Annotated in this window: 45 protein-coding genes and 2 pseudogenes (1 of these 47 only partly in view); 31 read left to right on the plus strand and 16 right to left on the minus strand. The window is 72.3% G+C overall.

The features are described 5' to 3' along the window. The coding region (locus ACFY9E_RS37255) for an NAD(P)-dependent oxidoreductase (RefSeq protein ID WP_390992344.1) at positions 1-920 on the plus strand (920 nt) is incomplete at its 5' end. Positions 921-1121: 201 nt separating this feature from the next. Here ACFY9E_RS37255 and ACFY9E_RS37260 read toward each other — a convergent pair. Then, entirely contained in the window at positions 1122-2876 is a 1755-nt protein-coding gene (locus ACFY9E_RS37260; protein WP_390992347.1) for an ABC transporter permease subunit, read from the minus strand. Positions 2877-2880: 4 nt separating this feature from the next. Next, on the minus strand, positions 2881-4398 hold the full coding sequence (locus tag ACFY9E_RS37265) for an ABC transporter substrate-binding protein (RefSeq protein WP_390992350.1): 1518 nt from the start codon (positions 4396-4398) through the stop codon (positions 2881-2883). A 193-nt stretch (positions 4399-4591) separates the two neighbouring features. Between ACFY9E_RS37265 and ACFY9E_RS37270 the strand changes: the two genes are divergently transcribed. The 3 genes from ACFY9E_RS37270 to ACFY9E_RS37280 all read left to right on the plus strand — a co-directional run bounded on the left by ACFY9E_RS37270 (position 4592) and on the right by ACFY9E_RS37280 (position 9375). After that, entirely contained in the window at positions 4592-5440 is an 849-nt protein-coding gene (locus tag ACFY9E_RS37270; RefSeq protein WP_390992353.1) for an oxygenase MpaB family protein, read from the plus strand. 64 nt (positions 5441-5504) lie between these two features. Then, positions 5505-7736: a tetratricopeptide repeat protein gene (locus ACFY9E_RS37275; protein ID WP_390992356.1), complete on the plus strand. Its 2232-nt coding sequence runs from the start codon at positions 5505-5507 to the stop codon at positions 7734-7736. A 61-nt stretch (positions 7737-7797) separates the two neighbouring features. Continuing rightward, positions 7798-9375, plus strand: a complete 1578-nt coding sequence (locus tag ACFY9E_RS37280; RefSeq protein ID WP_390992357.1) for an FAD-dependent oxidoreductase — start codon at positions 7798-7800, stop codon at positions 9373-9375. Positions 9376-9379: 4 nt separating this feature from the next. Here ACFY9E_RS37280 and ACFY9E_RS37285 read toward each other — a convergent pair whose 3' ends face one another. Next, complete coding sequence (locus ACFY9E_RS37285) at positions 9380-11161, minus strand: serine hydrolase (RefSeq protein ID WP_390992360.1); 1782 nt, start codon at positions 11159-11161, stop codon at positions 9380-9382. Positions 11162-11333: 172 nt separating this feature from the next. Here ACFY9E_RS37285 and ACFY9E_RS37290 point away from each other — a divergent pair, with 172 nt between their 5' ends. From ACFY9E_RS37290 to ACFY9E_RS37300, 3 genes are all read left to right on the plus strand, one after another. Then, entirely contained in the window at positions 11334-12446 is a 1113-nt protein-coding gene (locus ACFY9E_RS37290; RefSeq protein WP_390992363.1) for a nitronate monooxygenase, read from the plus strand. Then, a complete protein-coding gene (locus tag ACFY9E_RS37295) occupies positions 12443-13993 on the plus strand; it encodes an AMP-binding protein (RefSeq protein ID WP_390992365.1) in 1551 nt (516 codons plus the stop codon). Before ACFY9E_RS37290 ends, ACFY9E_RS37295 begins: the two co-directional genes overlap by 4 nt. Positions 13994-14579: 586 nt before the next feature. Continuing rightward, complete coding sequence (locus tag ACFY9E_RS37300) at positions 14580-14756, plus strand: DUF418 domain-containing protein (RefSeq protein WP_390992367.1); 177 nt, start codon at positions 14580-14582, stop codon at positions 14754-14756. 41 nt (positions 14757-14797) lie between these two features. Here the strand turns inward: ACFY9E_RS37300 and ACFY9E_RS37305 are convergent, their stop codons facing one another. Further along, the gene (locus tag ACFY9E_RS37305; RefSeq protein WP_390992369.1) at positions 14798-17224 is read right to left on the minus strand and encodes a penicillin acylase family protein; all 2427 of its coding nucleotides are present in this window, start codon (positions 17222-17224) and stop codon (positions 14798-14800) included. 192 nt (positions 17225-17416) lie between these two features. On the opposite strand from ACFY9E_RS37305, the gene ACFY9E_RS37310 reads away from it, so the two are divergent. From ACFY9E_RS37310 to ACFY9E_RS37320, 3 genes and pseudogenes are all read left to right on the plus strand, one after another. After that, the gene (locus ACFY9E_RS37310; protein WP_390992371.1) at positions 17417-18943 is read left to right on the plus strand and encodes a fatty acyl-CoA synthetase; all 1527 of its coding nucleotides are present in this window, start codon (positions 17417-17419) and stop codon (positions 18941-18943) included. Between the two features lie 67 nt (positions 18944-19010). Next, entirely contained in the window at positions 19011-19853 is an 843-nt protein-coding gene (locus ACFY9E_RS37315) for an alpha/beta fold hydrolase (protein WP_390992373.1), read from the plus strand. A 62-nt stretch (positions 19854-19915) separates the two neighbouring features. Continuing rightward, positions 19916-20629 (plus strand): annotated as a pseudogene (locus ACFY9E_RS37320) (alpha/beta fold hydrolase); the annotation flags it as partial. On the opposite strand, the gene ACFY9E_RS37325 reads toward ACFY9E_RS37320, so the two are convergent. Continuing rightward, on the minus strand, positions 20601-22490 hold the full coding sequence (locus tag ACFY9E_RS37325) for a sulfatase (RefSeq protein WP_390992375.1): 1890 nt from the start codon (positions 22488-22490) through the stop codon (positions 20601-20603). The pseudogene ACFY9E_RS37320 and the gene ACFY9E_RS37325 sit on opposite strands and share 29 nt — an antisense overlap. Positions 22491-22603: 113 nt before the next feature. Continuing rightward, positions 22604-24223: an AMP-binding protein gene (locus tag ACFY9E_RS37330; RefSeq protein WP_390992377.1), complete on the minus strand. Its 1620-nt coding sequence runs from the start codon at positions 24221-24223 to the stop codon at positions 22604-22606. A gap of 175 nt (positions 24224-24398) precedes the next feature. Between ACFY9E_RS37330 and ACFY9E_RS37335 the strand changes: the two genes are divergently transcribed. The 8 genes and pseudogenes from ACFY9E_RS37335 to ACFY9E_RS37370 all read left to right on the plus strand — a co-directional run bounded on the left by ACFY9E_RS37335 (position 24399) and on the right by ACFY9E_RS37370 (position 31233). After that, the gene (locus tag ACFY9E_RS37335; RefSeq protein ID WP_390992379.1) at positions 24399-25199 is read left to right on the plus strand and encodes a crotonase/enoyl-CoA hydratase family protein; all 801 of its coding nucleotides are present in this window, start codon (positions 24399-24401) and stop codon (positions 25197-25199) included. 32 nt (positions 25200-25231) lie between these two features. Then, complete coding sequence (locus ACFY9E_RS37340; protein ID WP_390992381.1) at positions 25232-26173, plus strand: OB-fold domain-containing protein; 942 nt, start codon at positions 25232-25234, stop codon at positions 26171-26173. After that, positions 26170-27234, plus strand: a complete 1065-nt coding sequence (locus tag ACFY9E_RS37345) for a thiolase domain-containing protein (RefSeq protein ID WP_390992383.1) — start codon at positions 26170-26172, stop codon at positions 27232-27234. Before ACFY9E_RS37340 ends, ACFY9E_RS37345 begins: the two co-directional genes overlap by 4 nt. Then, positions 27231-28397: a thiolase domain-containing protein gene (locus ACFY9E_RS37350; protein ID WP_390992385.1), complete on the plus strand. Its 1167-nt coding sequence runs from the start codon at positions 27231-27233 to the stop codon at positions 28395-28397. The genes ACFY9E_RS37345 and ACFY9E_RS37350 overlap by 4 nt, the downstream gene beginning before the upstream one ends. An 82-nt stretch (positions 28398-28479) precedes the next feature. Continuing rightward, entirely contained in the window at positions 28480-28722 is a 243-nt protein-coding gene (locus tag ACFY9E_RS37355) for a DUF397 domain-containing protein (protein ID WP_010033039.1), read from the plus strand. Between the two features lie 161 nt (positions 28723-28883). Further along, on the plus strand, positions 28884-29786 hold the full coding sequence (locus ACFY9E_RS37360; protein ID WP_390992387.1) for a universal stress protein: 903 nt from the start codon (positions 28884-28886) through the stop codon (positions 29784-29786). Between the two features lie 40 nt (positions 29787-29826). Beyond that, positions 29827-30566, plus strand: a pseudogene (locus ACFY9E_RS37365) (ABATE domain-containing protein). 169 nt (positions 30567-30735) lie between these two features. Further along, a complete protein-coding gene (locus tag ACFY9E_RS37370; RefSeq protein ID WP_390992389.1) occupies positions 30736-31233 on the plus strand; it encodes a hypothetical protein in 498 nt (165 codons plus the stop codon). A gap of 68 nt (positions 31234-31301) precedes the next feature. On the opposite strand, the gene ACFY9E_RS37375 is transcribed toward ACFY9E_RS37370, so the two are convergent. Further along, positions 31302-32441 carry a phosphotransferase gene (locus ACFY9E_RS37375; RefSeq protein ID WP_390992391.1) on the minus strand — a complete coding sequence of 380 codons (1140 nt, stop codon included), beginning with the start codon at positions 32439-32441 and terminating at the stop codon, positions 31302-31304. A gap of 232 nt (positions 32442-32673) precedes the next feature. On the opposite strand from ACFY9E_RS37375, the gene ACFY9E_RS37380 reads away from it, so the two are divergent. Then, a complete protein-coding gene (locus tag ACFY9E_RS37380; RefSeq protein ID WP_390992393.1) occupies positions 32674-34167 on the plus strand; it encodes a hypothetical protein in 1494 nt (497 codons plus the stop codon). A 5-nt stretch (positions 34168-34172) separates the two neighbouring features. Here the strand turns inward: ACFY9E_RS37380 and ACFY9E_RS37385 are convergent, their stop codons facing one another. From ACFY9E_RS37385 to ACFY9E_RS37395, 3 genes are all read right to left on the minus strand, one after another. Continuing rightward, positions 34173-35582 (minus strand): SpoIIE family protein phosphatase, encoded by a 1410-nt coding sequence (locus ACFY9E_RS37385; protein WP_390992394.1) that lies wholly within the window; start codon positions 35580-35582, stop codon positions 34173-34175. Between the two features lie 331 nt (positions 35583-35913). Further along, positions 35914-37008, minus strand: coding sequence for a chemotaxis protein (locus tag ACFY9E_RS37390; RefSeq protein ID WP_390992396.1), 1095 nt, complete (start codon positions 37006-37008; stop codon positions 35914-35916). A gap of 50 nt (positions 37009-37058) precedes the next feature. Then, positions 37059-38630 carry an alpha/beta fold hydrolase gene (locus tag ACFY9E_RS37395; RefSeq protein WP_390992398.1) on the minus strand — a complete coding sequence of 524 codons (1572 nt, stop codon included), beginning with the start codon at positions 38628-38630 and terminating at the stop codon, positions 37059-37061. Positions 38631-38912: 282 nt separating this feature from the next. Here ACFY9E_RS37395 and ACFY9E_RS37400 point away from each other — a divergent pair, with 282 nt between their 5' ends. Next, positions 38913-39590 (plus strand): chaplin family protein, encoded by a 678-nt coding sequence (locus tag ACFY9E_RS37400; protein WP_390992400.1) that lies wholly within the window; start codon positions 38913-38915, stop codon positions 39588-39590. Positions 39591-39659: 69 nt separating this feature from the next. Here ACFY9E_RS37400 and ACFY9E_RS37405 read toward each other — a convergent pair whose 3' ends face one another. The 3 genes from ACFY9E_RS37405 to ACFY9E_RS37415 form a co-directional block, all read right to left on the minus strand. Further along, entirely contained in the window at positions 39660-40394 is a 735-nt protein-coding gene (locus tag ACFY9E_RS37405) for a class I SAM-dependent methyltransferase (protein WP_390992403.1), read from the minus strand. A 6-nt stretch (positions 40395-40400) separates the two neighbouring features. After that, positions 40401-44678 carry an aminotransferase class I/II-fold pyridoxal phosphate-dependent enzyme gene (locus ACFY9E_RS37410; protein WP_390992683.1) on the minus strand — a complete coding sequence of 1426 codons (4278 nt, stop codon included), beginning with the start codon at positions 44676-44678 and terminating at the stop codon, positions 40401-40403. Positions 44679-44853: 175 nt separating this feature from the next. After that, entirely contained in the window at positions 44854-45339 is a 486-nt protein-coding gene (locus tag ACFY9E_RS37415) for a deaminase (protein ID WP_390992406.1), read from the minus strand. 169 nt (positions 45340-45508) lie between these two features. Between ACFY9E_RS37415 and ACFY9E_RS37420 the strand changes: the two genes are divergently transcribed. Beyond that, positions 45509-46342: a GNAT family N-acetyltransferase gene (locus tag ACFY9E_RS37420; protein ID WP_390992409.1), complete on the plus strand. Its 834-nt coding sequence runs from the start codon at positions 45509-45511 to the stop codon at positions 46340-46342. Then, the gene (locus ACFY9E_RS37425) at positions 46339-47265 is read left to right on the plus strand and encodes an NAD-dependent epimerase/dehydratase family protein (protein ID WP_390992412.1); all 927 of its coding nucleotides are present in this window, start codon (positions 46339-46341) and stop codon (positions 47263-47265) included. Before ACFY9E_RS37420 ends, ACFY9E_RS37425 begins: the two co-directional genes overlap by 4 nt. 308 nt (positions 47266-47573) lie before the next feature. On the opposite strand, the gene ACFY9E_RS37430 is transcribed toward ACFY9E_RS37425, so the two are convergent. After that, a complete protein-coding gene (locus ACFY9E_RS37430) occupies positions 47574-48014 on the minus strand; it encodes an SPW repeat protein (RefSeq protein WP_390992415.1) in 441 nt (146 codons plus the stop codon). Between the two features lie 244 nt (positions 48015-48258). Between ACFY9E_RS37430 and ACFY9E_RS37435 the strand changes: the two genes are divergently transcribed. The 5 genes from ACFY9E_RS37435 to ACFY9E_RS37455 all read left to right on the plus strand — a co-directional run bounded on the left by ACFY9E_RS37435 (position 48259) and on the right by ACFY9E_RS37455 (position 51936). Next, the gene (locus ACFY9E_RS37435) at positions 48259-48432 is read left to right on the plus strand and encodes a hypothetical protein (RefSeq protein ID WP_352118768.1); all 174 of its coding nucleotides are present in this window, start codon (positions 48259-48261) and stop codon (positions 48430-48432) included. A 167-nt stretch (positions 48433-48599) separates the two neighbouring features. Next, positions 48600-48677 (plus strand): putative leader peptide, encoded by a 78-nt coding sequence (locus ACFY9E_RS37440; protein WP_351405193.1) that lies wholly within the window; start codon positions 48600-48602, stop codon positions 48675-48677. A 193-nt stretch (positions 48678-48870) separates the two neighbouring features. Beyond that, positions 48871-49425: an NADPH-dependent FMN reductase gene (gene ssuE, locus ACFY9E_RS37445; protein WP_390992418.1), complete on the plus strand. Its 555-nt coding sequence runs from the start codon at positions 48871-48873 to the stop codon at positions 49423-49425. A 53-nt stretch (positions 49426-49478) separates the two neighbouring features. Then, on the plus strand, positions 49479-50630 hold the full coding sequence (locus tag ACFY9E_RS37450; RefSeq protein WP_390992421.1) for an LLM class flavin-dependent oxidoreductase: 1152 nt from the start codon (positions 49479-49481) through the stop codon (positions 50628-50630). A 103-nt stretch (positions 50631-50733) separates the two neighbouring features. Continuing rightward, positions 50734-51936, plus strand: coding sequence for a serine hydrolase (locus ACFY9E_RS37455; RefSeq protein WP_390992424.1), 1203 nt, complete (start codon positions 50734-50736; stop codon positions 51934-51936). Here ACFY9E_RS37455 and ACFY9E_RS37460 read toward each other — a convergent pair. Both ACFY9E_RS37460 and ACFY9E_RS37465 read right to left on the minus strand, forming a co-directional pair. Next, on the minus strand, positions 51933-52982 hold the full coding sequence (locus tag ACFY9E_RS37460) for an acyl-CoA dehydrogenase family protein (RefSeq protein ID WP_390992427.1): 1050 nt from the start codon (positions 52980-52982) through the stop codon (positions 51933-51935). The genes ACFY9E_RS37455 and ACFY9E_RS37460 overlap by 4 nt on opposite strands. Positions 52983-53072: 90 nt before the next feature. After that, positions 53073-54176: an ABC transporter substrate-binding protein gene (locus tag ACFY9E_RS37465; protein WP_390992430.1), complete on the minus strand. Its 1104-nt coding sequence runs from the start codon at positions 54174-54176 to the stop codon at positions 53073-53075. A gap of 79 nt (positions 54177-54255) precedes the next feature. Here ACFY9E_RS37465 and ACFY9E_RS37470 point away from each other — a divergent pair, with 79 nt between their 5' ends. The 4 genes from ACFY9E_RS37470 to ACFY9E_RS37485 all read left to right on the plus strand — a co-directional run. Then, a complete protein-coding gene (locus ACFY9E_RS37470) occupies positions 54256-54693 on the plus strand; it encodes a MarR family transcriptional regulator (RefSeq protein WP_390992433.1) in 438 nt (145 codons plus the stop codon). Between the two features lie 240 nt (positions 54694-54933). Next, complete coding sequence (locus ACFY9E_RS37475; RefSeq protein ID WP_390992436.1) at positions 54934-55833, plus strand: glycoside hydrolase family 19 protein; 900 nt, start codon at positions 54934-54936, stop codon at positions 55831-55833. Positions 55834-55905: 72 nt separating this feature from the next. Then, complete coding sequence (locus ACFY9E_RS37480) at positions 55906-57267, plus strand: phospholipase (RefSeq protein ID WP_390992684.1); 1362 nt, start codon at positions 55906-55908, stop codon at positions 57265-57267. A gap of 42 nt (positions 57268-57309) precedes the next feature. Next, positions 57310-57501, plus strand: partial view of an oxidoreductase gene (locus ACFY9E_RS37485; RefSeq protein ID WP_390992439.1) — the 5' end (the start) only. Its footprint extends 717 nt past the window's final position; only the first 192 of its 909 coding nucleotides appear in the window; it begins with the start codon at positions 57310-57312; its stop codon lies beyond the right edge, outside the window.

Consider the following 57501-nt stretch of genomic DNA (forward strand, 5'->3'; position numbering starts at 1 on the left):
GCCTCACCGACACCGTCTACGCCACCGAAGAGGAACTGCCCTACCTCCTCCCCGGCGCCGACGCCCTCCTGGCCTGGGTCACCATCACCCCCGCCATCCGCGAAGCCTGGCCCGACAACCCCGACAAGGCACCCCGCTGGGTCCACGCGTCCTCCGCGGGCGTCGACTCCTTCCTCTTCCCGGCATTGGTGGACGATCCGGGTGTTGTCCTGACCAACGCCCGGGGTGTCTACGACCAGCCGACCGCCGAGTACGTCCTCGGTCTGATCCTCTCCCTCGCCAAGGACTTCCCCGGCACCTGGGAGCACCAGCAGCGCCGGGAGTGGCGTCCGCGTCCCAGTGACGGCATCACCGGCCGCACCGTGCTGGTGTGGGGCACCGGCCCCATCGGCCGGGCCATCGCCCGGCTGCTGACGGCCGCCGGCATGCGGGTCTGCGGCACCGGCCGCAAGGCCCGCCCGGACGACCCCGACTTCGGGACCGTCCACGGCCCGGCCACCCTGCACGCGGCACTCGCCGAGGCCGACTACGTCGTCCTGGCCGCACCCCTCACCCCCGACACCCGGGGCATGGTCGACGCCCCCGTGCTGGCCGCGATGAAGCCGGGAGCACGACTGATCAACGTGGGCCGGGGCGGACTCGTCGACGAGGAGGCACTCGTCGACCACCTCGCCGCCGGACGGCTCGCCGGAGCCGCCCTGGACGTCTTCGCCCAGGAACCGCTGCCCGCCGAGTCACCCCTGTGGGACATGCCCGGCGTGATGATCTCCCCTCACACGGCGGGCGAGACGACCGGTGAGCGGGAGGCGCTCGTCGAGGTGTTCCTCGACAACCTCACCCGGCACATCGAGGGCCGCCCCCTGCGCAACGTCGTGGACAAGCGGCGCGGATACGTGACCGACGAGCCGCACCCCGCCTGAGGACCGACGAGCCGCACCCCGCCTGACGACGCGTCGCACCCCGCGTGAACGACGCGTCGCACCCCGCCCGAGGACAGAGGAGACGCACCTCGCCTGAACATCGACGAAACCCGTCCCGTCCGACACTCGACGAGACGCACCCCGCCCTTCGGGCGAGGAGCAGGCGCCCCGGCCGGTAGCCTCCACCGGCCGGGGCGCGTGCTATTCGCCCTTCCCGCGTCCCAGCACGCTGCCGGTCACCGCCAGCACGGACAGCACCACCAAGGCGGCGGCCGGTCCCAGGACGGTCCAGGGGGCCAGTTCGGCGTACGGCTGGTTCTCCGACAGGAGGCGGCCCCACTCGGGGGTGGGCGGCTGTTCGCCCAGGCCCAGGAAGCCGAGGGACGCGAGGACCAGGACGGTCGTGGGCAGCCGGAGCAGCGCGTTGCGCAGGAGGGCCGGGACCACCGCCGGGAGCAGGTGGCGGCGCAGCAGGTGCAGCCGTCCCGCGCCGAGTGCGACGGACGCGGCGATGTGCCCGCTGGCGCGTTCCTGTTCCAGCAGCGCGGAGGTCTGAGCCGCGTACGGGCTCCAGCCGACCGCGCACACCGCGCCGGCGGCACCCCACACCGACGGCCCGGTCACGCCCACGATCAGCAGGCCCGCGAGGACGGCGGGCAGGGTCGACACGACCTCGGTCGGGCCCGCGCTCGCCCGCGATGCCATGCCCAGCAGCAGTCCGGTGACCGCGCTGACCACCGTCACGACGAGGGCGACTCCCGCGGTGCGCAGCGCCCCGTGACCCAGCCGGGCCAGCAGGTCACGGCCCAGGGCGTCGGTGCCCAGGGGGTGTTCGAGGGACGGGGGCAGCAGCCGGGCCGCCGTGTCGACCTGGAGGGGGTCGCGCAGGAGGCCCGCCGTGACCAGGGCGAGCAGGGCGAGGGCGCAGGCGGTGGTGATCCAGCGCAGGGAACGCGGCACCGTGAGCGCGGGGTGGTGCAGGGCCGGCAGGGCGCCGTCGCGCAGAGGCCGGCCGAGGAGGGCGTGACGCAGGGCCCGGATCAGGATGCCCGCGGCGACCCCGAGCAGGACCAGCGCCAGAGTCGCCGTCTGCAGCACCGGGAGGTCCTGCGCGACGGCCGAGTCCAGGGCGAGGCGGCCGAGCCCGGGGATGTTGAAGATCTTCTCCACGGCGACCGCGCCGCCGACCAGAGCCACCACGGTGGGCAGCAGTTGCGGCAGTATGCCGGGCAGGGTGCGGCGCAGCGCGTCGCGGCCGATGTGACGGGGCGGGAGCCCGACGGCGTAGGCCGTGCGCGCCCAGGGTTCGTGGAAGGCGGCGGGCAGTGCCTGGTCGAGCATCCCGCCGAGCATCGCACCCGAGGGAATGCCGAGTGCGAGCGAGGGCAGCACCATCGACTGCGGCCCGTCCCACCCGCTGGACGGGAACCACCCCCACCACACCCCGCACACGGTGGCCAGCACCGAGGCGAGGAGGAACTTCGGCAGCGACGCCAGGACGGCGGCCGTGGTGCCGGCCCGGTCCTGCCGCAGGCGGCGCCGGGAACCGAGGAGGACCGTGCGGGCGCACACCAGTGCGGCGACCAGCACCGAGACCGCGAACGCGCCCAGCATCAGCGTCAGGGAGACCGACAGAGCCGTTCCCACCTGCGGCATGACCGGTGCGCCGGAGACCCACGAGACGCCCGCGTCCCCGCGGGGCAGGCCGCCCAGCCAGTGCGTGAGGTGGACCCAAGGGCCTTGGTCCAGGCCCAACTGCTCGCGCACTGTGGCCAGCTGCGCGGGGGTCGGGTCCTGGTCCGCGGAGCGCGCCCGCAGCACGGTGCGTGCGGGGTCACTGCCGGACAACCACGGCAGCGCGGCCACCGCGGCCAGCAGGGCGGCCCCGGCGAGGGCCCGGCCGGCCGCCAGCCGCCCGATGTACGGGCGGGCGGCGGGGAGGTGAGCGAGAGCCATACCGCTACTTCAGATGCGTGTCGAGGTCGACCAGGGACCGCTCGCGCGGGTCGAGCACGACGCCCTCGACGTCGGCGGCGATGCCCTGGACGACCCTCTCGTGGACCAGCGGCACGACGGCGTCCGTGCGGAGGATCTCCGCCTCCGCCTTCATGATCTTCTCCTGGCGCCGCTTCGTGTCGCTCTCCGCGGCCGCGGCCTGGATCGCCTTGTCCACCTCGGGGTCCTTCAGCCGGGCGATGTTGTAGACGCCGTCGCTCGTGTAGTCGCTCGCCAGATAGGCGACCGCGTCACCGGTGTCGAGGAGCGTCACGCGGGAGAAGACCAGGGCGTCGTACCGGCCGGCGAGGAGGTCGCCCTCCATCTGTGTGTACTCGCGGACGTCCAGCTTGACCCTGAACCCGGCCTTCTCCAGCCGCTGCTGGAGGACGGTCGCCGCCTCGGGCAGTTCCGCGCGGTTCGTGATGGCGGCCAGACGCACCGTCTTGCCCTTGGTCTCGGACCTGACCTGGTCGGCGCTCGCGGCCCGGGCCCGCCCGGTCACCGGCACGCGCAGGTCGGCGGCCCAGGGGACGGCGGGTCCGAAGAGACCCTGCGCGGGGTCGGCGTACCCGCCGAAGACGGAGTCCACGAGGTCGGTGCCGTCGACCGCCTCACGGGCGGCCGCCCGCAGGCCGGGGTCGGTGAACACGCCCTTGCCGGTGTTGAGGATCAGGCTGTCGGTGCGCACCGAGGAGACCACGTGCCGTGTATCGGCCTTGAGGAGCTTCGCCTGCGAGGTCGGGATCCACTCGGCGATGTCGGCCTCGCCGCCGCGCAGGGCGTTGGCGCGTGCGGTGCCGTCCGGGATCCACGTCACGTCGAGGCCCGGCGCCTTCGCCTTGCCGCCCCAGTAGCCGTCGAACCGGTCGAGTGCCGCCCCGGTCTTGCCGGTCAGCTTCGTGATCTCGAAGGGGCCGGTGCCGGTGCCGACCGGACTGACCTTGCCGTCCTTCGCGTATGCCTTGGCCGACAGGATCGCCAGCGCGGGGCTGGCCAGTCGCAGCGGCAGCACCGGGTCGGGTGACTTCGTCGTGAGCGTGACGGTGTCCGCGTCGTCGGCCTTGGCGGTGAGCGTCACGTCGCTCAGCACACGTGGCTTCGGCTTGGCCGCGCCCGCGTGGTCGAGCGCGTTGACGACGGCCTTGGCGGTGAGCTGGGTGCCGTCCTGGAACTCGGCCTTGCGCAGCTCGAAGGTCCAGGTGGTGGCGTTGTCCTGCTTCCAGGACTTCGCCAGCGCGGGCGCGGCGGCGCCGTTCTTGTCGAGGACGGTCAGTCCTTCGGCCACGGACAACTTGCTCAGCACCGTGGCGTCGTTGCTGTAAGGGGACAGGGCCTGCACGGGAGGGACGGCCAGGGCGATGCGCAGCCGCCCGTCAGAGCCGGCTCCACCGCCCGCGCCGTCGTCGCTCGGTGCGAAGCAGCCGGCCAGCAACGGGGTGAGGGCGAACGCCGTGATGAGGCCGCGGGAGGTGGTGCGCATGAGGGGTCCTGTCGTGTGCGGAGCCGGGCATGCCGTCGCGGCCCGTACGGGCCTTGATCGGCAAGCGCAATATATAAGGCCAGCCTTACCAAACCAGACACCGGGTAGGTGAAATCTCAACAGCCGGACGATATGCGGTATCGACCAGCTGTTCGGGATGTGCCATCGTGTGCGCCGGGTGGAGGTGAGGCGCATGACCGGAGCGGACCCGGGGTTGTTCGGTCCGGAATCGGTGACCTGGCAGCTGCACGGCGACCCCATGATGTGGATCGCGGGTGTCCGGGCGCTCTACCTCCAGGCCCTGCATCCCCGCGCGGTACGCGGCGTCACGCAGAACTCCGACTTCCGGCGGGACGCCTGGGGCCGGCTGCTGCGCACCGCCGACTTCGTCGGAACGACGACGTACGGCACCACCGAGGCCGCCGAGCGTGCCGGTGCCAGGGTCCGGAAGATCCACCGCATGCTGACCGCGACCGACCCGGACACCGGCGAGCGCTACGGCGTCGACGAACCCGCTTTGCTGATGTGGGTGCACTGCGCCGAGATCGACTCCTATCTGCACGTCGCCCGCAGGTCCGGATTCCGGCTCACCGACGCCGAGGCCGACCGTTACATCGCCGAACACCGGCACAGCGCACGCCTGGTGGGCCTCGACCCCGACGCCGCACCGGCGAACCGGGCCGAGATGGCCGAGTACTTCGAGAAGGTGCGCCCGGACCTGGCCGCCGGACCCGAGGCACGCGAGGTGGACGACTTCCTGCTCCGCCCGCCGACGCACCCGCTCCTCGTACCGGCGCGCGAGGTGCTGTGGCGGCGCGTGGCGCACCTGGCGTACGCCTCCCTGCCGCCGTACGCCCACGAGTTGTACGGCAGACCGGCCCCCGCAGCCGCCACCGTCACCCGGCGACTGCGCCTCACGGGCCTCCTGCTGCGCCGTGTTCCCGCACGTCTGCGGTGGCAACTCCCGCCCAAACACATCCTGCGGGCCGTGGCGAGGCTCGGCCCGGACGCGCGCCCGGCACCGTACAAACTCGGACGATAGGCCGCCATACTGGATGGACCAGGGACGGGCGGGCGAACGGCTACCGGGGGGAGCGTCGCGCGACATGGGGGACAGCAGGCTCATCCATGGCCGGTACCGGCTGCTCGATCTGATCGGGCGCGGTGGCATGGGCGAGGTGTGGCGGGCGCGGGACGAGTCCCTGGGCCGGCACGTCGCCGTCAAGTGCCTCAAACCACTGGGCCCGAACCACGACCACGCCTTCACCCGAGTGCTGCGGGAGCGGTTCCGCCGCGAGGCCCGGGTCGCCGCCGCGCTCCAGCACCGGGGCATCACCGTCGTGCACGACTTCGGCGAGTCCGACGGCGTCCTCTACCTCGTCATGGAGCTGCTGGACGGCCGCAACCTCAGCCAGCTCCTGGAGGACAACAAGCAGCACCCGCTGCCGGTCGCGGATGTCGAGGAGATCGCCGAACAGGTCGCCGCCGCCCTCGCCTACTGCCACGAACAGGGCATCGTCCACCGGGACCTGAAGCCCGCCAACATCGTGCGGATCGGCGACGGCACCGTGAAGATCTGCGACTTCGGCATCGCCCGCCTCGGCCACGACATCGGCTTCACCTCCCGGCTGACCGGCACCGGCATCGCCATGGGCACCCCGCACTACATGTCCCCGGAACAGATCAGCGGCACCGAGGTCGACCAGCGCAGCGACCTCTACTCGTTGGGCTGTGTGCTGTACGAGATCGCCACCGGCGTACCGCCGTTCGACCTCGACGACGCGTGGGCGATCCTCGTCGGCCACCGCGACACCCCGCCCCGCCCGCCGCGCGAGCACCGCGCGGAGCTGCCCGCCTACCTGGAGCAGGTCGTCCTCGACCTGCTCGCCAAGGAACCCGCGCAACGCCCCGGCGACGCCCGCGAGCTGGCCCGCAGGATCAGTGCGCACCGGGCCGCGCCGGCCTATGTGCCGGCCGTCGCGGCGGGCCGCCCGGCCTCCCACGTGCCGGTGGGCGCGGGCCGGCTGCCGTCCTGGACCCGTGGCATGACCACCGGCCACAAGGCCACCGGCACGGGACTGCGCACCGCACCGCCCGACCCGGCGTCCGGGCTGTCCGGCGAGTGGATCGCACGACCCGCCACCGGCCCCGTCGTCGAGGAACCCGTCCCCGCGCGGCGGCCCGCACCGCCCACGGAGGTCCTGACCGCCCTGGCCGGCCGGCACAACGCGGGCCTGAGCCTCGGCCGCCTGGGCCGCTGGGCGGAGGCGGGCGAGGTGCACCGGGCCGTCGCCGCCGAACGCGAGCACCTCCTCGGCCCCGACCACCCCGACACCCTCGCCAGCCGCTACGAGGTCGCCTTCACGCTCAGCCGCACCGGCCGCGCCGCGGACGCCCTGCGCGAGTACAAGCACGTCACCGAGGCCAGAATCCGCACCCTCGGCGCCGAACACCCCGACACCCTGGCCGCCCGCCAGGAGATGGCCTACGTCCTCGGCCAGCTGGGCCGCCCCTTCGACGCCCACCGCGTCTACACGTCGGTACTCACCGCCCGGGAGCGCATCATGGGCCCCGACCACCCCGACACCCTGCGCTGCCGCCACAACCTGGCCTTCAACCTCAGCCGCCTCGGCCGCCTGGAGGACTCGTACCGCATGGCCCGCGAGGTGGCGGCGGCCCGCGCCCGCGTGCTCGGCCCGGACCACCCCGACACGCTCGTCACCCGCTACGAGGTCGCCTACGCGCTCGGCCAGCTGGGCCGCTGGCCGGAGGCCCTGGAGACCTACCGCGAGGTCGTCGCCGCCCGCGGCCGCGCCCTCGGCCCCGACCACCCCGACACCCTCGCCGCCCGGCACGAGATCGGCATCAGCCTCGGCCGCCTGGGCCGCAGTGCCGAGGCCCTGGACCTCTACGGCGCCCTGGCCAAGGACCGCACCCGCGTCCAGGGCCCCACCCACCCCGAGACCCTGCGCGCGCGCCACGGCCGCTGCGTCAACCTCGGCCGGCTGGGCCGCTGGGAGGAGGCCCTCGCCGAGTCCCGTGAGGTGGCCGCCCTCCGCGAGCAGGTCCTCGGCCCCGACCACCCGGACACCCTGGTCAGCCGCCGCGAGGTCGCCGTCGGCCTCGGCTGGCTGGGCCGCTGGGCCGACGCGCTCACCGAGTACCGGAGGGTGGCCACCGCCCGCGCTCACGTCCTCGGTGCCGACCACCCCGACACCCTCGCCAGCCGCAACGACGAGGCCCACTGCCTGGAACAGCTCGGCCGCGGCGCCGAGGCCATGGCCCTGTACCGAAGAGTGGCGGCCCTGCGGGAGCAGCGGGCCGCCGCGGGGCGCTGACCCCTGCCGAGCAGGCACGCGCCGTCTGGCCGACCTCGATCACCGCGTGTTACCAAGAACCATGACCGCACCCGAGGGACCCCGCGCACACCGGACGTACGACGCCGTCATCGTCGGCGGCGGCCACAACGGCCTGGTCGCCGCCGCCTACCTGGCCCGGGCGGGCCGCTCCGTGCTGGTCCTCGAGCGGCTGGAGCACACCGGCGGCGCGGCGGTGTCCACCCGGCCCTTCGCCGGAGTCGACGCCCGGCTGTCCCGCTACTCGTACCTGGTCAGCCTGCTGCCCAAGAAGATCGTCCGGGACCTCGGCCTGGACTTCCGCGTCCGCACCCGGACCGTCTCCTCCTACACACCCGCCGAGCGCGACGGCAGGCCCACCGGCCTCCTCGTCGGCGGCGGGGAACGACGTACCAGGGAGGCGTTCACCCGCCTCACCGGCTCCGAGCGCGAGTACCGGGCCTGGCAGGAGTTCTACGGCATGACCGGCCGCGTCGCCCGGCGCGTCTTCCCGACCCTCACGGAACCGCTGCCCACCCGTGAGGAACTGCGCCGCCGCCTCGACGACGAGGAGGCCTGGCGCGTCCTGTTCGAGGAACCGATCGGCAGCGCTGTCGAGGAGCGCTTCGAGGACGACCTGGTGCGCGGCGTCGTCCTCACCGACGCCCTCATCGGCACCTTCGCCGGCGCCCACGACCCCTCCCTGAAGCAGAACCGCTGCTTCCTCTACCACGTCATCGGCGGCGGCACCGGCGACTGGGACGTGCCGGTCGGCGGCATGGGGGCCCTCACCGACGCCCTCGCCGACACGGCACGCGCGGCGGGCGCGGTCCTCGCCACCGGCCACGAGGCGCTGCGCATCACCACGGACGGCCGAACCGCCGAGGTCACGTATCGCACGGCCGACGGCGAAGGCACCGCCGCCGCCCGGCACGTCCTGGTGAACGCCTCACCACAGGCCCTGGCGGAACTGACCGGCGACACGCCCCCGGCTCCCGCCGAAGGCGCCCAGCTCAAGGTCAACATGCTGCTCAAGCGGCTGCCGCGGCTGCGCGACACCTCGGTCGACCCGCGCGAGGCCTTCGCCGGCACCTTCCACATCGCCGAGGGCTACGAGCAACTGGCCACCGCTCACGCCCAGGCCGCCGCCGGCGACCTCCCTACCGCGCCGCCCTCGGAGATCTACTGCCACTCGCTCACCGACCCGACCATCCTCGGGCCCGACCTGGCCGAGCAGGGCTACCAGACGCTCACCCTCTTCGGCCTGCACACCCCGGCCCGCCTGTTCGAGCGGGACAACGACGCCGTACGGGAGGACCTGCTGAAGTCCACCCTCGCTCAGCTCGACGCCCACCTGGCCGAGCCCCTCGCCGACTGTCTGGCCGCCGACGCGGACGGCCGCCCCTGTATCGAGGCCAGGACCCCGCTCGACCTGGAGCGGGACCTCCGCCTGCCCGGCGGCAACATCTTCCACCGCGAGCTGAGCTGGCCCTACGCCCAGGAGGGCACCGGCCGCTGGGGCGTGGAGACCGGGCACGCCAACGTGCTGCTGTGCGGGGCGGGTGCGGTGCGCGGGGGCGGGGTCAGCGGGGTGCCCGGGCACAACGCGGCGATGGCGGTGCTGGAGAACACCCCCGAGTGACCCCTCAGTCGGCCGACGGCGTCCACCCCGCCGCTTCGATGCGGGACGCGTCCACCGGGCGTGCCTCGTCGAAGAGCACGCCGTCGGCCGCGTCCACACGCAGCCCGTCCACATAGGCCCCGCGGCCGACGTACAGCCGGTCCGTCGCGTACCGCCAGCGCAGGGTGAGCTCCCGCGCGGCGGGGACGTCCGCGGTGAGCCCGTGCCAGACGCGGCCTGACCAGCCGGTCACCGAGCCCGTCGGGTGCCGCTCGGGATCCTCACCACTGCGGGACGTCATGAAGGGCACCGGTTGCCAGCTCGTGCCGCCGTCGGCCGTGGCCTCCAGGACCAGGACGTCGGCCTTGGGTTCGGTGTCCCACCACAGCCCGCAGCGCAGCCGCGCCCGGCCGGACGACGTGTCGAGCGCGGGGAGGGTGAGCGTCGCCGCGGCGGAGACCGCCATGCCGGAGAACCAGGCCCTGCGGCCCCGCACCGGCCGGACCGGGACGGCCCGCGCCAGATGGTTCGCGGCGGCCACCCGGGGAGCCGACCCGGATCGCCAACTGCGCACCGGATGGACCGAGTTGCCCAGTACGACGAGGAACGAGTCGGTGGTCGGGTCGAGCACCAGCGAGGTGCCCGTGAAACCGGTGTGCCCGGCGGTGCGCGGCGTGGCCATCGCGCCCATGTACCAGTGCTGGTAGAGCTCGAAGCCGAGGCCGTGCTCGTCCCCCGGGAAGGCGGTGTTGAAGTCGGTGAACATCAGCTCCACCGACTGGGGCGTCAGGATCCGGGCCCTCCCGTAGACACCGCCGTTGAGCAGCGTGCGGCCGAGGACCGCGAGGTCCCAGGCGTCGGAGAACACGCCCGCGTGGCCCGCGACGCCGCCGAGGCCGAAGGCGTTCTCGTCGTGCACCTCTCCCCAGACCAGGCCCCGGTCCAGGCCGGACCAGGGTGCACGGGCGTCCTCCGTGGCCGCGATCTTCGGACGCCAGGAGGCGGGCGGGTTGTACCGGGTGCGGCGCAGACCGAGCGGTGCGGTGATCTCCTCACGGAGCAGGACGTCCAGGGTGCGGCCCGTGATCCGTTCCAGCACGAGCTGGAGCGAGATGAGGTTCAGATCCGAGTACAGGTACGCCGTGCCGGGCGCGCTGACCGGCGCCTCGTTCCAGATGAGCTGGAGTTTCTCCTCGTGGGTCGGCGCGCTGTACAGCGGGATCCAGGCGCGGAACCCCGAGGTGTGCGTGAGGAGCTGGCGGATCGTGATGTCCTGCTTGCCCGCGCGTGCGAAGTCCGGCAGATAGGAGGCGACTTTCGCCTCCAGCTCCAGTGCGCCCCGCTCCGTCTGCTGCACGGCGAGGATCGAGGTGAACAGCTTCGACACCGACGCCAGGTCGAAGACGGTGTCCTCGGCCATCGGGATCTGCTCGCCGGGCGGGAACTCGACGCCGGTGTCGGTCTTCTCGTCGTAGGCCCGGTAGCGCACCGCCATGCCGATGGGCCGGTGCAGCGCGACCGTGCCGCCGCGTCCGGCGAGCAGGACGGCCCCGGCGTACCAGGGATGCTTGGGTGAGGGACCGAGGAACGCCTCCGCGTCGGTCACGAGCCGACGCAGGTGGGAGGGGAGCAGCCCGGCGCGTGCGGCGGAGCCGTGCCGCAGGGTGGGGCGGTGGCGGGTCGCCGCCGGGGTGGCCTCGGCGGGCCCGGCGGGCCACGCGGCGAGGGCGAGCGCGCCGCCCAGGGCCAGTCCCGCCCTGCCCACTTGACGCCGGGTCGGTTCGCCTCTGGCCGGTTCGTCGGTCACCGCGTACCCCTTCGCCTCAACCGCCTCGGATGTCCCCGGAAGTATGTCCCCCGCGCGCCGCCGTGAATCCGGCGGAGAATCCTCACCGGAATCCCGCACGGGACGCCAACGAATCTGACGGAGCATCAGAAAGCCTCTTCCGTCCTCCGGAGGACTCCGGCATCCTGCGCCCATGCAGACGGAGCTGAGCCAGACACTGGGAATCGAGCACGCCGTCTTCGGCTTCACGCCGTTCCCCGCCGTCGCCGCGGCCATCAGCCGGGCCGGCGGCTTCGGCGTGCTCGGCGCGGTCCGCTACACCGCCCCCGACGAGCTCAAGCGCGACCTGGACTGGATCGAGGCACACGTCGACGGCCGGCCGTACGGCCTGGACGTCGTCATGCCGGCGAAGAAGGTCGAGGGCGTCACCGAGGCCGAGGTCGAGGCGATGATCCCCGAGGGGCACCGGCAGTTCGTCCGGGACACCCTCGCCCGGCACGCCGTGCCGGAGCTCGCGGAGGGCGAGGCGGCCGGCTGGCGCATCACCGGCTGGATGGAGCAGGTCGCCCGCAGCCAGCTAGACGTCGCCTTCGACTACCCGATCCGGCTCCTCGCCAACGCCCTCGGCTCCCCGCCCGCCGACGTCATCGCCCGCGCCCACGACCGGGACGTCCTCGTCGCCGCACTCGCGGGCAGCGCCCGGCACGCCCGCAAGCACCGGGACGCCGGGATCGACATCGTCGTGGCGCAGGGCTACGAGGCGGGCGGCCACACCGGCGAGATCGCCTCCATGGTGCTCACCCCCGAAGTCGTCGACGCCGTCGCCCCGCTGCCCGTGCTGTCCGCGGGCGGCATCGGCAGCGGACAGCAGGTGGCCGCCGCGCTCACCCTCGGCGCTCAAGGTGTGTGGCTGGGATCCGTGTGGCTGACCACCACAGAGGCGGACCTCCACTCGCCCGCCCTGACCCGAAAGCTCCTCGCGGCCGGTTCCGGCGACACCGTCCGCTCCCGGGCGCTGACCGGCAAGCCCGCACGCCAGTTGCGCACCGAGTGGACCGACGCCTGGGACGACCCGGCCGGGCCCGGCACCCTGCCCATGCCGCTGCAAGGGCTCCTGGTCGCCGAGGCCGTCTCACGCATCCAGAAGTACGAGGTCGACCCACTGCTCGGCACCCCGGTCGGCCAGATCGTCGGGCGGATGAACAGCGAACGCAGCGTCCAGGCCGTCTTCGACGACCTCACCCGCGGCTTCGAGGAAGCCGTGGACCGCGTCAACCGCATCGCCGGAAGGAGCGGCCAGTCGTGAGTGCACCCTCCGTGGGCTTCTGGGCCCAGGCCACCGAGAACCCCGGCCGCACGGTGCTCGTCGCACCCGACGGCGAGGAGTGGACCGCAGGACGCCTGCACGCCGCCGCCAACCGGCTCGTGCACGGCCTGCGCGCCGCCGGCCTCGAACGCGGCGACACCTTCGCGGTGGTCCTGCCCAACGGCGTCGAGTTCCTCACCGCGTACCTCGCCGCCAGCCAGGCCGGGCTCTACCTCGTCCCCGTCAACCACCACCTGGTCGGTCCGGAGATCGCCTGGATCGTCTCCGACTCGGGCGCCAAGGTACTCCTCGCCCATGAACGCTTCGCCGAGGCGGCCCGCCACGCCGCCGACGAGGCCGGCCTGCCGGGCACCCACCGCTACGCCGCGGGCCGGGTCGAGGGCTTCCGCCCCTACGCCGAACTCCTCGACGGGCAGCCCGAGTCGGCGCCCGCGGACCGCACCCTCGGCTGGGTCATGAACTACACCTCGGGCACCACCGGCCGCCCCCGCGGCATCCGCCGCCCGCTGCCCGGCAAACCCCCGGAGGAGGCGTACCTCGGCGGCTTCCTCGGCATCTTCGGCATCCGCCCGTTCGACGACAACGTGCACCTGGTGTGCTCACCGCTCTACCACACGGCCGTCCTTCAGTTCGCCGGCGCGTCCCTGCACATCGGCCACCGGCTGGTCCTCATGGACAAGTGGACACCCCAGGAGATGCTCCGCCTCATCGACGCCCACCGCTGCACCCACACCCACATGGTCCCCACCCAGTTCCACCGCCTGCTGGCCCTGCCCGACGAGGTGAAGGACCGCTACGACGTCTCCTCCCTGCGGCACGCCATCCACGGCGCCGCGCCCTGCCCCGACCATGTGAAACGGGCCATGCTCGACTGGTGGGGACCCTGCGTGGAGGAGTACTACGCCGCCAGCGAGGGCGGCGGCGCCTTCGCCACGGCCGAGGACTGGCTGAAGAAACCCGGCACCGTCGGCAAGGCCTGGCCCATCAGCGAACTCGCGATCTTCGACGACGACGGCAACCGGCTCCCGCCCGGTGAACTCGGCACGGTGTACATGAAGATGAACACCGGCGGCTTCTCATACCACAAGGACGAGGCCAAGACCCGCAAGAACCGCATCGGCGACTTCTTCACCGTCGGCGACCTCGGCCACCTCGACGAGGACGGCTACCTCTTCCTGCGCGACCGCAAGATCGACCTGATCATCTCCGGCGGGGTCAACATCTACCCCGCCGAGATCGAGTCGGCCCTGCTCGCCCACCCCGCCGTCGCGGACGCCGCCGTCTTCGGCATCCCGCACGACGACTGGGGTGAGGAGGTGAAGGCGGTCGTGGAGCCGGCCCCCGGACACCGGCCCGGACCGGCCCTCGCCGCCGACCTTCTCGACCACTGCGCCCACCGGCTCGCCGGGTACAAGCGGCCCAGGAGCGTCGACTTCATCACCGAGATGCCCCGCGACCCCAACGGCAAGCTGTACAAGCGGCGGCTGCGGGAGCCGTACTGGCAGGGCCGGACGCGTCCGGTGTGAGGCCCCTCCGGGCGTCGGCCGCCACGGCTTCGGTCGCTCCGGGCCTTGGCGGGTGAGCCTTCGGTCGTTGTGACGGGCGCGGACGTCATCCTTTGGCCGGCGCCCCTCGCCCTCCGGCCGATACCCGGCAGAATCCCGCCTTCCCAGCGTGAGGCCATGACGATCGCGACCGAAGAGGGCTCGCTGCGGCGGGGCGCCGTACGGCCGGGCGAACGGGCACTCGCCCCCGATCTCGCACGCGGGATCATGCTGCTGGCCATCGTGCTGTCCAACACCGCCTTCCACCTGTGGGCGGCCCGGCGGGGGCCCTCCGGATGGCAGCCCGTGGACGGCTCCCGGGTCGACCACGCCGTCCAGTTCACCATGATCATTGTGCTCGACCTGCGGGCCTGTCCGCTCTTCGCCTTCCTCTTCGGCTACGGCATGATGCAGTTCCACCTTCGCCAGACCGCCGCGGGCACCGACGGCCGCGCCACCGCCAAGGTCCTGCGCAGGCGCAGCCTCTGGCTGATCGTCATCGGCCTCACACACGCCACTCTGCTGATGGCGGGGGACATCCTCGGCTTCTACGGCGCTCTTCGCCCCGGTGCTGGCCGCATGGGGACTCGGCCTCGGCGCGCGTCTGAGCAGCGCGACCATGGCCCTCTTCGCCTTCGCCGTCTGGCTGGTCACGGTGGCCGGAGCGCACGCCCTGGAACGGGCCGGCCGCCGGGGCCCGGCCGAAGCGGTGCTGCGGCGACTGATGTACGGGCCCCGGACGTGAAGGGGGCGCCGCCCTCGTGGAGCGGCACCCCTCGCGCAGGGTCAGCGGTGCTCGTGCACCCGCACGACCTCCAGCTTCGGCGAGGACAGGATGTCCTTCTCGCAGAAGCGGGACGTCACCCACTTCTCACCGGAGAACAGCCGCGTCTGATCCGCGAAGTGCGGCGACTTCGGGTTCGACGACTGGGAGTACGTCAGCAGCGTGCGCGCCACCGGGCAGCTGCTGCCGTCCCAGCCGACCGCCTGCAGATGGCTGGACCCGAACGGCACCTCCGTGTAGCCGCCACCGGCCGCGTCCCACATCGGCTCGATCACGTTCCACACCCCGAGCCGCCCCGCGCCGCCCGGCACGGGCAGGCGCTTGCCGTCGCGGACGACGAACTGGTGCGCGCCGAGCGGCGCGTCGAGCGCGATACCCGCGGCCCGCAGCTCGGCCACCGCGTCGGCGAGGGCGGTGGGGAAGCCGGGAGCGTCCGTGTTCAGCGTGTTCGGGGTGCGGACCGGGTCCGCCGCCGAGAAGGGCACCTTCCACAACCGGTCGGCCGGCACCGCCTGTTCGAGCCTGCGCCAGAACCGGTCGAAGAGCAGCGCTCCCCGGCTCCCGGTGTCCATGGTGCGGTCCCACACCTTCAGCGCCTCGCAGGCACCCGACACATCGACGGCTTTGCCGTCACTGCCCGTCGCCGTGCCACCGGGCAGCGCGGCACATGCCCGGGCCGCCTCCCCGGCGGCGAGATCACCCGCGGGCACCCGGTTGGCGAACTGCTGCCGTTGCAGGTCGCGTACGGTCAGACCGCCCCGGTCCGCCATCGCCGCCACGTCCTCGATCGCGCCCCGGGTGCGCAGGCCGAGCTGGGTGCCCACCGTGCCGAAGATCCGCTCGTAGCCGGTGAGCGGCCGGTCGGCGTTGGTCATCCACGCGGTGCCGTTGGAGTTCTCCGCGTACGGGGCGTCCTTCAGCGTCGGCATCCGCTCCGGCCCGAAGATCCCCGGTACGACGGCGTCCGGGTCGCTGCCGAGGGCGCAGTCGCCGCGCGAGCCGTCGAGGATCGCGATCCCGGACGCCGGGTAGGTGGTCCTGCCGAGTTCCGTCGAGCAGCGTTCGGCCAGCTCGTCGGTGATGCGGGGGAGCACCTGGGACTGGGTGTAGAGGGAGTGTCCCGCGCGGTCGGCCGCGAGCGTGTTGACCCAGGGGACGCCCTGGTGCCGGGTGAGGGAGGCGAGGACGTCGACCGTGCTGCGCGCCTTGCCGAAACCGAGCGAGGTGTCGGCGAAGCGGAGGTTCGCGGCGTTGGGGTCGTGCAGGGCGTACGCCGTCCCTCCGGTCCACGGCAGCGGGGCCTGGGGACTGAGGGAGGTGACGACCGGCCCGTAGCGGGTCCACCACTGGGTGCGCGTCACCGGTGTGCCGTCCTTCACGGCGACCGTCACGGTCCGCTTCGTCATGCGCTCCGGCCTGCCGTCCACGAGGTAGACCGTGGGATCGGCCGGATCGAGCGTCAGCCGGTGGAAGTTGGCCGGGATGCCGGTGGAGACGGTGTGGCTCCACGCCACATGTGCGTTGAACCCGATGGAGATCGCCGGTGTCCCGAGCAGGGACCCGCCGGAGACGTTCAGCTTGCCCGGGATCGTCTGCTGCGACTGCCAGAACCGGCGCCCGCCGTCCCACGGGTAGTGCGGGTTGCCCAGCAGCAGACCGCGGCCGCTCGCCGTCGTGTCACCGCGGAAGGCGACCGCGTTGGATCCCATGCCGGGGTCGCCCCACAGCTCGTCGGCCGCCTTCGCCACGGCCTTCGCGCCCGGCGTGCGGGCGGACGGGGTGCCGGATGCCGCGGTGGCTCCGGTCGGCGGCTGCGCGGCCGTGATCGTGTCCACGAAGCGCCCCTCGCCGGATATCGAGGCGATGGCGAGACCGCGCGCGGCCACGTCCAGTTCGGTGACCGGCCGGACCCAGGACGCGCCTGCACAGGCCGGGTCGGTGATCTTCTTCTGCTTCAGCCAGGCGTTGTACCCGGCGGCCCAGCCCCGCATCATGTCCCGGACCTCACGGCTGGGGCCCGCGGGCGCCTTCTCGGCGAGCAGCTTCTCCACGGTGCGGCTCTCGCGGACCCCGCGGAAGTACAGGTCGCTGGACAGGTTCGTCCTGGCCCCCGAGAGAGCGCCACCTGCGGCCGCGTCGGGGCCGAAGTACCGGGACCGCTCGCCCCGCAGGGTCACGAACCCGTCGGCGAGCGTGCACACCTCGTCGGCGGCCTGCGCCCAGCCCGTACCGAAGCCCAGGTCCGCGTAGTTCTTCGCGAGGATGTGTGGAATGCCGTACTCGGTGTAGCGGATGACGGCCGACAGGCCGTCACGGGACGGGTGTTGCTCTGCCGGCTGCCCGGTCGTGGCGGCGGCCGCGGGTAACGCGGTCGCGGCGGTGAACAGGGCCGTGGCCCCGAGAACGAGACGTCTCAGACGGCTGCGCATCGTGCCCTCCAACATCGTCGAGGGAAAGGAGCGTCGAATGTGAAAATCTGATTCGAACGTCCGTTGGCTTCATGACAGCGGACGCCGTCGACGGGCGGCAGGGTTGCTCGCCGGCCGGCCGGCCCGCCCGCCGCGGTCCGTGCGATCCGGGGTCCTTGACCTCCCCGCGCGGTGAACCGAGGATCATGTGTCATGACGACGCCCGGACACGGCAGCACGGTCGACCAAGTCCTGCGGCGCAGCGCCCGGCGCACACCGGCGCGCGTCGCGGTGGAGTACGCCGATCGCACCTGGACGTACGACGAACTCGACACCGCCGTCTCCCGCGCGGGGAGCGTCCTCCTCGGCCAGGGACTCTCCCCGGGCGACCGAGTCGGCGCCTACGGCCACAACTCCGACGCCTACCTGATCGCCTTCCTGGCCTGTGCCCGCGCGGGCCTGGTGCACGTACCCGTCAACCAGAACCTGACCGGCGACGACCTCGCCTACATCATCGGCCAGTCCGGCAGCTCCCTGGTCCTCACGGACCCGGACCTGGCCGCACAACTGCCGCCCGGCGTACGAACGTTGCCGCTGCGCGACGCCGACGACTCGCTGCTCGCACTGCTGCCCGGGGCACCCGCCCACGACGGCCCCGAGCCGCACACCGAGGACCTCGTCCAGCTGCTGTACACCTCCGGGACGACGGCTCAGCCCAAGGGCGCGATGATGACGCACCGGGCCCTGGTGCACGAGTACCTGAGCGCGATCACCGCCCTCGACCTCCAGGCGGGCGACCGCCCCGCACACTCCCTGCCGCTCTACCACTCGGCGCAGATGCACGTCTTCCTGCTGCCCTACCTCGCCGTGGGCGCGACGAACATCATCCTCGACGCACCCGACGGCGACCGGCTCTTCGACCTCATCGAGGCGGGCCGCACGGACAGCCTGTTCGCGCCCCCCACGGTCTGGATCGCCCTGTCCAACCGTCCCGACTTCGCCACCCGCGATCTGAGCGGCCTGCGCAAGGCGTACTACGGCGCGTCGATCATGCCGGTCCCGGTACTCGAACGGCTGCGGGAGCGCCTGCCGGGCCTGGCCTTCTACAACTGCTTCGGCCAGAGCGAGATCGGTCCCCTGGCCACGGTCCTCGCACCCGACGAGCACAAGGGCCGTATGGACTCCTGCGGCCGGACGGTCCTGTTCGTCGACGCACGTGTGGTCGACGAGAACGGCGAGGACGTACCCGACGGCACCCCTGGCGAGATCGTCTACCGCTCCCCGCAACTGTGCGAGGGCTACTGGGACAAGCCCGAGGAGACCGCCGAGGCCTTCCGTGACGGCTGGTTCCGCTCCGGAGATCTCGCGGTACGCGACGCGCACGGCTACTACACGATCGTCGACCGGGTGAAGGACGTCATCAACTCCGGTGGCGTCGTCATCGCTTCGCGCCAGGTCGAGGACGCGCTGTACACCCACCCCCGGGTCGCCGAGGCCGCGGTCGTGGGCCTGCCGGACGAGCGCTGGATCGAGGCGGTGACGGCCGTCGTCGTCCCGCGCGGCGAGGTCACCGAGGCGGAACTCATCGCCCACACCCGCGAGAAGCTCGCCCCCTTCAAGGCACCGAAGCGGGTGGTGTTCGTGGAGGGGCTTCCGCGCAACGCCAGCGGGAAAATTCTGAAGCGGGAGCTCAGGCGGAGCCTCGGAGACGAGCCCGGACCCGCGGCGTCGGACGGTTGACGTCGCGCCGCCCCCCGATACGAAATCCCGTTGTGCCGAAGACCCCGAGGGCGTGAGGATCAACGCCATGCCGATCTTCACCGCCCCGGACGGGACCCGGCTCGCCTGTCACGTACGCGGTGCGGGCGAGCCGCTGGTCGTCTTGCCCGGCGGGCCCATGCGCGCCTCCGCGTACCTCGGGAACCTGGGCGGACTGGACGCCCACCGACAGCTGGTGTTCCTCGATCTGCGCGGCACAGGACAGTCCGCGGTGCCCGAGGACCCGGCGACCTACCGCTGCGACCGGCTTGTGGACGATGTCGAGGCGCTGCGCCGCTACCTGGGCCTGGAGCGGATGGACGTGCTCGCGCACTCGGCGGGCGGCAGTCTCGCCATGCTGTACGCGGCTCGGCATCCCGACCGGCTGGGGCGGCTGGCGCTCATCACCGCCACCCCGTGGGCGCTGGGCCTGCCGGCGACGGCCGAGGACCGGCTGGCGGCGGCCCGGCTTCGCGCGTCGGAACCCTGGTTCGCCGACGCGTTCCCGGCGTTCGAGGCCTGGCTGTCCGGCACCGGTGACTTCGACCCCGTGTTCCTCCCGTTCTTCTACGGCCGTTGGGACGACACCGCCCGGGCCCACGCCGACCGCGAGGAGGAGGAGACCAACGACGACGCGGGGGACCGCTACGGTGCGGACGGCGCCTATGACCCGGACGCGACACGGGCCGCGCTCGCCGGCGTCACCGCCCCGGTGCTCGTCCTGGCCGGTGAGGTCGACGGCGGCCCGCGTCCGGGTCTGGCCCGGCGTACGGCCGGGGTGTTCCCGGCGGCCGAGTTCGCGGTGCAGCCGGGGTCCGGACACTATCCGTGGCTGGACGACCCGGAATGGTTCGTACGACGGGTCGCGCGCTTCCTCCGCGCACGGGACTGAGCTCCTCTGCTGTCCGCAGAGCGAGCCCGGTCCGCGCTCGTCACCCCGCTACCGTGCCCGGCATGGACACCGGACCGCGCACCGTACGGGCGAACGGCATCACCCTGGCCTACCGCGTCTGGGGGCCGGATGACGCGCCGCCCGTCGTACTCCTGCACGCCCGCGGAGCCGACGGCGCCGACTGGGCGGAGATCGCCCCCGCGCTGGCCGCCGGGCCACGCCGGGTGTACGCACCCGACCTGCGCGGGCACGGCCGCAGCGACTGGCCCGGCGGATACGCCTACGAGGCCATGCGCGACGATGTGCTCGCCTTCCTCGGCGCGCTCGGCATCGCCCGCGCCGACGTCGTGGGTCACTCGCTCGGCGGTGCCGTCGCCTACTTGCTCGCCCAGTACAGCCCGCGGCTCGTACGACGGCTCGTTCTGGAGGACGTACCCGCGCCCTTCCCACTGGACCCGCCGCGCCCGCCTGCCGTACGGCCTGACGGAGACCTGCCGTACGACTGGGCGATGATCCTCGCCACCGACGAGCAGCGCAACGCCCCGGATCCCGTGTGGTGGGACCGCATGGGGCGGATCACCGTGCCCACGCTGCTGATCGGTGGCGGGCCGACGAGCCCGATCCCCCAGGAGCAGATCGCCGCCCTCGCCGAACTGCTTCCCGATGCCCGGCGCGTCACCATCGGCGCCGGGCATCTCGTGCACGAGGCGCGGCCCGAGGAGTTCCTCGCGGCCGTGGGGGAGTTCCTCAGCCCTGCGGACCGTACGCCGTCATGAAGCGGTCGCGGAACGTGTCCATGCCCCACCGGGGCGCGTTCCCGGCCGGCTTGAGGCCGTCCGTCCAGCCCCAGTCGGCGACCCGGTCCAGAACCTTCTTGTCGTGGGCGACGATCGTCACCGGCACGTCCTTGCCGGTGTCCCCGGCGGTGACGGTCGGCACCGGCTGGTGGTCACCGAGGAAGACCAGCACCGTGTCCTCGTCGCCGTAGCGCTCGACCCACTCGGTCAGGCTGCGGATCGAGTACTCGATGGCGCGCCGGTACTCGGTGCGGACCTTCTCCGGGTCCTTCCACACCTCCGCGGGGTCGGTGCCCTCCTTCTTGATCCGGTGGAACACCGAGCCGTCGCCGAGGTCGTTCCAGTCGATCATCCGGGCGATCGGGGACCAGGGGTTGTGGCTGGAGGCCAGGATGATCTCCGCCATGATCGGCTCGCGGTCCTTCCTGCCGTGCTCCAGGCGCTGGAAGGCCTCCATGCTGAACTGGTCGGGGACGGGCGTCCAGCTGAAGTAGGGGCCGTGGTAGCCGAGGTGCTCGGAGTCGTAGATGTGGTCCAGGCCGAAGAACTTCCCCTCCGGCCAGGCGCGCCGCACGCCGGGCACGATGCCGACGGTGCGCCAGGCTCCCGTCTTCCCGAAGTACTTCGTCAGCGTCATGCGATCGCTCGTGGTCAGACTGCGGTACCGCTGCTGGTTCTTGATCCACAGCCCGGACAGGAAGGTCGAGTGGGCGAGCCAGCTGCCCGCGCCCGTCACCGGCGACCGCAGCCAGCCGCTGCGCGACTCGAATCCGGCCGCCTTCAGCCTGCCGGTTCCCTCCTTGAGTACGGCGTCGGTCTGCCGCGCCATCGCCGGGTCGTCGATCGCGACCCGGCCGTAGCTCTCGATGAACGTGAACAGGACGTCCTTGCCGCGCAGTCCCGTGAGCAACTGGTCGGGCGGTGTCTTCGCGAAGGCGTCCACCGAGGCCTGCTTGTCGAAGATCCGGGCGTCCTGAAGTCCCGCCCGCACCGCGTCCACACGGTTGCCGATGAACTCGGCATTGCCCTTGGTGGCGATCGGCACGGTGCCGATCTGCACGCCCAGGGTCATGCAGGTGATCCACGCCGTGCCGAGGATCAGCACCGTGCGGCCGGCGGCCGGCCGGTGCCGGGCCATCAGGTTCGTCAGCCGCACCACCGCGAGCGTCGTGAGGACGAGCAGCGCCACGAACAGGACGATCACCCCGGCCACGGCCAGCACCTGTCCGGTCCGGCCGAACGTCTCCCGGAGGAAGTCCGTCGCGTTCTCGATCAGAATCCAGTCCAGAACCAGGTCGAACGGCCGGGCCAGAATCTGGTAGAAGCCCATGTCGACGAACTTCAGGACCGTGACGAACCCCAGGAACACGCCCGTGACGACCGCCGTGATCCGCCGGGGCTTCGGCGGCAGCGCGAGCAGCAGCCCGGCGAGCAGCACCCCCTCGGCGGGGATGCGGACGAACGAGGCGAACTCGATGCGCTCGATCCGGTTCGGCACGAGCAGCGCGAACAGCACGAGCGCACCGGCCAGAACGGTCGTCCCGACGGAGACCCCGCGTGCCGTACGCGGGTAGCGGCGCCGCCAGCCGAACCAGCCGGGCTTCGCCGCGCCGGACGGCGTCGCCTCCGGCGGCTGCTCGGAAGGGGGCTCCTGTGCCGGGGGAGCGCTCTTCGGGCCTTCCGTGGCGGTGTCGTCCTCCGGAACGTCCGTGGCGGTGCCGTCCTTTGCATCCGCCGTTCCTGTGCCGTCCTCCGGATTCGCCGTTGCGGTGTCGTCATCCGGTTCCGCCCTGCCCTCGGTCGTGTCCGAAAGCTGACGGGAGCGAGTGAAGAGCGACACCCGGTGGTCCTTCCGTGCGGTCTTGCCTGCATGCGAACAGGACTCGGGTGAGCGAGCCTGCCATCACCAGTACGTCCGCACGTCACCCTAGGTTCAATGTGCCGGCCGGAGAATCACCGGTCAGCCGTCATCGCGACCTCGCGCGCCCACCGGTAGTCGGCCTTGCCGCTCGGCGACCTCCGGATCGAGTCGGTGACCACCAGCTGGCGCGGGATCTTGTATCCGGCGAGCCGGTCACGGCAATGGGCCTGTATGTCCTGCAGCGAGGGCCGTGCCGCGCCCGTGCGCAACTGCACCACCGCCGCCACATGGTGGCCCCACCGGGGGTCCGGCACCCCCGCCACCAGCGCGTCGTAGATGTCCGGGTGGGACTTGAGGGCCTGCTCGACCTCCTCCGGGTACACCTTCTCGCCGCCGGTGTTGATGCATTGCGAGCCCCGGCCCAGGACGGTGACCACGCCCTCCTCGTCGACGGTGGCCATGTCGCCGAGCAGCACCCAGCGCTCGCCGTCCCTCTCGAAGAAGGTCGCGGCGGTCTTGGCCGGGTCGTTGTAGTAGCCGAGCGGCACATGTCCGCACTGGGCGATCCGGCCCACCTCACCGGCCGCCACCGGCTCGTACGTGGCCGGGTCGACCACCTGTGTGCGGGCGTTGACCCGCACCCGGAAGCCCCGCTCCGGGCCCGAGTCCTCGGTCGCCGTCCCGTTGAAGCCCGACTCCGAGGAGCCGAAGTTGTTGAGCAGCATGGCGTTCGGCACCAGCTCCTGGAACTGCCGGCGCACCGTGTCCGACATGATCGCGCCGGACGACGACACGCTGAACAGCGACGAGCGGTCGATGTGCCGCAGCGGACCGCTCAGCGCGTCGATCAGCGGCCGCAGCATCGCGTCGCCCACCAGCGAGATGCTGCTGACCTTCTCCTTCTCCACGGTCCGCAGCACCTCCTCCGGCACGAACTTGCGGTGGATCACGACCCGTTGCCCGAAGTGGAAGGCGATGAACGCGGTGAGGGTGGAGGTGCCGTGCATCAGCGGGGCCGTCGGGAAGAAGGTGATCCCCGCACCGCCGGCCGCGACCCGCTCGGCGAGCTCCTCCGGCTTCTTCACCGGCTCCCCGGTCGGCGCGCCTCCGCCGAGGCCCGCGAAGAACAGGTCCTCCTGCCGCCACATCACACCCTTGGGCATCCCGGTCGTGCCACCGGTGTAGATGATGAACTGGTCGTCGGCCGAGCGGGCGGGGAAACCGCGCTCGGACGACCCCGCGGCCTCCACCTGCGCGAACTCCACACACGGCACCGCGGCGGCGCCCGGCGCCGGAGTGCCCACCCGGATCAGATGCCGCAGCTTCTCCACCCGGGGGCGGGCCGCCGCCACCCGGTCCGTGAACTCCGCTTCGAAGACCAGCGCGACCAGGTCGGCGTCCCGGTAGAGATACACCAACTCATCCGCTACGTAGCGGTAGTTGACGTTGACCGGGACGATCCGCGCCTTCAGGCAGCCCAGCACCGTCTGCAGGTACTCCACGCTGTTGTAGAGGTGGAGCCCGAGGTGCTCGCCGGGGCGTATCCCGCTGTCGAGCAGGTGGTGGCCGACGCGGTTGGCCGCCGCGTCCAGCTCCGCGTATGTCAGGCGGCGCTCCGCGCCCGTGCCGGGATGGTCGGCGTACACCAGCGCCTCACGGTCGGGGACGACGTCGACGACCGACTCGAACAGGTCGGCAAGGTTGTACTCCACCGCTCCTCCTGACCCCGGGCGTGCCTGGCATCGGACGGTTCGCCGGTCATCAGAGCAAAGGGCGGTCCAACTGTGAAGGGCCCGCGCGAAAGAATCTGACTGTCTGTCAGAAAACCCTTGAAGTGCTTCCCGCCCTACTGCAACCTGTTCTCGTTCCATGAGAGGGGAGTTCGCCATGGGCGGGACGGAACACCTCACCGTGCAGCGCGAAGGCGCCACACTGGTGCTCACGCTGAACAGGCCGGAAGCCAAGAACGCGCTCTCACTGCCGATGCTCGTCGGCCTGCACGACGGGTGGCTGGAGGCCGACGCGGACGACTCGGTCCGCTCGATCGTCCTCACCGGCGCGGGCGGCTCCTTCTGCTCCGGGATGGACCTCAAGGCCCTCGCCGGCAACGGCATGGCCGGGGAGGAGTACCGCGACCGGCTCAAGGCCGACCCCGACCTCCACTGGAAGGCGATGCTGCGCCACCACCGCCCGCGCAAGCCGGTGATCGCCGCCGTCGAGGGGTATTGCGTCGCGGGCGGCACCGAGATGCTCCAGGGCACCGACATCCGCGTCGCCGGCGAGTCCGCCACCTTCGGCCTGTTCGAGGTCAAGCGCGGCCTGTTCCCCATCGGCGGCTCCACCGTACGGCTGCAACGCCAGATCCCGCGCACCCATGCGCTGGAGATGCTCCTCACCGGCCGCTCCTACAGCGCCCACGAAGCCGCCGCCATCGGCCTGGTCGGCCACGTCGTCCCCGACGGCACCGCACTCGACAAGGCGCTCCAGATCGCCGGGCAGATCAATTCCTGCGGCCCGCTGGCCGTGGAAGCCGTCAAGGCCTCGGTGTACGAGACGGCCGAGATGACGGAGCCGGACGGCCTCGCCGCGGAACTCACCCGCGGCTGGCCGGTCTTCGACACCGCCGACGCCAAGGAGGGTGCCCGCGCCTTCGCGGAGAAGCGACCGCCCGTCTACAAGCGCGCCTGACCGTGTGCGCCCGACCGAAGGAGCCCTCCGGCATGCCCGAAGTCCTCAAAGCCCCCCTCGTCGTCGAGTTCCCCTTCACCCGCTCGCTCGGCCCCGTCCAGAGTGCCTTCCTGACCGGCCTGCGCGAAGGCGTCGTCCTCGGCGTCCGCACCGCCGACGGCCGCGTCCTCGTCCCGCCCGTCGAGTACGACCCCGTCACCGCCGAGGAACTCCGCGAGCTCGTCGAGGTCGCCCCCACCGGCACGGTCACCACCTGGGCCTGGAACCCCGCCCCGCGCCGCGGCCAGCCCCTCACCACGCCCTTCGCCTGGGTCCTGGTCCGCCTCGACGGCGCCGACACCGCCCTCCTGCACGCCCTCGACGCCCCTGGCCCCGCCGCCGTGCACACCGGCATGCGCGTCCGCGTCCGCTGGGCGGCGGAACGCACCGGCGCCATCACGGACATCGCCTGCTTCGAGCCCCACGCCGGCCACCGGGCCGAACCGACGGGACACACCGGCGAGTTCGACGACCCCGTCACCGGCATCGTCGCCGCCGCCCGCCTCGACTACACCTACTCGCCCGGCCGCGCCCAGACCGCCTACATCAACGCCCTGTCCGGCCGCCGGACCGTCGGCGAACGCTGCCCGGCCTGCCGCAAGGTGTACGTCCCCCCGAGAGGTGCCTGCCCCACCTGCGGGCTCGCCACCTCCGAGCAGGTCGAGGTGGGTCCCCGCGGCACGGTGACCACGTACTGCATCGTCAACATCAAAGCGAAGAACCTCGACATCGAAGTGCCATACGTCTACGCCCACATCGCCCTCGACGGCGCCGACCTCGCACTGCACGGCCGGATCGGCGGCATCCCGTACGACGAGGTCCGCATGGGGCTGCGCGTCGAACCCGTCTGGACGGAGGACGCCCGCCACCCCGACCACTACCGGCCCACGGGCGAACCCGACGCGGACTACGACACCTACAAGGAGCTGCTGTGACGAGCGCACCGCGGAACCGCGAGATCGCCGTCGTCGCCTTCGCCCAGACCGGCCACCGGCGCACCAGCGACGAGCTCTCCGAGGTGGAGATGCTGATGCCGGTGCTGCACGAGGTCCTCGACCGGACCGGCCTGAAGACCGCCGACATCGACTTCACCTGCTCCGGCTCCAGCGACTACCTCGCCGGCCGCGCCTTCTCCTTCACCCTCGCCCTCGACGGCGTCGGCGCCTGGCCCCCGATCTCCGAGTCGCACGTCGAGATGGACGGCGCCTGGGCCCTGTACGAGGCCTGGACCAAACTCCTCACCGGTGAGGCCGACACCGCCCTGGTCTACGCGTACGGCAAGTCCTCGCCCGGCTCGGTCCGCGACGTCCTGACCCGCCAGCTCGACCCCTATTACGTGGCGCCCCTGTGGCCCGACTCCGTGGCGCTCGCCGCCCTCCAGGCGCAGGCCCTCATCGACGCCGGCGACACCGACGAGCCCGCCCTCGCCGCCGTGGCCGCACGCAACCGCGAGGCGGCGACCGCCAACCCCCACGCACAACTGCGCGGCCCCCTGCCACAGGGCGACTACCTCGTACAGCCCCTGCGCACCGGCGACTGCCCGCCCGTCGGAGACGGGGCCGCCGCCGTGATCCTCGCTGCGGGCGACCGGGCCCGTGCGCGGTGCGCCCGCCCCGCCTGGATCCGCGGCATCGACCACCGCATCGAGGCCCATGCCCTCGGCGTGCGCGACCTGACCGACTCACCGTCCACCCGGCTGGCCGCCGAGCGGGCCGGAGCCTTCGAGCGACCCGTCGACACCGCCGAACTGCACGCGCCCTTCACCGCGCAGGAGATCGTCCTGCGCAAGGCCCTCCGGCTCGGTGACGAGGTGGACGTGAACCCCTCCGGCGGGGCCCTCGCCGCCCACCCGATCATGGCCGCCGGCCTCATCCGCATCGGAGAGGCCGCCGCCCGCATCCACCGCGGCGCGTCCGACCGCGCCCTCGCCCACGCCACGTCCGGCCCCTGCCTCCAGCAGAACCTGGTCGCCGTCCTCGAAGGGGAACCCCGATGAGCAAGGAGCCCGTCGCCGTCGTCGGCATCGGCCAGACCAGGCACGTCGCGGCCCGCCGGGACGTCTCGATCGCCGGACTGGTCCGCGAAGCCGCCCTCCGGGCTCTGGAGGACGCCGCGTTGACGTGGGCCGACGTCGACGCCGTCGTGATCGGCAAGGCACCCGACTTCTTCGAGGGCGTCATGATGCCGGAGCTCTACCTCGCCGACGCCCTCGGCGCCGTCGGCAAACCCATGCTCCGCGTGCACACCGCCGGCTCCGTCGGCGGATCCACCGCACTGGTCGCCGCGAACCTCGTCGCGGCCCGCGTCCACGGCACCGTCCTCACCCTCGCCTTCGAAAAGCAGTCCGAGTCGAACGCCATGTGGGGCCTGTCCCTGCCGATCCCCTTCCAGCAGCCCCTGCTGGCCGGGGCGGGCGGGTTCTTCGCCCCGCACATCCGCGCCTACATGCGCCGCAGCGGAGCTCCCGAGACGATCGGCGCCCTCGTCGCCTACAAGGACCGCCGCAACGCGCTGAAGAACCCCTACGCCCACCTGCACGAGCACGACATCACCCTCGACAAGGTCATGGCGTCGCCCATGCTGTGGGACCCGGTCCGCTACTCGGAGACCTGCCCCTCCTCCGACGGCGCCTGCGCCATGATCCTCACCGACCGCGCCGGAGCCGCCCGGGCACCACGCCCGCCCGCCTGGATGCTCGGTGGCGCGATGCGCAGCGAACCGACCCTCTTCGCCGGCAAGGACTTCGTCTCCCCGCAGGCCGGGCGGGACTGCGCGGCCGATGTCTACCGGCAGGCCGGGATCACCGACCCGCGCCGCGAGATCGACGGCGCCGAGATCTACGTGCCCTTCTCCTGGTACGAGCCCATGTGGCTGGAGAACCTCGGCTTCGCCGGCGAGGGCGAGGGCTGGAAACTCACCGAGGCGGGTGTGACGGAACTCGACGGGGACCTGCCCGTCAACATGTCGGGCGGCGTCCTGTCCACCAATCCCATCGGCGCCTCCGGCATGATCCGCTTCGCGGAAGCGGCGCTCCAGGTGCGCGGACAGGCCGGAGAACACCAGGTGGACGGGGCTCGCAGGGTTCTCGGGCACGCCTACGGCGGCGGATCGCAGTTCTTCTCCATGTGGCTCGTGGGAGACCGTCCCCCGGACTCCTGAAAGGTCCCCCTCACGTGCCCTGTTGGCCGTGGGACGCGATCGCTAGGCTGGCCGCGGACGACGAACCGGGAGGAGCACGGACGTGGCCGAGACCACCACCCAGCAGCGCCCGCTCACGGGCTGGGACAAGCCGGAGCTGGACCTCACCAACGCACAGTGGCAGTCCAGCAGCCGAGGGCGGGGGGATGTCCAGATCGCCTTCGTGGAGGGCTTCATCGCCATGCGGAACAGCGCGCGCCCGGAGAGCCCTTCGCTGATCTTCACGCCCGCCGAGTGGGGCGCGTTCGTGTCGGGAGCGCGGGAGGGAGAGTTCGACCTCACCTGACGACGGGGCGAACCGTTCCGGACGACCGGGATCCGACGGCCGATCCGGGGGTGTTCCGCCCGCATTTCCGGACACGTGACCGAAGGCATCTCCCCGGAGCCGCCGGCTGAGTCAGGCTGGCCCCCCGGAGGGGACGGTCGAATCCCGGAGGTGAGGACCCCATGAGCACCCTGCCTGTCGTCGCGGCGGTCGACGGTTCGGACGACAGCCTGCGCGCCCTGGAGTGGGCGGTCGACGCCGCGCGCAGGCGCGGGGCGCCCCTGCGTGTGGCGCATGTGCGCCAGTACGCCCACTGGGCGCAGCCCGACGTCCTGACGGCCGGTCCGGTGGACGCGCAGGACGATTCGGTCCTGGACCAGGTCCGCACCCGTCTGGACGGCCGCGCCGACCTGCCGGACACCGAGTACGTCGGCCTGGAGGGCGCGGCCGGCGCGGTCCTGCCCGAACTGGGTGCCACCGCCCAGTTGCTGGTGCTCGGCTCCCGGGGCCGCGGCGGGTTCGCCAGCCTGGTGCTCGGCTCGAACAGCTTGGCCGCCGCCCGCGACGCCGAATGCCCCGTCGTCGTGGTGCCCCCGCCCGGACGGGAGGTCCACGGCGAAGTGCCGGGCGGCCCCGGCCGGAGGGTGGTCGTCGGTCTGAAGGTGGACGGCCCCGACGGGGCCACACTCGAGTTCGCCTTCGCCGAGGCCGCCCGGCGCGGCGCCCGGCTCCAGGCGGTCGCCGCCTACCCGTGGCCCGCCCAGCCCTGGATGATGCCCGGGGAGATGCCCCCGCCGATCGTCGACCAGGACGTCATCGAGGACGAGACCCGGATCCTCGCCGACGGCTTCCTCGCCCCCTACCGCGAGCGGCACCCGGACGTCCCGGTCGAGCTGATCCCGGCGGCGGGCGACGCGGCAGGCCATCTCGTCGCGGCCTCCCGGGACGCCGACCTCACCGTCGTGGGCCGTCACCGGAGGCGGTTGCTCTCACCCGTCCGCATGATGGGCTCGGTCACCCACGCCGTCCTGCTGCACGCCGCGAGCCCCGTCGCCGTGGTGCCGCCGTCACCCCCGGAGGACTGACCCCGCCGTCATGGACACGGCGGGCCCTGTCATCAGCCCCATGCAGGAACCGATCGGCAGGGACGCCCGGCTCGCCCTGGACCTGGCCCTCACCCTCCGCCACGACGGCACCGGCCGCGTCGCCGACGACCTCGCCGACCCGGCAGGCCTGACCGCGTGGGCCCGGGCCCACCCCGACGTCCTGCCGGGCACCGCTCCCGGCCGGGCCGACGATCACCGCGAGGGCCTCGCCGCCGGCACGGCACCGCGGCCGGCCGACGGTGACGGCGAGGGTGCCGCCTTCACCGCCGACGCCGCGCAGCTCGCCGCCGTCCGTGAGCCACGGGGAGCCATGGGCCGCCGTCCGCGGGCTCTTCGCCCGGGCCGTGTTCCCCGGCGAGCCGAGCCCCGCGGACGCGATCCGCCTCATGCCCCGGCGAGAAGCGGTGCGGCAGCAGAACGAGGCGGCCGCCCGTCCCCCCACGGTGCCGGTCCCGCACTGGCCGGAGGGCGCGGGCCCGGCCGTCCGGCGGCGGCCCGCGCGCCGCCGGCGATCTGACAGCGGCCCTCGCCCCGGCCGTGATCGCGTTCCTCGCGAGCCCGGACCGCGACCGGCCGCGCGCCTGCCACGCCCCACGCCGTGTGCGGTACGTCCTCGCGGAGCACCCGCGCCAGGAGTGGTGAGAGCCCTCCCGCGGCAACCGGGCCCGAGTCGCCCGCCACCACCAGCGGCACAGGACGACGGCCCAGCCGCACGAGGACCGGCCGAGTGGCCCGCCGTCACCGACGCCTCAGGAGTGACCGCGGCACCCGGCCAGCCTGTGACCGGCCACGGCTCAAGGCGCCCGAACGAACCGTCCGGTGCCGCCCGGCCGGCCGCCACCCTCCCCATGGCACAGGGTGACAACCGGCCCGCCCCGACCGCCGCCCGGCCCGCACTTCGCAGGCCGGGGCACGTACCATGGGCGACATGTCGTTCCTCCGCCGCCGCAGCGCCACTCCCGCCGGGCCCGACTTCGACGTACTGGCCATGGACCCGGGCGACTGGCCCGGCAACCTCGGTGCGGGCCTCCTGCCCGCGCCCGACGGCACCTGCCAGGGCGTCTTTCTGCGCTACGACCTGTTCGGCGGTCGCGGCCCCGCGATGATCATCGGCAACCTGCCGGAGGGCTCCCCGGCCCGCGAGGTCCCCGACGGGCAGGTCCCCTTCGAGGTCGCGCAACTGCTGCTGGCGCTGGAGAACGACGAGGAGGTCACCGTCGTCGGCACCGAGGACGTGCCGGTGATGCAGGGCGACAACCTCCTGATCGTGCGCCGCGTCAAACTCTCCGAGAGCCGCATCTCCTGCGTGCAGTTCGACCGCAGCGACAACGTCCTGGTGACCATCGCCGCCTGGGACCGCCCCATCACCGACGACCTCTACGCGCTCCTCAAGCCGCTGCCCGCGGAACTCTTCCAGCAGGGCTGAGCCGCACCGACGCACAGGAAAGGGCCGCTGTACACCTGGGCAGATGTACAGCGGCCCTTTCGTCCCCGTCAGCGAGTGCCGACCGCCGCGCGCACGGCGCGCCGGGCCAACTGGCAGTCGTCGTGCAGCCGCCGCAGCAGCAGCCTCTGCTCCTCGCCGGACGGCGCAGCACCGGGGTGGGCCGTGCCCGGTGCCGCCGGGGTCGGGTCGTGCATCGAACGCTGCACGGCCATCTCGTAGGTACGGATCTCACGGGTCAGCACCAGCATCAGGTTCACCAGGAAGGCGTCCCTGGACGCCGCCCCCGCCGACTGGGCGATCTGGCTGATCTGCCGACGAGCGACCGGTGCGTCCCCCAGCACCGACCACAGCGTCGCCAGGTCGTAGCCCGGCAGGTACCAGCCCGCGTGCTCCCAGTCCACCAGCACTGGACCGGCCGGTGACAGGAGGATGTTCGACAGCAGTGCGTCGCCGTGGCAGAACTGGCCCATGCCCTGCCGCCCGGCCGCCTGCGCGATGCCGTGCAGCAGCTTCTGCAGGTCACCCAGGTCCCGGTCGGTGAGCAGGCCCAGCTCGTGGTACCGGGAGATCCGGGCCGCGTAGTCGAGCGGGGCGTCGAACGTGCCCGCCGGGGGTCGCCAGGCGTTGAGCCGGCAGATCGCGCCGAGGGCCGCTCTGATGTCCGCCCGGGGCGGCGCCTCCGCCGGGTGCCGCTGGAGTGCCGCCACCCGGCCCGGCATGCGTTCGATCACCAGCGTGCAGTTGTCCGGGTCCGCCGCGATCAGTCTCGGCGCCCGCACGGGCGGGCGGTGCCGGACGAACGAGCGGTACGCCGCTATCTCGTGGCGGATCCGCTCGGACCAGGCGAGGGAGTGGTCCAATAAACACTTGGCGACAGCCGTGCTGCGGCCGGTCGTGCCGACCAGGAGCACGGACCGTCCGTTGCGGCGCAGGACCTGCACCGGGGCGAACTCCGGGCAGATGCGGTGCACGGACGCGATCGCCGTGCGCAACTGCGCGCCCTGGGGGCCGGACAAGTCGAGTCTCCCGCTGAGCGGTTGGGGGCCGGTGACCGCGCCGCGCCGAGCCCTGCCCGCACCGAGCACGGGGGCCGCCGGCCGCGCGGGGGCGAGGTAGGGGCCGCTGTCCGTGGGACGGGGGTGCAGCGACCGGGGCGGTGCGGACACGGAGGACGATGCTGTGTACATGGGCGAAACAGATCCCTTCGTGTGCCTGCGACGACAGCGCACCACCCGACTCGGACGCCCGGGAGAACCCTGGGGAGTGTCCCCGGCGACCGGGTCGGGGTGGCGCGTTCCTACCTGACACCGGATGGCCGGTGGCACACCATCTGGCGCACCCTGGCGAACCCTGGCGAATAGTCGCCCGGCAAGTCTCCCCGGGCTACTGTCAACTCAGCCGAGAACCTGGGGGCTTGACGTGAGCGGACAACCCAACACCCGGCTCGCGGACCTGTTCGGCCTGGCCGGCTGGTCCAAGGGCGAACTCGCGAGGCTGGTCAACCGGCAGGCGGCGGCCATGGGCCATCCCCAGCTGTCGACCGACACCTCCCGGGTGCGGCGGTGGATCGACACGGGAGAGATCCCGCGCGATCCGGTGCCGCGGGTGCTGGCGGCTCTGTTCACCGAGCGTCTCGGCCGTGTCGTGACCATCGAGGACCTCGGTCTGGTGCGGCACGGGCGTGCGGGGAAACGGCAGGGCGGCGGGAGCGCCGATGCTCCCGACGGTGTGCCGTGGGCGCCCGAGCGGACCGCCGCGGTCCTCACCGAATTCACGGGAATGGACCTCATGCTCAACCGACGCGGCTTGGTGGGCGCGGGCGCCGCGCTCGCCGCGGGATCCGCACTCAGCAGCGCCATGTACGACTGGCTGCACACCGACCCTTCCCTGGCTGTCGACGCCCCCGACCTCGACCACCCCCTGCACGCCGACCCCGCTGGGTTCGACCGTTACGAGGCCGCCCCCATCGGGTCGCAGGAGATCGAGGAACTGGAGCGCTCGGTCGAGGTGTTCCGCGCCTGGGACGCGGCCCGCGGCGGCGGGCTCCAGCGCAAGGCCGTGGTGGGCCAGCTCAACGAGGTGGGCGGCATGCTCGCCTACCGTCACCCACCCCACCTCCAGCGGCGCCTGTGGGGCGTCGCCGCCAACCTCGCCGTCCTCGCGGGCTGGATGTCGCACGACGTCGGCCTGGAGCCCACGGCCCAGAAGTATTTCGTCATCGCCGCGCACGCCGCCCGAGAGGGCGGGGACCGGCCCCGCGCGGGTGAGGCACTGTCCCGCGCGGCCCGCCAGATGGTGCACCTGGGCCGGCCCGACGACGCCCTGGACCTGATGAAGCTCGCCACGTCCGGTTCCGGTGACGAGGTGCTGCCCCGCACCCGGGCGATGCTCTACACCATCGAGGCCTGGGCACAGGCCTCGATGGGCAAGGGCCAGGCCATGCGCCGCACGCTCGGGCGGGCGGAGGACCTGTTCGTCTCCGACAAGGCCGACGTGCCACCGCCGGACTGGATGCAGACCTTCAAGGAGGAGGACCTGTACGGCATGCAGGCCCTGGCCTATCGCACGCTCGCCGAGTTCGAGCCGGGTGCGGCCGCGCATGCCCAGCACTACGCGGAGAAGGCCCTCGCCCTGCGGGTCGACGGACGGCAGCGGTCGAAGATCTTCGACTACCTGTCGATGGCGTCGGCCTGTTTCATCGCCGACGACCCCGAACAGGCGGACCGGTACGCGAGGCTGGCCCTGGTGTCGATGGGATCCAACTCCTCCCACCGCACGTGGGACCGGCTGCGCCAGATGTACCGGCTCACCGCCGAGTACTCCGGCTACCCGAAGATCCAGGAGCTGCGGGAGGAGATCAAGCTCGCCCTGCCGAAGACGAAGGGCAGGGGCGGCGACCACGCACAGGCCTGAGTGTCCTAAGACGTGACCTTGGCGACGAGTACACAGGCGTTGTCGTCGCGCTCGCTCTCGCCGAACTCCTGGACCACGGTTCGTACGCAGTCCTCCGCCGTGGAGTTTCCGGCCAGGCGCGGTGCCAGGCCGAGGAGGTGGTTCGCGGCCGCCGATCCCGTGTGCCCGGGCACGAGCCCGTCCGTGTGCAGGAGCAGCAGGTCGCCCACCTCGAGGGTCTCTTCGGCCTGCCCGTAGACGGCGCCTGAGGTGGCGCCGAGCAGGACACCGTCCGGTGCGCCCAGCACGCGCCCCGTCCCGTCGCGGAACAGCAGCGGGGCGGGGTGCCCGGCCTGCGCCCACACCAGCGTGCGGGTGGCGGGCCGGTAGCGGCAGCAGACGGCGCTGCCCAGCGCGGGTTGCACGGTGGCGTCGAGTAACTGGTTCAGCCAGGCCATCAACTGCCCCGGCCGGGCACCGGCCATCGCCATACCGCGTACGGCCCCGAGCAGCATGGTCATGTGGGACGCGACACCGACCCCCTGGCCGGTGAGGTCGCCGACGCTGAGAAGCGTTTCACCGTCGGTCAGTTCGAGTGCGTCGTACCAGTCGCCGCCGATGAGCGTGTTCGTGGACGCCGGCAGGTGATGGGCCGCGAGGTCCAGGGTCCGCGGTCCCCGGTGCGGGAGCCGCAGGGAACCGCGCCACGGCGGCAGCACGGCCTCCTGCAACTCGACCGCGAGCCGGTGTTCACTGTGCGCCGCCTCCTGCCGGTGGTGGAGCGAGTCACGGGTCTCGCTCACCGCCCGCTGGCTGCGGCGCAGTTCGCTGACGTCGCGCAGCACGGCCCACATCGAGGCGGTGCTGCCGTCGGTGTCGAGCACGGGTTCGCCCATCATGTGCACCGTCCGTACGTCGCCGCCCCGGCGGGCGACGCGGAACTCGCCGTCGATGGGTCGGGCGTCGACGAGGCAGTCGGTGACCATCGCCGTCAGCTTCGGCCGGTCCTCGTCGAGCACCAGGGACGGCAGCTCGTCCAGGGTGAGCGGGGGAGCGGCCGGGTCGCGGCCCAGGATCTCGTAGAGCTCACCGGACCAACTGGCCTCGTCCGTCAGCAGGTTCCACTCGGCGCTGCCGACGCGGCTGAGCAACGAACCCTGCGCGGGGACGCGGGGTGCGGGGGCGGCCGCCGTGGGCAGGGGGCCGTCGCGCAGCTGGGCCAAGTGCTCGTCGAGGTCGTTGAGCTGGTGGAGAGCCAGGTCGTACAGGGCGCGCTGCCAGCGTTCGCGAGGGTGGTCCGTTCCTTCCCCCTCGAAGTCGCGGCGCACCGCGTCCACGTCGCCCTTGAGCCGCCGCGTCTGGAATATGAGCGCGTCGACCGAGCCGCGTCCGGGCGGCTGGGCGGCTGGGCGGTCCGCGGAGAGGTGGGACGGCATGACGCACTCCGATGCGGGGACGGTACGACCAAGGCGGACGGAGGGACCGTTACGACTGTTGCACAGCCCGCGACGCCCTGTAAGGGATTCGGCGACACCCGATACGGTGGTGCTTCTGGCATATGCCACAGTCTCACGGAGTTACTCCGAGGTAGCTGCGGAGCGCGCCACCCGGAGGTCCAAGTCGTAGACTACACAGGGCATTTGACGGTCCGTTGGGGCAGTGGTGCGAGGTTGCTCCGGGTGTTCGACGGCCCTGTGTTCGAACCTTGTCGAGCGGTGGCCCCAGGACCCGTCGGACGCCTCATGGGGAGTCCGGCCCGTGCTCCGGTCAGTACCGCAGTACCCCGGCCATGCCGTCCGCCTCGCTCAGCGTGCCGTCCGGTACGAAGCGGACCTCGGCGCCGGTCTCCAGGCACTGCTCGACGATCTCGTCCACGATGTCCTCGCGTGCGTCGAGGTCGCCGCTCTCGGCGAGGATCAGATGGTCCCCGGCGTCACGCACGGTCACGCGGTAGTTCTCCTCGACGGCCAGCAGCCGGATGCGGCCCTCCCGGGCGCTCTGCCACAGTTCGTCGACGCCGGCGGCGAACTCCCGCCGCCCGCGTGCCGTTTCGAGGGCACGGGCCACGGCGTCCGTGCTCCTGCGGGACTCCGTCTCGACCACCGGGCGCAAGGCCTGCCACACGGCCTCGGGGGTGCCGTGCGCGAGTCCGCCGTGCGGGACGTGCACCGCGCCGCGGGCGGTGGTGCCGACCTCGTCCAGCAGGGACAGGGCGGCCGGTTCGCCGGTGACGTACAACTGCCTGGGATGCGCGCGCAGCACGGCGTTCATCGCGGTGTCGGCCTCGCGCAGGAACTGGCGGGTGCGCTCCTCGCGGAACGCGCTCGGCATGTCGCCGATCCGCTGCTGCCGCTCCGGGTCGAAGTTCTCCACGCGCCGGGTCAGCGGAAAACCGCCGACGCGGGCCTCGGCGACCCGGTCGACACCGCCGTTCCACAAGGTGGCGCGGTCCGCTGCGAGGGACAGGACCCAGAACGGCCGCCCGGCCGTCTGGGCGGAGACGAGATTGCGGGTGAGGAAGGTGTCCGAGAGCACCACGCGCTCGGGCACGGACCTGGCCAGTGACCACACCTGGTGCTCGCCCGGAGCGGCGAAGATCGCCAGGCCGTCCTCGGCGTGCGTGAGGTCGACCTCGGACAGGGCCCGGTCGAGGTGCCCGGCGACCTCGGCGCGTCGCTCCCGGGTGACCGCCGGGTCGGCCTCCAGTTGCCTCTTGGCCTCGGCCACCACGTTGCGCAGCCTGACCTGGTCCTGGGTTTTGTAGGGATCACGCCGATGTGTCGGCGTCAGCACGGAGACCGCGGGGTAGGGGCGCGGGCGCCGCAGTTCGGCAAGGGTCGCGGGACTCAGAACGCTCTCCATGACAGAACGATAGAGCGAATTCGGCATGGGGGCATTTGGGGTAATCGATCTTATTCGTCATCGCGGTCGGAGCCGCAGGAGCTGCCGTCCGGCGGCAGCGTCCCGTACAGCAGAAACGCGTCGACCTTGCCGTGCACGCACTTGGAGGACCCGTAGCCGGTGTGGCCCTCGCCCCGGTTGTCGAGCACCACGGCCGACGATCCGAGCCGCTCGGCCGTCTCCACCGTCCAGCGGTAGGGCGTGGCCGGGTCGCCGCGGGTGCCCACGAGCAGCATCCGCGGCGTGTCGACGTCCTTGACGTCGTCGCGGATGTAGTCGGTGCCCTTGGGGCGGCCGTAGCACATCAGCACCTGGGTCAGGCGGTACCGGCCGAAGACCGGTGACGCCTGCTCGTAGCGGGCGCGCAGCCGGCCCAGGTCCTTCGTGACCTGCGCGGCGGCGGGGCGGTCGGGATCGTCCGCGCAGTTGACCGCCATCAGCGCCGCCGGCAGGTTGTCGAGGGGCACGTCCGCCGGGTCGGTGAGTCCGGCGTGCGGGGCGCGCCGCGGCGGGAGGGTGAAGCCCCCGGACAGGAACGTCTCCAGACCGCGCGTGTCACCGTCCTCCAGCAGCTCGCCGATGGCCCGCTGCAGCGAGGGCCACAGTTCCCTGCTGTAGAGGCCCTGACCCAGGGCGCCCGCGAAGTCCTGGCCGGAGAAGGCCTCGCCGAAGTCGGTCGGCACCGGGTCCTTGTCGAGCGACTCGACCACCTGAACGACGTGCTCCCGGGCCTCGCGCGGGTTGCGTCCGAACGGGCAGGCGATGTCCTCGGTGCACCAGGTGAGGAAGTTCTCCAGCGCGGTCTGCTGGCCCTGTGCGCTCACCACACCCTGGTCGGCGAGCGACTCGGTCAGCGTGTCGACGCCGTCCAGCACCATCCTGCCGACCTTCTCGGGGTACTGGGCCGCGTACACCGCGCCGAGCCGGCTGCCGTAGGAGAAGCCCAGGTAGTTGAGCCGGTCGTCGCCGAGCGCGTCGCGCATGACGTCCAGGTCGCGGGCGGCGTTGACCGTGCCGATGTGGGGCAGGACCGGGCCCGAGTGCTCGGTGCACTCGGCCGCCGCCGCGCGCAGCTCTTCGAGCACGGCCTGGGCGTCGGTCGCGTTCGCGTTGCCGTCCGTCGCGTCCAGGGCGTTGTCCGAGGCGTTCCCGCAGCTGACCGGCGAGGAGCGGCCGACGCCGCGAGGGTCGAAGGAGACGACGTCGTAGCCGTTCGTCAGGCCCATGAAGTCCTTCGCGCCCATGGCGAGTTGGGCCACGCCCTGGCCACCGGGGCCGCCGAAGTTCAGCACGACCGAGCCCCTGGAGCTGCCGGTGGCGCGGTAGCGCGCGACGGCGAGATCGAGGGTGCCCTTGCCGGGCTGGGCGTAGTCGAGCGGGACGGTGACCTTCCCGCACTGGAGGTCCTTCGGCATGTCCATGCCCTCGCACTTCGACCAGGTGACCTTCTGGTCGTAGAAGCGCGTCAGTCCGGGCGGGGGGGTGTCGGCGGCCGGGAGCGCCGTGCCCAGCAGGGCGAGTCCGGCCGTGCCGGTGACCGCGCAGCGCCGTATCGAGGGGCGCGTGGACAGCTTGGCCAGCATCGATGCCTCCTGGGGCGCGGGACGCTCCGCAGCGGCCCGGGGAACGGCGCTCCCGCTCACCATAAGCGGGCCCCGGAAGCCGCGCCTCCGGGCGGGCGGGGCGGGGCTGCGCGCCGTGTCCCGCGCGGCTCGGCACCCGCATACGACGGGCTTTACCGCTAGTTCGACAACCGGGCCGCTCGATGGAGTGAAAGGCGGATAAGCCATAACTCGGATCGGCCGCCCCGCGTTCTGTCCTGTGCGGGTGAGTGCCCGCGACGATGTCTGGAAGGCAGGGGTCCCATGAGACGGGTTACCCGAAACGGAGTGATCGCCGTCGCCGCCGCCTCGGGCGCGATGGCCATGACCGTCCCGGCGTACGCCGGGGCCGGTGCGGACGGCACGACGGCCGGTTCGCCCGGGGTGGTCTCCGGCAACACCGTCCAGCTGCCGGTGCACGTCCCGGTGAACGTGTGCGGCAACACCGTGAACGTGGTGGGGCTCCTGAACCCCGCCGCGGGCAACAGCTGCGCGAACGAGGACGACGGACGCGGCGGCCGGCCGGGCCGTACCGGCGGCGCGGTCGCCCAGGGCAGCGGAAAGGATTCACCGGGAGTGATCTCCGGCAACGGCGTGCAGCTTCCGGTCGACCTCCCGGTCAACGTCACGGGCAACTCGGTGAACGTGGTCGGCATCGGCAACCCGTCGACCGGCAACGAGTCCTCGAACACCCCCGGCGAGGAGCGCCCGGACCGCCCCCAGCACCCACAGAAGCCGGTCCCGAGGCCGACCGCTCCATCCCGGCCCAACCCGGCGCCGGACCCGGCTCCGGAACCGGCCCCGCGCACCGTTCCGCACGCCAGGGGCGCGTTGGCCCACACGGGCACGGACCACACCCTCCAGGCGGTCGCGGCGAGCGCGGCGCTGGTCGCCGGGGGAGTGGTGCTGCGCCGCAGGTTCCGCCCGGGGTCGCAAGGCTGAGCCGCCAGCCGTGTCCGGGTGCCGAAGGCCCTGTCGCTCGTGCCGGCGGCGGGGCCTGCCGAAGCCGGGCTACACCGCCTCCGCCACCCCCGTGAGCAGCACCATCCCCGAGTCCCCGTAGTCCGGCAGGGTCGGGTCCACGTCGATGTGGGTCACGTCCAGGTCGCGGGTCAGGGGTGTGAAGACCTCCGTGACGGTCGCCGGGTTCACCGGGCAGCCGGGCCAGCGGGAGGCCGGGCCGATGCGGTACGTCGGCATGTTCTCCATGAACGCGGCGACCAGGTAGCCGCCCGGGCGGGCCATGCGGACGAAGGTGCGGCAGAAGTCGGCGAACTCGTCGAAGTCCTCCGTCACGCTCTCGGCGACGAAGTGCATGGAGGCGAGGTCGTACGCCCCCGGCGGCAGGGCCCGGACGTCGGCGTGGACGATGTGCACCGGCGCCAGCGCGCCCGCCATCGTCGCGGGCACGTCGGGATTGAGCCGTCGGCACAGCTCGTGGAAGGGCAGCCAGCTCGCGTCGAGACGGTGGCAGATCTGGTCCTGGAGGTAGGCGACATTGCTCGCTCCGGCCTCCACGGCGTCGATCCTGCGGCACGCGGCGGACGCGAGCATCAGCGGGTACAGGTTGGGGCCCGCCCCGAACTCCACCGAACGGGCGATCCCACCGGGCGGGAGGTTCCGGTAGAACGCGGAGTGGTGCGCGATGACCGCCGCGTCCGACGCGTGCACCTCCCGGTAGTTCTCCGCGAGGTAGTCGGCGACCGGCCAGCGGTCCCAGTCCACGTCGTCGTTGTGCGTCGTCATGGCCGTCTAGCCCTTCAGCCGCAGCGGGAAACGCTCGGACAGCCGGTCCAGGGTCCCGTTCAGGTGGTCGATGTCGTCGTCCGAGTTGAGGGCGGTGAGCTGGACGCGGAAACCCACCCGGTCACGCGGGACCAGCGGGTAGGCGGCCAGCGTCACGTAGATGCCCTCCTGCCACAGGAACGCGGCGACCGCGTCCAGGTCGGCGGGGTTCGCCAACGGCACCTCCACGATCGGCAGCCGGTCCCCGTTGAGGCTGCTCACCCCCATGCCGTCCAGGTGGTCGAGCACCCGGACCGTCTTGCGGTACAGATCGGCCCGGATGGCGTCCCCCCGGCGATCGTTGACGTCCAGCCCGGCCATCGCGGTCGCCAGTGACGCCGTCGGTGAAGGCCCCGAGTACAGGTAGGGTGCCGCCGCGGTCTTCAGCCGGTTCTTCAGCTCCGACGGCAGTGCGAGGAAGGCCAGCAGGGACGAGTACGCCTTGGAGAATCCGCCCACGAGCACGATCCCGTCGTACGACTCCCCGGTGTGCCGCACCACGCAGTTGCCGCGCATGCCGTACGGGCACGTCTCGCCCGGCCCGCGCTCCCCGATCACCCCGAAGCCGTGCGCGTCGTCGACGTACAGGGTCGCTCCCTCGGAGCGGCACACCGCCGCCAGCGCCGGCAGGTCGGGGATGTTGCCGCTCATGCTGTTGACACCGTCGAGGCACACCAGCCGTGGCGTCCCCGGCGGCACCCCGGCCAGCTGGGTGCGCAGTTCGTCGAGCCGCTCGGCGTGGAAGCGGTGCAGGGTCGCGCCCTGTGCCCGGGCCACCACGCAGCCGTCGTACACCGTGCGGTGCGCGGTCGCCTCCACGAAGACATGGCCGTCCTCGACGATGGTCGGGATCACCGAGGAGTGGATCAGCGTCAGCGTGGGCAGCAGCAGCGTGTCGGGCGCGCCCAGCAGTGCGGCGAGCCGTTCCTCGATGTCGGGGTACAGGCGCGGACTGCCCAACAGCCGAGACCAGCTGGGGTGCGTGCCCCACCGGCGCACAGCGGGATCGACCGCGTCCATGATCTCCGGGTCCCAGTCGAAGCCCAGGTAGTTGCACGACGCGAAGTCGATCAGCCACTGGTCGCCGCTGCGGATGTGCCTGCCGCGGACCTCGTCCAGGACCGCGTCGCTCATCGGGCTGGTGCGCCGCAGATGCTCCAGGTCCGCCCAGCGCGCCTCCCGGCGTCCTCGGGCGGCGTCGATCCGGGGCCGTCGTGTACGGGGAGGTGCGAACGGACGCACGCTCGGCTCCCGCAGCACCTGCGCGCTCTGCTCCACCGTCATCGGCCGGGCGAACAGGTATCCCTGCCCGAACCGGCATCCCATCCCGGCCAGCAGATCCCGCTGCGCGGTGTCCTCGATGCCCTCCGCGATGACCTGGAGGCCCAGGGTGTCGGCGATCCGCACGATGCCCTCGACCAGGGCGACCTGCTGGGCGTCGCGTGCGATGTTGTCGATGAACGACTTGTCGATCTTCAGTACGTCGATGGGGAAGTCCTGGAGGTAGCGCAGCGAGGAGAAGCCGGTGCCGAAGTCGTCGACCGCGATGTGCACCCCGAGTTCCTTGAGGGTGTTCAGCACCGTCTGGAGTCGGTCGTCGCGTTGCAGCAGCACGGTCTCCGTCAGCTCCAGTTGCAGCGATCCCGGTTCGAGGCCCGGTGTGCTCAGTGCCGCGCCGACCTGCTCGATGAACCCGGCGTCGCGGAACTGACGAGCGGAGACGTTCACACTGACGTACGGCGGTCGAGCCGGGCCCGGCAGCCGTTGCAGCCCCGCGATGTCGTTGACCGCGTTCTCCAGCACCCACGAGCCCAGCGCGGCGATGTGCCCGGTCTCCTCTGCCAGGCTGATGAACTGGTGCGGGGCGACGGCAGGCCGGCGCTCGTCCGGCCAGCGCACCAGCGCCTCGAACCCGACGACCTCGCCGCCCGTGATGTCCACGACCGGCTGGTAGCGCAGCCCGAACGTCTTGTCGGCGACCGCCTGGGCCAGCTGGGTCTGCAGATCGTGCCGCTCGACCATGCGGCTGCGCAGCAGCGGCTTGAAGCGGCGCCACTGCCGCTTGCCCGCCGCCTTCGCCGCGTACAGCGCGAGGTCGGCATGGCCCAGCAGCTCCTCCGCGTCCGTGCTGTCGTGCGCGGTGGCCACGCCCACGCTGGCCGACACCGTCACCGACTCGTCGGCCAGTTCGAACGGCCTGCTCAGCGCCTGGATCACCTGGGCCGCCAGCAGTTCGGCGTCCAAGGGCTGCTTGGCGTCCTCCATCAGCACGGCGAACTCGTCACCGCCGAGCCGGGCCGCGGTGTCGGTGCGCCGCAGTGCCCGGGACAGCCGGTTGCCGACGGCGACCAGCAGATGGTCGCCCACCCGGTGCCCCATGGTGTCGTTGACCAGTTTGAAGTCGTCGAGGTCGATGAAGAGCAGACAGGTCAGGGTCGACTCGCGGCGCCCGCGCAGCAGGGCGCGTTCGATCCGCTCCAGCAGCAGTGTCCGGTTGGGCAGCCCGGTCAGCGAGTCGTGGAAGGCCCGCTGCGTCAGCTCCTGCTCCAGCCGCCGCTGCTCGGTCACGTCCCGCAGGGTCACCACCAGTCCGGACACGGTCCGCTCGTCCCGGAAGTCGCTGAACCGGACCTCCACCTCGACACGCCCGTCCCTGCGCCGCACCCACCAGTGGTCGTGTCCCGCCCGCGCGCCCCGCTCCCGTACGGCGGCCAGCTCCCGGGCCGCCCGCTCCCGGTCGGCGGGGTCCACCAGATACGGCAGGGGCACGCCGATGAGCTCGTCGGAGCCGAACACCGACTGCGCGGACGGGCTGGCGTACCGGACGGTGTCGTCGTCCTCCAGGATCAGGATGACGTCGGCGGCGTTGCGGACGAGCGTGCGGAAGTACGCCTCGTTCTCCCGCCGGACGACCTCCCGGCGCAGCGCGACGCGCTCCATGGCCAGACCCGCGTGCGAGGCCAGGATCTCCAGGGAGCCCCAGGTCTCGTTGAGCTGCCGCTCGGGGGCGGCGACCAGCAGAATGCCGGGCACGGCTCCGGTCGGACGGTCCGGCTGGGTCATGGGGCACGCCAGGACGGACGGCAGGCCGTCCAGCTCGGCGGCGACCTCCGGGTCGAGGGCGGCCGGGCTCACCAGCCGGGTGCCGAGGGCGCCCAGGTCCGCCGCGCGCTCCGTCGGCAGCAGCATGGTCCGGTGCGGCACGTCCGGGCCCATCAGCCGGTCGACCGCCGCACGGCAGGACTGATCGACCTCCTCCCGCCGGAAGGCGGAGACCAGCGATGCGGCGGCTCCTCGCAGGGCGAGCTCCCGCCTCACCGCGTGGCGATGTGCCACGACCATCCCCGCCAGCCGGAAAATCACCAGCAGGAACAGCACGCCCGAGAAGGCCGCGATCACGGCGGCGTCCCGGGTCTGGCCGCTCAGCCCCTCCCAGAGCAGAATCCCCGGCGCGATGAGCGTGGCCACGGCGAGCACGACCAGCCGGCGCGGCGGCGGCAGCAGGGACTCCCGCTGTGGCACGGAAGCCGTCAGCTCGACCATGGACGGATGCAGCGCCGCCAGGCCCCAGGCGGTGTAGAAGGCGACCCAGCCGAGATCCAGCAGGCTGCCGGTCTGCCACACGTCGTACAGCTGCAGGATGCCGTAGGCGATGTCGGTGACGAGCAGGGTCACCGTGCCGACGACCAGCAGGCGCACCGCGCGATTCGAACCGTTGACCGGGCTGGGGGTGAGCAACCGGACCAGCAGGGCCAGCACGAGGATGTCGCCGAGGGGGTAGGCGATGCTGATGGCACGCTGCTGCCAGGTCAGGCCCTGCACCACCGTCAGCGGTTGCACCAGGTACACCCACACGGGCAACGCGAGGCCGGCGGTGACGATCAGTGCGTCGAGCAGGCTCGGCAGGTCGCGGTCGGCCCACCGGTGGCGCACCAGCCCCGACAGGCCGATCGCGAAGAGCGGGTACATGGCGAGGTAGCAGGCGTCGGCCGGGGACGGGAACGGGTTGGAGGCTCCCAGGTACTGCTCCATCACGAAGTAGTAGGTGTCGCCCGCGATGAAGACGAGCAGGCCGCCGGCCAGGACCCACCAGGGCCACTGGTGGGCGGGCCGGTAGAGGCGTGTGCCGATCAGGATGGCGGCGACACCCGCAAGCCCCATCACGGCCCACATCACGGGAACCATCGCGGGGACGGTCATGTACACGACCGTGACAACCGCGACCAGGCTCATGTAAGCGGCCATCAGCCGCCGAGCCGGCAGCAGGGACATGTGCCTCCCCCCGTCGGGGAGACCGGGGCGTTCGCCTGGTCTTACACCTGGTCAATGAATTCGATCGTAGGTTCGCCCGAGCTGCCCTGCATCTCAGGAGGATGTCGCCGGCCTGGATCCGCCGCTCCGTGCCGGGGCGGCCCGCGTCTCAGTCGCGTCCGCGGTGGAACCTGACGTGCAACTCCCGCACCTGATCGGTCAATTCTGGGACCGGCCCGTCCACGACTACACCGGGTGCGACCTCGTGCACGGGGAGTGTCCGGACCGGCGGCGCGGGTACTCCCAACTCCACCAGCCATCCGCTCAGTTGCTCGGACGAGGCGACATAGACGATGCGTCCGAGGCCCACCCAGGCGTGCGCGGCCGCGCACATCGGGCAGTGCTCGCCGGAGGTGTAGACCGTGGCGGCCGCCCGCTCCTGCGGGGTGAGATGCGCAGCCGACCAGCGCGCCAGCTCGAACTCGGGGTGCCGGGTGCGGTCGCCCGAGGCGACCCGGTTGTGGTCCTCTCCGAGGACGGTGCCGTCCCCGCCCACCAGGACCGAGCCGAACGGCTCGTCCCCGGCCTCCAGCGCCTCGGCCGCGAGTTCCACGCAGCGGCGCAGATGCGGCAGTTCCGTGTCCTTCACGACCATGGGACCGGCCTTTCCCGTGACTGGGTGATCACCAGGACCTTATGGCGCCGGTGGACCCGGCGGGAAGGAACGGGGCCGGGGGCGGGAAGGGACGTGGCCACGGGACGGGGGAGCCGCTGGGCCGAAAAACACTTTGCCGTCCGGTTCGGCGGCCTGCTGAAGTCTGCCCATGGACCATACCGAGCTGCTCGCCCTGTTCGACCGTGACCTGCGTGAGGGAGCGCGGCCGGACGGCCCGGACGCCCGCGTCGAGCGGACCGGTGGCGTCGTCCGCCAGGTCGCCTCGGCCCGGGGCTGGAACGGTGTCGTGTGGTCCGCCCTCGACGAGGCCGGAGCGGACGCGGCGATCGCCGGACAGATCGGCCACTACACGGTGCTCGGCCTGGACTTCGAGTGGAAGCTGTACGGGCACGACCGGCCGGCGGACCTCGGGCGGCGGCTGCTGGCGGCCGGGTTCACCGCCGGGTCCGAGGAGACGCTGATGATCGGCGAGGTCGGTGATCTGACCCTCGGCACCGAACCGCCCGAGGGAGTGCGCGTCGAGCCAGTCACCGACCCGGCGGGCGTCGATCTCGTGGCCGACGTCCACGAGAAGGCGTTCGGTGCGGACAGTTCCTGGCTGCGCCACCAACTCCTCGCCCGCCTCTCGTCCGACCCCGACACCGTCGTCGCCGTCGTGGCGATGGCCGGGGACGAGCCGGTCAGCGCGGCCCGGATGGAACTCGTGCCCGGCACGCCCTTCGCCGGGCTGTGGGGCGGCGGCACCGTCGAGGGCTGGCGCGGCCGCGGCATCTACCGCACCCTGGTGGCCCACCGCGCCCAGGCCGCCGCGAGCCGCGGCTACCGCTACCTCCAGGTCGATGCCTCGGGCCAGAGCCGGCCGATCCTGGAACGACTCGGCTTCGTGCCGCTGACGACCACCACGCCGTACACGTACACGTCCCGGCCGGGCCGGGGCGCGGATGTCACATCCGTGCCCGCCCGGTCCGTCGCAGTGTCATGACGACGAACGAGACGAACCGGAGCATCCTCCTCGCCGGCGCGAGCGGCGTCCTCGGCGGGCACATCGCCCGCGCCCTGACCGAGGCGGGCCACAAGGTCACCGGCCTCGGCCGGGGCCCCGGCAACGGCATCCGGGCCGACCTCATGGACCGTGACGCACTGCTGCGTGCCGTCGACGGGCACCACTTCGACACCGTGATCCATGCCGCGACCGCCCTGCGCAAGCCCCCGATGCGCGACCGCGACATGGACGTCACCGACGCGCTGCGCACCCGGGGCACGGCCCACCTGGTCGAGGCCGCCCGCGTCACCGGCGCCCGCCGCTTCGTCGTGGAGTCGATGGCCTTCGGCTACGGCTACGGCGACCACGGCGACCGCCCGCTCACCGAGGACGACCCCTTCGGCCCGCCCGGCGGCACACCCCCGCTGGAGCGGCACATCGCGGCCATGCGCACCAAGGAACGGCTCGCCTTCGAGGCGGAGGCACTGGAGGGCATCGCGCTGCGCTTCGGCCTCTTCTACGGCCCCGGCGGCACCGACGCCCTGCTGCCCCTGCTGCGCAAGCGGCAGCTGCCCCTGCCCGGTGACCGGAACCGTGTGCTGCCGTGGGTGGAGCTGGGCGACGCCGCCCGCGCGGTGGTCGCCGCCGTGGAGCGCGGCCGGCCGGGGCAGGCCTACAACATCGCGGACGGCACCCCGATGGGTTTTCGCGCCCACGTCGAGGCCGTGGCCGGGACCTTCGGGCTGCCGAAGCCGGTGACGGTGCCGCTGTGGCTGATGCGGCCCATGTCGTACGCGCACACCGTGATGTCGTCACGGCTGCGCCTGTCCTGCGCCAAGGCGGAGCGCGAACTCGGCTGGACACCGCTCTACGCGTCGAGCGGTGAGGGGCTCGCCGCGATGCGGTCGGGGGGCCGCCACTGAGGCCGGTGCGGCCGGCAGAAGGGGCCGCGCGGTGCGTGCGGCCCGCGTGGCAGGCGCCCGTGCGGACGGGCCGGCGGTGGCAGGCGGGTGCCGGTGCCGGTGGGCCGGGGCGGCAGGTGTCGGTGCCGGTGGTCCGGGGTGGCGTCGGTGCCGGTGGGCAGGCCGTCGTCGATGCGCCACCGGCACCGCACGGACGAAAGGTCCGGCGCGGCGACGCCGGCGCGGCGGAGGGATGCCGATGCTCACTCGCCCGCGTGGACGGGCCGGTCCGGAGCGCGGACCGGCCCTCGGTTCCCGTGCGGCGGGCGCTAGGGCCTGCTCGAGGCCTTCGCCGCCGTTCCGGCGCACACCAGCCCCAGGATCACGGCCAGGGCACCGATGATGATGTTGTTCCATACGACACCGGCGTCCGGGCTCTCGCCGACGATCCACGGCGCGATGATCAACCACACCCCGAGGGCGCACATGGCCCAGCTCAGGCCGTACATGCGTTCCGGAGCGCGAGTGAACCCGAGCGCCAGCAGGCCGATCGCGATGCCCATGATCAGGTTGTGGGCCGTGAGCGACGGCTGGCCGGCCGTGTAGTGGACTATCCACGGTGAGGCGGCGCAGTACAGACCGAGCAGGAACACCGGTCCGTCCACGAGTGCCACATCGCGGCCACCGAGCACGCGGGCGTACCGATCCCGCATCTCGGAGGCATCAGGGTGGCCTGTCATGTCACCTCTGGTGGGCGAGACGTTGGCCATGACTCGTCTCCTTCATGGTGCAGGGCGACCGCGTCGGGTGGGGAGTGCGGTAAACGCCGCGTAAGCATCAGTCTGCTCTTATTTTTCCCTTATGTGTAGAGGTCGCGCAGTGCGCAGGCCGTACCGGAGCGCCGTGTGCCCCGGTGGTACATGTCCGGGCGGATCGGGGGCAACCGGATGTGTACGACAGCGACCGATCAGACGTCGCCCGACGGGCGGCGCGGGACAGGGGAGGGCAGCGGACGTGACTGCGGCCATCAGCGCGAAGGTGTTGGAACGGTTCCCGGCGGGATCCCCGCGAGGATCGTGGCCCGCGGAGGAGTACGCGGCGCGCTGCCGCGCCGAGGGCGAGCCCGCCACTGTCGTGATGGACCTGGAGTCGGACGCCTTCCTCGTGGTCGTCCCGTCGGACGACTGAGTTCCGGCACCCTCGGCACACGGCGCGCCCCCTCGGTCGTTCCGAACCGCGGGGGCGCGCAGGCCTTTCCGGAATGGTCACGGCGAAAGAGCGGGTCCGGGATACGAGATGAGCCGCGGATTCCTTGACGGCCGTCGGCTCCCGCTGCCACGATCCATGGCATGACCATGCGACTGGACCTCACGCGGCGACGCCACGTCGACCTCGCACGCGTCTCCAGCGCCTCCTGTCGCGCCGCAGCCTGAGTCTCCCGGCCCGCCGCTTCTTCTCACCGCCGTATCCCCTTTCGGCCGACCACCGTCGTGCCGACGGGACGCCGTGCGCGGTGAATTTCCCTCACGCCTGAATTCGGTGCTCCAACACGCCGTCCGCATACGGCCTTTTCCCGAATTCGGCGGCGCTCCGCGCAGTCGCGCCTTCTTTCGGAAAAGAGAGTCCATGGCCACCGTCCTGTCCGTCTCCGGCAGCCCCTCCGCCGCCTCCCGCACCAGCCGACTGCTGCGCCACCTGGACAAGCGGCTGGAGGCCCAGGGCCATGACGTGATCCCGCTCGACATCCGCACCATCCCCGCCGAAGCCCTGCTCGGCGCCGACTTCCACCACCCCGCGATCGTGGAGGCCACCGAGCTGTTCGCACGGGCCGACGGTGTCGTCGTCGGCACCCCCGTCTACAAGGCGTCCTACTCCGGTGTCCTCAAGGCCCTGCTGGACCTGCTCCCGCAGTACGCCCTCACCGGCAAGACCGTCCTGCCGCTCGCCACCGGCGGCAGCGTCGCCCATGTCCTGGCCATCGACTACGCCCTGCGCCCGGTGCTCAACTCCATGGGTGCGGCCCACATCGTGCAGGGCTGGTTCACCCTCGACAAGGACATCGCCGTGCAGGACGACGGCTCCCTGACCGTCGCGCCGGCCGCCACCGAGGCACTCGGCCAGGTGGTCGACCAGTTCTCCGCCGCGCTCGGCCGCACCCCACTGCTGGCCGTGGCGGGCTGACCCCCCACCGCCACGACGCCGCGTCACCCACCCCCCTCGATCGGAGACGTTCCGTGCCCCTCACCTTCCACTGGTTCCTGCCCACCAACGGCGACAGCCGCCATGTCGTCGGCGGCGGTCACGGCACCCCGGCCACCGCGTCCGGGCGGGACCGGCCGCCGACGGTCGCCTACCTGAGCCAGATCGCACGGGCCGCCGAGGAAGTGGGCTTCACGGGCGCCCTCACGCCCACCGGGGCCTGGTGCGAGGACGCCTGGCTCACCACCGCGATGGTCGCCCAGCACACCGAACGCCTGAAGTTCCTCGTCGCCTTCCGGCCGGGACTGATCTCACCCACGCTCGCCGCGCAGATGGCCGCCACCTTCCAGCGTCAGACCGGCGGACGGCTGCTGCTCAACGTCGTCACCGGTGGCGAGAACCAGGAGCAGCGCGCCTTCGGCGACTTCCTCGACAAGGACGGGCGCTACCGCCGCACCGGCGAATTCCTCCACGTCGTAAGGGAGTTGTGGGAAGGGAGGACCGTCGATCTGCACGGTGAGCACGTCCGGGTGGAGAACGCGGCACTGGCCCGCGTACCGGACCCCGTGCCCCAGGTGTACTTCGGCGGCTCCTCGCCCATCGCCGGGGAGGTCGCCGCCCGGCACGCCGACGTCTATCTCACCTGGGGCGAGCCGCCGGCCCAGGTCGCCGAGAAGATCACCCGGATCAGGTCGCTGGCCGCCGGGCAGGGCCGCATCCTCCGCTTCGGCATCCGGCTGCACGTCATCACCCGCGACACCGCCGAGCAGGCCTGGGCCGAGGCGAACCGGCTGCTCGACGGGTTCGACCCGGAGACGGTGGCGTCCGTGCAGGCGGGGCTCGCCCGCAGCGAGTCCGAGGGGCAGCGGCGCATGCTCGCCCTGCACGGCGGCCGCCGCGACCGCCTGGAGATCCACCCCAACCTGTGGGCCGGCATCGGCCTGGTGCGCGGCGGCGCGGGCACCGCCCTGGTCGGCAGCCACGACGAGGTCGCCGAGCGGATCAAGGAGTACCACGCCCTGGGCATCGACGAGTTCATCCTCTCCGGCTATCCGCACCTGGAGGAGGCGTACTGGTTCGGCGAGGGTGTTCTGCCCCGCCTCACCGCGCAGGGACTGTGGCGGCACCCCGCGGGCGAGGAGACCGCGCCCACCGCTCCGGCGCCGTTCGTGCCGGTCGCGAGCTGACACCTCACGGCTCCCCTCGCAAAGATCAACCCTGGCGGCCGACTCGGGCGTCCTGGTCACCGAGAGGGCACTCCTGCCCTGTCGGTGACCAGGAGGCACACCCATGAAGCAGCGGGCCGCACGCACCGTCTCGATCGCCCTGGCCGTGGCACTGTCCGCCGGAACGGCGGCACTCGCCCCGGCAGCACAGGCAGCGGATCACAAGCACGGCCACCAGGCCACCCGGACCGCGTTACGCGCTCTGATCGAGAAGGGCGGACTCCCCGGAGCCGCGGCCATGGTCCGTGACGGCAAGGGGAGTTGGTTCGGGACGTCGGGTTACGCGGACACCGGGACCCGCCGTGCGCGGTCGGCCGCAGACCACTTCCGCGGGGCCAGCATCACCAAGACGTTCGTGGCGACCGTCCTGCTCCAACTGGAGGCCGAAGGCACACTGGACCTGGACGACACGGTCGAGCGATGGCTGCCCGGCCTGCTGCGAGGCAACGGCTACGACGGCAGCAAGGTCACGCTGCGGCAGCTTCTCAACCACACCAGCGGCATCGCGAACTACACCGACGACCCCGGCTTCAGCCACGACACCGCGGGGCCCGGCTTCCCGGAGCACCGGTACGACACCCATGAGCCCGAGGAACTGGTGGCGATCGCGCTGCGGCACCCGCCGCGGCCAGGCCCGGAGAACGAGCCGTCGTACTCGAACACCAACTTCGTCCTCGCGGGCATGGTCGTCGAGAAGGCGACCGGACGCTCGTACGCGCGGGAGATCACGCGCCGCGTCATCCGGCCCCTGAAGCTGCGAGGGACGTCGTTCCCCGGCACGGCACCGCAGATGCCGGAACCACACCCCGTCGGCTACTCCCGGCTCCACCAGGACGCCCCCGACGCCGAGATCCACGACGCCACCGAACAGAACATGACCTGGCTCGGTGCGGCCGGTGACGTCATCTCCACCGCCGGCGACCTCAACCGCTTCCACCGGGCTCTCGTGAAGGGCGAGCTGCTGCCCGCGCGGCAGATGAAGGAGATGTTCGACGAGGTTCCGGCCGGATACGGCGTCGGCTACGGACTCGGAGTGGAGTTCGCGCAGTTGTCCTGCGGTGTGAAGGTGGTGGGCAAGAGCGGCCGCACCAACGGCTCCCTGTCCGCGATGGTCGGCACCCAGGACGGCAGGCACCAGCTCACGTTCAACATCAACGGCGACTGGCTCCCGGATTCCTCGCTCTACACCGACGTCATCGAAGCGGAGTTCTGCGGCGAGGTACCGGCCCGGCCGGGGCGGGTGCCGGCCCTGCACCGGGTCGGTTAGCCGGACGCCAGCGCGCCGAGGTGCGTGCGGCGTGCCTCGGCCGTCTGCCCCTGCACCAGCAGGAACATCCCCTCGCGCGCCAACCGCTGGGCCCGGCTGCCCAGTTCCATGGAGCGGCCGCCCCCGGCCACGATCGCCGCGGTCGTGGCCGCGCGCAGGAGGTCGTACGCCCGGGTCTTCACGGCCAGCCGCTCCGGGACGCAGTCGTGCCCGGCGGGCCGGTCGGCGAGGGCGTAGGCCTCCCGGCGGACCTGATCGAGCCGGGCCCCCAGCGCTTCGGCCGTCTCCTCGCCCTCCGGGCTCCGCGCCACCAGGTCCAGCGCCGCGCGGGCCACCCCGAACACCGCGGGACTGGCGTTCGCGGCCCGGGGCAGGTCGACCGCCGCGAACTCCTCCTGCGCCGCGCGCAGCACGACGGCCTCCGCCGGCACCCGCAGGCCGTCCAGTTCCAGGGACACCGTGCGGGCGGCGGTCAGGGCCGCGAGCCGCATCGGCGCCGAGGGAGTCAGCCCCGGCTGCTCACGGGCCTCGGCGAACACGAACACCACCTCGGCCGCGTCGGTCACCCCGGCCAGCAGCATCACGTCGTTCAGGCCCCAGCCCGTGTACCAGGGCACCCTGCCCTCGAACCGCCAGCCGCCCTCCTCGGGAACGGCTCGCACGGGCACCCGGGGGAAGGCCCGGACATGGGCGAAGGCGATGCCCGCCATCAGCTCGCCGGTCGCCAGCGGGCGCAGCAGCCTCTCCCTGACGGGCGAGTCGTGGGTGGCGAGCAGCTTCACCGGCGTGTGGTGCTGTGTCTGCACGAACCATGTGGAGCAGCACGCCCCGGCCAGGATCTCCGCGGTCTCCCGTGCCACGGCGACGGGCGCGTCCGCCCCGCCGTACTCCTGCGGCGCGACCACCCCGAGCAGTCCCGCCCGCTTCACCGCCTCGACATGGCTCGCGGGCACCTCCTCCCGGTCGACCCGCTCGGCCTGCGGGACGAGGAGATCGCGCGCCAGTCGGTGTGCGCCGGTGACGAGGGGATGGGGTGTGGTGGTCATGGGAGGGATTCTCGCCCTCGGGCGGTGCGGGACGCCTTTCCGGGGGGTGTGTCGTCGGCCGGCCGGCACGTGGGCGGGACCCGGGGGCCGTCAGGGACGCGTGTCCAGTTCCGTGAGCACGTCGAAGTCCAGTCCGTCGGCCCGCGCCAGGTAGATGCGCTGGCGCACATGGGCGCCCCGCAGGTGCAGCAGTCCGCGCGGGCCCTCGTACGACACCGCCCCCGCCACCGCCCCGATCGCCGAGACATCCAGCGCCCCGGCCCTCTTCAGCAGTGCGGCCAGCAGCAGCACGCCCTCGTAGCAGGATTCGCCGAGGCTGCCGAGGGCGGGCGCGTCGACGCCGTAGCGGGCGGCGTACCGCCCGTGGAAGTCGAGGGTGTCGCGATTGGCCAGCGAGGCGAAGAACCCGGCCGTGCTGTAGAGGTCCTCGGTGGCCTCCGGGCCGCTCGCCACCAGCATGTTCTCGTCCATCAGCGTGCTCAGCCGCAGACAGCGCGCGTCCAGGCCGTACGCCGTGAACGCCCGGTTGAAGCGCACCGCGTCACTGCCGACGAGCAGCATCAGCACCGCGTCGGCGTCCGAGTGCTCGACGCGGCGCAGCACCGGCTCGAAGTCGTGGGTGCCGAGCGGCAGGTACACCTCACCGGCGACGCACCCGCCGGAAGCCCGTGCGTACCGGCGGGCCGACCGGGCCGTGTGCCGGGGCCACACGTAGTCGTTGCCCACCACGTACCAGCGCCGCACCCCGCGCTCGCGCGCCAGTAGTTCCATCGCCGGGCGCAGCTGGTCGCGCGGGGTCTCGCTCGTCAGGAACACGCCCGCCGTGTCCTCCCCGCCCTCGTACAGCGCGGTGTACACGTACGGAACGCGGTGCGCGATCCTCGGCGCCAGGGCCTGCCGCACGGAGGAGATGTGCCAGCCCGTGACGCCCTGCACGGCACCCAGGTCCACCAGCGCCTCCACCTCGTCGGCGATCTCCCGAGGCGCTCCCGAGCCGTCGACCGGCACCAGCCGGAGCTCCCTGCCGAGCACGCCGCCGTCCCGGTTGACCTCCTCGGCGGCCAGCCGCGCGCACAGCTCACACGTGGGCCCGAAGATCCCGGCCGGCCCTCGCAGGGGGAAGACGAGGGCCACACCGAGCACGGAGTCGTCGGCCGTGAACCACTCGGGCGCGGGGAGGTCGTGCCGGAACATGGCGTCATGATTCCGGCTCGACCGGACGGACTCCAGTGCGTCTCCTACGATGGACACCCCTCGTGACCTAGGAGCAGGGATGTCCAGCCCCACCCCACGTCGGCCCGACGACCTCGTGCAGTTGCTGACGCGGGCCGAACGGCTCGCGGCGCGGCGGTTGCAGGGCGTTCTGGAGGCGGAGGGCTGCTCGCTCGAGGCGTGGCGTGTGCTGGCCTCGCTGTCCGACGGCGAGGGGCACCACATGACGGGGCTCGCGGAGGCCGCGTTCCTGCCGCCTCCGACGCTGACCAAGCTGGTCGACCAGCTCGTCGACCAGAATCTCGTGCACCGCAGGGTCGATCCGTTCGACCGGCGTCGCGTCCTCGCCCATCTCACCCCGCGCGGGCAGGAGTACTGGCAGCGGGTCGACCGCGCGGTCCGCGCCGGCTGGCCCCCGCTCGGCGACGGCGACGACGAGGTGCTGCGGTCCCTGCTGGACCGGCTGGCGGCGACGCTGGCGGACGCCGCGCAGGTGTGATCCCCCGGGCCCCGGCCCCGGGGCGCGCTGACCGGACGTCATCCGGCTCGGGGACAACTGGTCTGCACCTGACTGGTCTACACCCTTGACTGGTACAGACCAACGCGGTTGAGTGTGGCTCCACAGCCCCCACCACGGCCGCCCCCACGCCGTGACCGGACCACCGGTGCGTGCGGTCAAGGGTCTGCCTCACCCTGCCCTCGTCGGGGTGCGGCCGTGCTCCGCGAAGGAGTTGAACCCGTGTCGAGACGCCGCATCTCCGCAGTCCTGGCCACCCTCGCCCTCGCCGGCACCGCGCCGGTGCTCCTGCCCGCCTCGAACGCCTCGGCCGCCTCGGCCGCGGCGTGCTCCAGTTACCCGAACTGGACGGCGGGGAAGGCGTATGCCGCGGGCGACATCGTCCGCTACACCGACGGCAAGGCGTACATCGCCGAGCACGCCAACCCGGGCTACGACCCGGTCATCAGCACCTGGTACTGGGAGCCCTACGCCTGTGACAACGGTCCCGGCACGCCCGACGCGCGCTTCGTGGTGACCGAGGCCCAGTTCAACCAGATGTTCCCGAACCGGAATTCGTTCTACAGCTACAGCGGCCTCACCGCGGCCCTGAGCGCCTACCCCGGCTTCGCCAACACCGGCGGCGACACGGTGAAGAAGCAGGAGGCCGCCGCCTTCCTGGCCAACGTCAGCCACGAGACCGGCGGTCTGGTGCACGTGGTGGAGCAGAACACCGCCAACTACCCGCACTACTGCGACTGGAGCCGGCCGTACGGCTGCCCGGCCGGACAGGCCGCCTACTACGGACGCGGCCCGATCCAGCTGAGCTGGAACTTCAACTACAAGGCAGCGGGCGACGCGCTCGGCATCGACCTGCTGGGCAACCCCTGGCTGGTGCAGAACGATTCGGCCGTCGCCTGGAAGACGGCCCTGTGGTACTGGAACACCCAGACCGGCCCCGGCAGCATGACGCCGCACAACGCCATGGTGAACGGCGCGGGGTTCGGCCAGACGATCCGCAGCATCAACGGCTCCCTGGAGTGCGACGGCAAGAACCCGGCGCAGGTGCAGAGCCGCGTGAACAACTACCAGCGGTTCACGCAGATCCTCGGCACGTCACCCGGCGGCAACCTGTACTGCTGACGCCGGACCCCACGGCGTGGTGTCATGCGGAATGTCATGAACCTGACTGACTGAAGGGCATCCCTCATGCGCCTGCGCACCCCCCACGCCCTGCTCGCCACGACCGCGGCACTGGCCGCCGCGGTCGTGGCCCCCCAACCCGCTGCCGCCGCGGTCCCGGCTCCGGGTGCGTACTACGTCCAGAGCGTCATGACCGGGCTCAACGCGGCCGACAACGGCGGAGCGGTCGAGCAGCACAGACCCCGGGGCAACGAGGACCGCCAGCAGTGGCAGCTGAAGCCGAACGGCTCCACGTACCTGCTGGAGAGCACCGACACGCCCGGCAGCTGCCTCGGCCGCAACGGCGACCAGGCCGCGACCGTCACCTGCGCCGGCGCCGACGCCGGGTGGGAGATCAGCCCTCTCGGCGCCGACCGCTACACGCTCAAGGCCCTCGGAACCTCGCGTCACCTCACGGTGGCGCCCAAGCCGTCCGGCGCCACCTACCCCGCCCGGCTCGCCCTCGGCGGACCCGGCGACCTCGCCGCCTGGTACCTCACCCCGGTCACGCCGACCACCGGCCCGATGCCACCGCAGGACCGGCGCACCCTGGACCAGGTCACCTTCCTCACCGCGCACAACGCGTACGCCAACGGCGTCGACGGCGGCTTCGCCCCGCCCTTCGTCAACCTCGTGCCCAACCAGACCCGCGGCATCGAACGCCAACTCGCCGACGGGGTGCGCGGATTCATGCTGGACATCCACCAGACACCCGACGGCGCGATCCTCTGCCACAACAGCTGCACCCTGGTCAGCAGACCCGTCGCCCTGTGGGTCGACCTCCAGCGCATGGTCGACTTCCTGAAGGCCCACCCCGACCAGTTCGTCACCGTCTTCCTGGAGGACTACGTCGACCCCGCCGTCCTGCGCGCCGAACTCGCCCGCGTCAACGGCCTGGCGGACGTGCTCTACCGGCCCGACCTCACCGGTGTACGGCAGAACGGCTGGCCGACGATGGCGGACCTGACCGCCGCGGGCGACCGGCTGCTGATCTTCACCGACCACAGCCGCTCCGCCGACCAGGCCGCGGGACTGACCCGGGACAGCTTCGGCGTCATGTACCAGCGCGAGTGGACCGTCGAGAATCACTGGTCGATGGGCTCGGGCGTCGGCACCTCCGACTGGTCCTGCTACAGCCGCTGGTACGGCGCCGACACCAACATCCCGCTGACCCGCACCGAACCCGGTTTCCGCCCGCTGTTCGTCATGAACCACTTCCGTGACGTCCCGCTCACCGGCACGGCCGGCACGGACAACACCAAACTCGCCGACCGCGCCCAGAGGTTCTGCCAGCCGGCCGCCCGCAAGAAGCCCAACTTCCTCGCCGTGGACCACTACGACCGAGGCAACCCGGCCTCCGCCGTCACCACCCTCAACGCATACACGTACCCGTAAACCGGTTTCGCCGGCCCGCGCGTCGTGTGTGAGACTCCGCCGATGAGCTCACCAACGATCACCGCGGCTGCCGCGGGCACCTGGAAACTCGGCGACCTGCCCGTCCACCGCCTGGGCTTCGGCGCGATGCGGCTGACGGGCAGCGCCGCCTTCCACCACGGCACACCGAGCGATCGCGACCGGTCGATCGCCGTCCTGCGCACGGCGATCGACCTCGGCGTGAACCACATCGAC

It is taken from the genome of Streptomyces sp. NPDC012466, assembly GCF_042955215.1.
GTDB lineage: Bacteria > Actinomycetota > Actinomycetes > Streptomycetales > Streptomycetaceae > Streptomyces.

Excerpts from the sequence above, each read along its gene's own strand:
- ACFY9E_RS37335 (WP_390992379.1), top strand. The coding sequence starts at position 24,399 with ATGGGCGGGACGGAACACCTCACCGTGCAGCGCGAAGGCGCCACACTG.
- ACFY9E_RS37305 (WP_390992369.1), bottom strand. The coding sequence starts at position 17,224 with ATGCGCAGCCGTCTGAGACGTCTCGTTCTCGGGGCCACGGCCCTGTTC.
- ACFY9E_RS37455 (WP_390992424.1), top strand. The coding sequence starts at position 50,734 with ATGAAGCAGCGGGCCGCACGCACCGTCTCGATCGCCCTGGCCGTGGCA.
- ACFY9E_RS37460 (WP_390992427.1), bottom strand. The coding sequence starts at position 52,982 with ATGACCACCACACCCCATCCCCTCGTCACCGGCGCACACCGACTGGCG.
- ACFY9E_RS37410 (WP_390992683.1), bottom strand. The coding sequence starts at position 44,678 with ATGGCCGCTTACATGAGCCTGGTCGCGGTTGTCACGGTCGTGTACATG.
- ACFY9E_RS37390 (WP_390992396.1), bottom strand. The coding sequence starts at position 37,008 with ATGGAGAGCGTTCTGAGTCCCGCGACCCTTGCCGAACTGCGGCGCCCG.
- ACFY9E_RS37385 (WP_390992394.1), bottom strand. The coding sequence starts at position 35,582 with ATGCCGTCCCACCTCTCCGCGGACCGCCCAGCCGCCCAGCCGCCCGGA.
- ACFY9E_RS37470 (WP_390992433.1), top strand. The coding sequence starts at position 54,256 with ATGTCCAGCCCCACCCCACGTCGGCCCGACGACCTCGTGCAGTTGCTG.
- ACFY9E_RS37275 (WP_390992356.1), top strand. The coding sequence starts at position 5,505 with ATGGGGGACAGCAGGCTCATCCATGGCCGGTACCGGCTGCTCGATCTG.
- ACFY9E_RS37440 (WP_351405193.1), top strand. The coding sequence starts at position 48,600 with ATGCGACTGGACCTCACGCGGCGACGCCACGTCGACCTCGCACGCGTC.
- ACFY9E_RS37400 (WP_390992400.1), top strand. The coding sequence starts at position 38,913 with ATGAGACGGGTTACCCGAAACGGAGTGATCGCCGTCGCCGCCGCCTCG.
- ACFY9E_RS37370 (WP_390992389.1), top strand. The coding sequence starts at position 30,736 with ATGTCGTTCCTCCGCCGCCGCAGCGCCACTCCCGCCGGGCCCGACTTC.
- ACFY9E_RS37350 (WP_390992385.1), top strand. The coding sequence starts at position 27,231 with ATGAGCAAGGAGCCCGTCGCCGTCGTCGGCATCGGCCAGACCAGGCAC.
- ACFY9E_RS37375 (WP_390992391.1), bottom strand. The coding sequence starts at position 32,441 with ATGTACACAGCATCGTCCTCCGTGTCCGCACCGCCCCGGTCGCTGCAC.
- ACFY9E_RS37405 (WP_390992403.1), bottom strand. The coding sequence starts at position 40,394 with ATGACGACGCACAACGACGACGTGGACTGGGACCGCTGGCCGGTCGCC.
- ACFY9E_RS37430 (WP_390992415.1), bottom strand. The coding sequence starts at position 48,014 with ATGGCCAACGTCTCGCCCACCAGAGGTGACATGACAGGCCACCCTGAT.
- ACFY9E_RS37425 (WP_390992412.1), top strand. The coding sequence starts at position 46,339 with ATGACGACGAACGAGACGAACCGGAGCATCCTCCTCGCCGGCGCGAGC.
- ACFY9E_RS37315 (WP_390992373.1), top strand. The coding sequence starts at position 19,011 with ATGCCGATCTTCACCGCCCCGGACGGGACCCGGCTCGCCTGTCACGTA.
- ACFY9E_RS37290 (WP_390992363.1), top strand. The coding sequence starts at position 11,334 with ATGCAGACGGAGCTGAGCCAGACACTGGGAATCGAGCACGCCGTCTTC.
- ACFY9E_RS37270 (WP_390992353.1), top strand. The coding sequence starts at position 4,592 with ATGACCGGAGCGGACCCGGGGTTGTTCGGTCCGGAATCGGTGACCTGG.
- ACFY9E_RS37340 (WP_390992381.1), top strand. The coding sequence starts at position 25,232 with ATGCCCGAAGTCCTCAAAGCCCCCCTCGTCGTCGAGTTCCCCTTCACC.
- ACFY9E_RS37260 (WP_390992347.1), bottom strand. The coding sequence starts at position 2,876 with ATGGCTCTCGCTCACCTCCCCGCCGCCCGCCCGTACATCGGGCGGCTG.
- ACFY9E_RS37280 (WP_390992357.1), top strand. The coding sequence starts at position 7,798 with ATGACCGCACCCGAGGGACCCCGCGCACACCGGACGTACGACGCCGTC.
- ACFY9E_RS37415 (WP_390992406.1), bottom strand. The coding sequence starts at position 45,339 with ATGGTCGTGAAGGACACGGAACTGCCGCATCTGCGCCGCTGCGTGGAA.
- ACFY9E_RS37465 (WP_390992430.1), bottom strand. The coding sequence starts at position 54,176 with ATGTTCCGGCACGACCTCCCCGCGCCCGAGTGGTTCACGGCCGACGAC.
- ACFY9E_RS37310 (WP_390992371.1), top strand. The coding sequence starts at position 17,417 with ATGACGACGCCCGGACACGGCAGCACGGTCGACCAAGTCCTGCGGCGC.
- ACFY9E_RS37265 (WP_390992350.1), bottom strand. The coding sequence starts at position 4,398 with ATGCGCACCACCTCCCGCGGCCTCATCACGGCGTTCGCCCTCACCCCG.
- ACFY9E_RS37360 (WP_390992387.1), top strand. The coding sequence starts at position 28,884 with ATGAGCACCCTGCCTGTCGTCGCGGCGGTCGACGGTTCGGACGACAGC.
- ACFY9E_RS37420 (WP_390992409.1), top strand. The coding sequence starts at position 45,509 with ATGGACCATACCGAGCTGCTCGCCCTGTTCGACCGTGACCTGCGTGAG.
- ssuE (WP_390992418.1), top strand. The coding sequence starts at position 48,871 with ATGGCCACCGTCCTGTCCGTCTCCGGCAGCCCCTCCGCCGCCTCCCGC.
- ACFY9E_RS37395 (WP_390992398.1), bottom strand. The coding sequence starts at position 38,630 with ATGCTGGCCAAGCTGTCCACGCGCCCCTCGATACGGCGCTGCGCGGTC.